The sequence below is a fragment of the Pseudidiomarina mangrovi genome (assembly GCF_003999375.1).
Lineage (GTDB): Bacteria > Pseudomonadota > Gammaproteobacteria > Enterobacterales > Alteromonadaceae > Pseudidiomarina > Pseudidiomarina mangrovi.
Map to the genome: position 1 here is coordinate 57672 of NZ_RJLC01000005.1, position 57338 is coordinate 115009.

54 protein-coding genes (2 of these 54 cut by a window edge) are annotated in these 57338 nt (G+C 50.1%); 29 read left to right on the top strand and 25 right to left on the bottom strand.

Annotated elements, in window-relative coordinates:
• Nucleotides 1-462: the beginning of a sigma-54-dependent transcriptional regulator gene (locus EFO84_RS01075; RefSeq protein WP_127346212.1), read on the bottom strand. 939 nt of this gene lie to the left of the window's left edge; the window shows 462 of its 1401 coding nt (coding positions 1-462); its start codon is at nucleotides 460-462; its stop codon lies off the left edge, out of view.
• 356 nt (nucleotides 463-818) lie between these two features.
• Between EFO84_RS01075 and EFO84_RS01080 the strand changes: the two genes are divergently transcribed.
• Nucleotides 819-3329 carry an ATP-binding protein gene (locus tag EFO84_RS01080; RefSeq protein ID WP_127346213.1) on the top strand — a complete coding sequence of 837 codons (2511 nt, stop codon included), beginning with the start codon at nucleotides 819-821 and terminating at the stop codon, nucleotides 3327-3329.
• On the top strand, nucleotides 3326-3757 hold the full coding sequence (locus tag EFO84_RS01085; RefSeq protein ID WP_127346214.1) for a response regulator: 432 nt from the start codon (nucleotides 3326-3328) through the stop codon (nucleotides 3755-3757). The genes EFO84_RS01080 and EFO84_RS01085 overlap by 4 nt, the downstream gene beginning before the upstream one ends.
• On the opposite strand, the gene EFO84_RS01090 is transcribed toward EFO84_RS01085, so the two are convergent.
• Both EFO84_RS01090 and typA read right to left on the bottom strand, forming a co-directional pair.
• Nucleotides 3729-4067 carry an Hpt domain-containing protein gene (locus tag EFO84_RS01090; RefSeq protein WP_127346215.1) on the bottom strand — a complete coding sequence of 113 codons (339 nt, stop codon included), beginning with the start codon at nucleotides 4065-4067 and terminating at the stop codon, nucleotides 3729-3731. The two genes, EFO84_RS01085 and EFO84_RS01090, sit on opposite strands and share 29 nt — an antisense overlap.
• A 17-nt stretch (nucleotides 4068-4084) precedes the next feature.
• Entirely contained in the window at nucleotides 4085-5911 is a 1827-nt protein-coding gene (typA, locus tag EFO84_RS01095; RefSeq protein WP_127346216.1) for a translational GTPase TypA, read from the bottom strand.
• A 408-nt stretch (nucleotides 5912-6319) separates the two neighbouring features.
• On the opposite strand from typA, the gene glnA reads away from it, so the two are divergent.
• The 6 genes from glnA to EFO84_RS01125 all read left to right on the top strand — a co-directional run bounded on the left by glnA (nucleotide 6320) and on the right by EFO84_RS01125 (nucleotide 13050).
• Complete coding sequence (glnA, locus tag EFO84_RS01100; protein ID WP_127346217.1) at nucleotides 6320-7729, top strand: glutamate--ammonia ligase; 1410 nt, start codon at nucleotides 6320-6322, stop codon at nucleotides 7727-7729.
• Between the two features lie 58 nt (nucleotides 7730-7787).
• Complete coding sequence (locus EFO84_RS01105) at nucleotides 7788-8372, top strand: DUF4124 domain-containing protein (RefSeq protein WP_127346218.1); 585 nt, start codon at nucleotides 7788-7790, stop codon at nucleotides 8370-8372.
• On the top strand, nucleotides 8359-9486 hold the full coding sequence (gene glnL, locus EFO84_RS01110) for a nitrogen regulation protein NR(II) (RefSeq protein WP_240642616.1): 1128 nt from the start codon (nucleotides 8359-8361) through the stop codon (nucleotides 9484-9486). The genes EFO84_RS01105 and glnL overlap by 14 nt, the downstream gene beginning before the upstream one ends.
• Complete coding sequence (gene ntrC / locus EFO84_RS01115) at nucleotides 9476-10903, top strand: nitrogen regulation protein NR(I) (RefSeq protein WP_127346220.1); 1428 nt, start codon at nucleotides 9476-9478, stop codon at nucleotides 10901-10903. The genes glnL and ntrC overlap by 11 nt, the downstream gene beginning before the upstream one ends.
• A gap of 75 nt (nucleotides 10904-10978) precedes the next feature.
• Entirely contained in the window at nucleotides 10979-11656 is a 678-nt protein-coding gene (locus EFO84_RS01120) for a response regulator transcription factor (protein ID WP_164742348.1), read from the top strand.
• A gap of 8 nt (nucleotides 11657-11664) precedes the next feature.
• Nucleotides 11665-13050 (top strand): sensor histidine kinase, encoded by a 1386-nt coding sequence (locus tag EFO84_RS01125; protein WP_127346221.1) that lies wholly within the window; start codon nucleotides 11665-11667, stop codon nucleotides 13048-13050.
• Here the strand turns inward: EFO84_RS01125 and EFO84_RS01130 are convergent.
• Genes EFO84_RS01130 through fieF form a run of 3 tightly spaced genes read right to left on the bottom strand, consistent with a single transcriptional unit; the run spans nucleotide 12984 to nucleotide 15549 of the window.
• Complete coding sequence (locus tag EFO84_RS01130; RefSeq protein WP_127346222.1) at nucleotides 12984-13913, bottom strand: hypothetical protein; 930 nt, start codon at nucleotides 13911-13913, stop codon at nucleotides 12984-12986. The two genes, EFO84_RS01125 and EFO84_RS01130, sit on opposite strands and share 67 nt — an antisense overlap.
• Nucleotides 13898-14629, bottom strand: coding sequence for a glycerophosphodiester phosphodiesterase family protein (locus EFO84_RS01135; RefSeq protein ID WP_127346223.1), 732 nt, complete (start codon nucleotides 14627-14629; stop codon nucleotides 13898-13900). Before EFO84_RS01135 ends, EFO84_RS01130 begins: the two co-directional genes overlap by 16 nt.
• Nucleotides 14626-15549: a cation efflux pump FieF gene (fieF, locus tag EFO84_RS01140; RefSeq protein WP_127346224.1), complete on the bottom strand. Its 924-nt coding sequence runs from the start codon at nucleotides 15547-15549 to the stop codon at nucleotides 14626-14628. Before fieF ends, EFO84_RS01135 begins: the two co-directional genes overlap by 4 nt.
• 73 nt (nucleotides 15550-15622) lie before the next feature.
• On the opposite strand from fieF, the gene EFO84_RS01145 reads away from it, so the two are divergent.
• On the top strand, nucleotides 15623-16087 hold the full coding sequence (locus EFO84_RS01145) for a tRNA (cytidine(34)-2'-O)-methyltransferase (RefSeq protein ID WP_127346225.1): 465 nt from the start codon (nucleotides 15623-15625) through the stop codon (nucleotides 16085-16087).
• Here the strand turns inward: EFO84_RS01145 and EFO84_RS01150 are convergent.
• The gene (locus tag EFO84_RS01150; protein WP_127346226.1) at nucleotides 16041-17513 is read right to left on the bottom strand and encodes a hypothetical protein; all 1473 of its coding nucleotides are present in this window, start codon (nucleotides 17511-17513) and stop codon (nucleotides 16041-16043) included. The two genes, EFO84_RS01145 and EFO84_RS01150, sit on opposite strands and share 47 nt — an antisense overlap.
• A 140-nt stretch (nucleotides 17514-17653) precedes the next feature.
• Between EFO84_RS01150 and EFO84_RS01155 the strand changes: the two genes are divergently transcribed.
• Nucleotides 17654-19357: a type 1 glutamine amidotransferase family protein gene (locus EFO84_RS01155; protein ID WP_127346227.1), complete on the top strand. Its 1704-nt coding sequence runs from the start codon at nucleotides 17654-17656 to the stop codon at nucleotides 19355-19357.
• Nucleotides 19358-19375: 18 nt separating this feature from the next.
• Here the strand turns inward: EFO84_RS01155 and pyrE are convergent, their stop codons facing one another.
• Nucleotides 19376-20026, bottom strand: a complete 651-nt coding sequence (gene pyrE, locus EFO84_RS01160) for an orotate phosphoribosyltransferase (RefSeq protein WP_127346228.1) — start codon at nucleotides 20024-20026, stop codon at nucleotides 19376-19378.
• A gap of 26 nt (nucleotides 20027-20052) precedes the next feature.
• Nucleotides 20053-20766 carry a ribonuclease PH gene (gene rph / locus EFO84_RS01165; RefSeq protein ID WP_127346229.1) on the bottom strand — a complete coding sequence of 238 codons (714 nt, stop codon included), beginning with the start codon at nucleotides 20764-20766 and terminating at the stop codon, nucleotides 20053-20055.
• A 162-nt stretch (nucleotides 20767-20928) separates the two neighbouring features.
• On the opposite strand from rph, the gene EFO84_RS01170 reads away from it, so the two are divergent.
• From EFO84_RS01170 to EFO84_RS01200, 7 genes are all read left to right on the top strand, one after another.
• Nucleotides 20929-21792, top strand: coding sequence for a YicC/YloC family endoribonuclease (locus tag EFO84_RS01170; RefSeq protein ID WP_127346230.1), 864 nt, complete (start codon nucleotides 20929-20931; stop codon nucleotides 21790-21792).
• A gap of 231 nt (nucleotides 21793-22023) precedes the next feature.
• Nucleotides 22024-23568 (top strand): type I restriction-modification system subunit M, encoded by a 1545-nt coding sequence (locus EFO84_RS01175; RefSeq protein ID WP_127346231.1) that lies wholly within the window; start codon nucleotides 22024-22026, stop codon nucleotides 23566-23568.
• A gap of 1 nt (nucleotide 23569) precedes the next feature.
• Nucleotides 23570-24844: a restriction endonuclease subunit S gene (locus tag EFO84_RS11780; RefSeq protein ID WP_127346232.1), complete on the top strand. Its 1275-nt coding sequence runs from the start codon at nucleotides 23570-23572 to the stop codon at nucleotides 24842-24844.
• Nucleotide 24845: 1 nt separating this feature from the next.
• Nucleotides 24846-25181 carry a hypothetical protein gene (locus EFO84_RS01185; protein WP_127346233.1) on the top strand — a complete coding sequence of 112 codons (336 nt, stop codon included), beginning with the start codon at nucleotides 24846-24848 and terminating at the stop codon, nucleotides 25179-25181.
• Nucleotides 25174-26214: a virulence RhuM family protein gene (locus EFO84_RS01190; RefSeq protein WP_127346234.1), complete on the top strand. Its 1041-nt coding sequence runs from the start codon at nucleotides 25174-25176 to the stop codon at nucleotides 26212-26214. The genes EFO84_RS01185 and EFO84_RS01190 overlap by 8 nt, the downstream gene beginning before the upstream one ends.
• A complete protein-coding gene (locus tag EFO84_RS01195; protein WP_127346235.1) occupies nucleotides 26211-29309 on the top strand; it encodes a type I restriction endonuclease subunit R in 3099 nt (1032 codons plus the stop codon). Before EFO84_RS01190 ends, EFO84_RS01195 begins: the two co-directional genes overlap by 4 nt.
• Before the next feature lie 211 nt (nucleotides 29310-29520).
• On the top strand, nucleotides 29521-30816 hold the full coding sequence (locus EFO84_RS01200; RefSeq protein ID WP_127346236.1) for a hypothetical protein: 1296 nt from the start codon (nucleotides 29521-29523) through the stop codon (nucleotides 30814-30816).
• A 466-nt stretch (nucleotides 30817-31282) separates the two neighbouring features.
• Here EFO84_RS01200 and EFO84_RS01205 read toward each other — a convergent pair whose 3' ends face one another.
• The 6 genes from EFO84_RS01205 to EFO84_RS01230 form a co-directional block, all read right to left on the bottom strand.
• Complete coding sequence (locus EFO84_RS01205; RefSeq protein ID WP_127346237.1) at nucleotides 31283-32089, bottom strand: SGNH/GDSL hydrolase family protein; 807 nt, start codon at nucleotides 32087-32089, stop codon at nucleotides 31283-31285.
• 15 nt (nucleotides 32090-32104) lie between these two features.
• Nucleotides 32105-33583 carry an SLC13 family permease gene (locus EFO84_RS01210; RefSeq protein ID WP_127346238.1) on the bottom strand — a complete coding sequence of 493 codons (1479 nt, stop codon included), beginning with the start codon at nucleotides 33581-33583 and terminating at the stop codon, nucleotides 32105-32107.
• A 27-nt stretch (nucleotides 33584-33610) separates the two neighbouring features.
• The gene (locus tag EFO84_RS01215; protein ID WP_127346239.1) at nucleotides 33611-36619 is read right to left on the bottom strand and encodes a TonB-dependent receptor domain-containing protein; all 3009 of its coding nucleotides are present in this window, start codon (nucleotides 36617-36619) and stop codon (nucleotides 33611-33613) included.
• A gap of 117 nt (nucleotides 36620-36736) precedes the next feature.
• Complete coding sequence (locus tag EFO84_RS01220) at nucleotides 36737-37156, bottom strand: hypothetical protein (protein WP_127346240.1); 420 nt, start codon at nucleotides 37154-37156, stop codon at nucleotides 36737-36739.
• A complete protein-coding gene (locus EFO84_RS01225; protein WP_127346241.1) occupies nucleotides 37147-37731 on the bottom strand; it encodes an RNA polymerase sigma factor in 585 nt (194 codons plus the stop codon). Before EFO84_RS01225 ends, EFO84_RS01220 begins: the two co-directional genes overlap by 10 nt.
• Nucleotides 37732-37811: 80 nt before the next feature.
• Complete coding sequence (locus EFO84_RS01230) at nucleotides 37812-38921, bottom strand: sensor domain-containing diguanylate cyclase (RefSeq protein WP_127346242.1); 1110 nt, start codon at nucleotides 38919-38921, stop codon at nucleotides 37812-37814.
• A 201-nt stretch (nucleotides 38922-39122) separates the two neighbouring features.
• Here EFO84_RS01230 and EFO84_RS01235 point away from each other — a divergent pair, with 201 nt between their 5' ends.
• Nucleotides 39123-40973: a DUF885 domain-containing protein gene (locus tag EFO84_RS01235; RefSeq protein WP_127346243.1), complete on the top strand. Its 1851-nt coding sequence runs from the start codon at nucleotides 39123-39125 to the stop codon at nucleotides 40971-40973.
• A 32-nt stretch (nucleotides 40974-41005) separates the two neighbouring features.
• Here the strand turns inward: EFO84_RS01235 and EFO84_RS01240 are convergent, their stop codons facing one another.
• The gene (locus EFO84_RS01240) at nucleotides 41006-41446 is read right to left on the bottom strand and encodes a VOC family protein (protein WP_240642617.1); all 441 of its coding nucleotides are present in this window, start codon (nucleotides 41444-41446) and stop codon (nucleotides 41006-41008) included.
• A 180-nt stretch (nucleotides 41447-41626) separates the two neighbouring features.
• On the opposite strand from EFO84_RS01240, the gene EFO84_RS01245 reads away from it, so the two are divergent.
• Entirely contained in the window at nucleotides 41627-41938 is a 312-nt protein-coding gene (locus tag EFO84_RS01245; protein ID WP_127346244.1) for a TFIIB-type zinc ribbon-containing protein, read from the top strand.
• A gap of 84 nt (nucleotides 41939-42022) precedes the next feature.
• Entirely contained in the window at nucleotides 42023-43936 is a 1914-nt protein-coding gene (locus EFO84_RS01250) for a S9 family peptidase (RefSeq protein ID WP_127346245.1), read from the top strand.
• 4 nt (nucleotides 43937-43940) lie between these two features.
• Here the strand turns inward: EFO84_RS01250 and EFO84_RS01255 are convergent, their stop codons facing one another.
• Nucleotides 43941-44825, bottom strand: coding sequence for a LysR family transcriptional regulator (locus tag EFO84_RS01255; protein ID WP_127346246.1), 885 nt, complete (start codon nucleotides 44823-44825; stop codon nucleotides 43941-43943).
• A 124-nt stretch (nucleotides 44826-44949) separates the two neighbouring features.
• Here EFO84_RS01255 and EFO84_RS01260 point away from each other — a divergent pair, with 124 nt between their 5' ends.
• Nucleotides 44950-45372, top strand: a complete 423-nt coding sequence (locus tag EFO84_RS01260) for a hypothetical protein (protein ID WP_127346247.1) — start codon at nucleotides 44950-44952, stop codon at nucleotides 45370-45372.
• Nucleotides 45373-45375: 3 nt separating this feature from the next.
• On the opposite strand, the gene EFO84_RS01265 is transcribed toward EFO84_RS01260, so the two are convergent.
• The 3 genes from EFO84_RS01265 to upp all read right to left on the bottom strand — a co-directional run bounded on the left by EFO84_RS01265 (nucleotide 45376) and on the right by upp (nucleotide 46857).
• A complete protein-coding gene (locus tag EFO84_RS01265) occupies nucleotides 45376-45654 on the bottom strand; it encodes a peptidylprolyl isomerase (RefSeq protein ID WP_127346248.1) in 279 nt (92 codons plus the stop codon).
• Between the two features lie 121 nt (nucleotides 45655-45775).
• The gene (locus EFO84_RS01270; RefSeq protein ID WP_127346249.1) at nucleotides 45776-46225 is read right to left on the bottom strand and encodes a PH domain-containing protein; all 450 of its coding nucleotides are present in this window, start codon (nucleotides 46223-46225) and stop codon (nucleotides 45776-45778) included.
• Nucleotides 46226-46227: 2 nt separating this feature from the next.
• Nucleotides 46228-46857 carry a uracil phosphoribosyltransferase gene (gene upp / locus EFO84_RS01275; RefSeq protein ID WP_127346250.1) on the bottom strand — a complete coding sequence of 210 codons (630 nt, stop codon included), beginning with the start codon at nucleotides 46855-46857 and terminating at the stop codon, nucleotides 46228-46230.
• A 178-nt stretch (nucleotides 46858-47035) separates the two neighbouring features.
• On the opposite strand from upp, the gene EFO84_RS01280 reads away from it, so the two are divergent.
• The 3 genes from EFO84_RS01280 to EFO84_RS01290 all read left to right on the top strand — a co-directional run bounded on the left by EFO84_RS01280 (nucleotide 47036) and on the right by EFO84_RS01290 (nucleotide 50584).
• On the top strand, nucleotides 47036-47482 hold the full coding sequence (locus tag EFO84_RS01280) for a DoxX family protein (RefSeq protein WP_127346251.1): 447 nt from the start codon (nucleotides 47036-47038) through the stop codon (nucleotides 47480-47482).
• Between the two features lie 8 nt (nucleotides 47483-47490).
• Complete coding sequence (locus tag EFO84_RS01285) at nucleotides 47491-48366, top strand: LysR family transcriptional regulator (RefSeq protein ID WP_127346252.1); 876 nt, start codon at nucleotides 47491-47493, stop codon at nucleotides 48364-48366.
• 94 nt (nucleotides 48367-48460) lie between these two features.
• Entirely contained in the window at nucleotides 48461-50584 is a 2124-nt protein-coding gene (locus EFO84_RS01290; protein WP_127346253.1) for a hypothetical protein, read from the top strand.
• A gap of 31 nt (nucleotides 50585-50615) precedes the next feature.
• Here the strand turns inward: EFO84_RS01290 and yghU are convergent, their stop codons facing one another.
• The 3 genes from yghU to EFO84_RS01305 are packed head-to-tail and all read right to left on the bottom strand — an operon-like array spanning nucleotide 50616 to nucleotide 52172.
• Nucleotides 50616-51464 carry a glutathione-dependent disulfide-bond oxidoreductase gene (yghU, locus tag EFO84_RS01295; protein ID WP_127346254.1) on the bottom strand — a complete coding sequence of 283 codons (849 nt, stop codon included), beginning with the start codon at nucleotides 51462-51464 and terminating at the stop codon, nucleotides 50616-50618.
• On the bottom strand, nucleotides 51461-51688 hold the full coding sequence (locus EFO84_RS01300; RefSeq protein ID WP_127346255.1) for a helix-turn-helix transcriptional regulator: 228 nt from the start codon (nucleotides 51686-51688) through the stop codon (nucleotides 51461-51463). Before EFO84_RS01300 ends, yghU begins: the two co-directional genes overlap by 4 nt.
• Complete coding sequence (locus EFO84_RS01305; protein ID WP_127346256.1) at nucleotides 51681-52172, bottom strand: hypothetical protein; 492 nt, start codon at nucleotides 52170-52172, stop codon at nucleotides 51681-51683. The genes EFO84_RS01300 and EFO84_RS01305 overlap by 8 nt, the downstream gene beginning before the upstream one ends.
• A gap of 182 nt (nucleotides 52173-52354) precedes the next feature.
• Here EFO84_RS01305 and EFO84_RS01310 point away from each other — a divergent pair, with 182 nt between their 5' ends.
• Both EFO84_RS01310 and EFO84_RS01315 read left to right on the top strand, forming a co-directional pair.
• Complete coding sequence (locus EFO84_RS01310; protein WP_127346257.1) at nucleotides 52355-52576, top strand: helix-turn-helix transcriptional regulator; 222 nt, start codon at nucleotides 52355-52357, stop codon at nucleotides 52574-52576.
• Nucleotides 52569-55595 (top strand): ligand-binding sensor domain-containing diguanylate cyclase, encoded by a 3027-nt coding sequence (locus EFO84_RS01315; protein ID WP_127346258.1) that lies wholly within the window; start codon nucleotides 52569-52571, stop codon nucleotides 55593-55595. Before EFO84_RS01310 ends, EFO84_RS01315 begins: the two co-directional genes overlap by 8 nt.
• Here the strand turns inward: EFO84_RS01315 and EFO84_RS01320 are convergent, their stop codons facing one another.
• Nucleotides 55596-56054, bottom strand: a complete 459-nt coding sequence (locus EFO84_RS01320; RefSeq protein WP_127346259.1) for a nuclear transport factor 2 family protein — start codon at nucleotides 56052-56054, stop codon at nucleotides 55596-55598. It lies immediately after the preceding gene.
• A gap of 111 nt (nucleotides 56055-56165) precedes the next feature.
• Here EFO84_RS01320 and EFO84_RS01325 point away from each other — a divergent pair, with 111 nt between their 5' ends.
• The 3 genes from EFO84_RS01325 (at nucleotide 56166) to EFO84_RS01335 (ending at nucleotide 56994) form a co-directional block, all read left to right on the top strand.
• Nucleotides 56166-56393 carry a DUF1653 domain-containing protein gene (locus tag EFO84_RS01325; RefSeq protein WP_127346260.1) on the top strand — a complete coding sequence of 76 codons (228 nt, stop codon included), beginning with the start codon at nucleotides 56166-56168 and terminating at the stop codon, nucleotides 56391-56393.
• Nucleotides 56394-56466: 73 nt separating this feature from the next.
• The gene (locus EFO84_RS01330; RefSeq protein WP_127346261.1) at nucleotides 56467-56724 is read left to right on the top strand and encodes a type II toxin-antitoxin system Phd/YefM family antitoxin; all 258 of its coding nucleotides are present in this window, start codon (nucleotides 56467-56469) and stop codon (nucleotides 56722-56724) included.
• Between the two features lie 3 nt (nucleotides 56725-56727).
• Nucleotides 56728-56994, top strand: a complete 267-nt coding sequence (locus tag EFO84_RS01335) for a Txe/YoeB family addiction module toxin (RefSeq protein ID WP_127346262.1) — start codon at nucleotides 56728-56730, stop codon at nucleotides 56992-56994.
• Here EFO84_RS01335 and EFO84_RS01340 read toward each other — a convergent pair.
• Nucleotides 56966-57338, bottom strand: partial view of an EVE domain-containing protein gene (locus tag EFO84_RS01340; protein ID WP_127346263.1) — the 3' portion only. The gene runs 113 nt beyond the window's last position; 373 of the gene's 486 nt are visible here — the last part of the coding sequence; the start codon falls outside the window, past its right edge; its stop codon occupies nucleotides 56966-56968. The genes EFO84_RS01335 and EFO84_RS01340 overlap by 29 nt on opposite strands.

A 57338-nucleotide genomic window follows, 5' to 3' on the forward strand; every position in this document is an offset into this window, starting at 1 on the left:
AGTAATGGCAAGCGAGCGCCCAATCATGCCGTGAAAGGCGACGTTATCAGTATTTTGTGTGAGCGCATTGATGCGCTGACTCAAGTCAAATTCGCGCAACGCGTTCGATATAGTGACCAAGAGCCGTGTGCGCTCAATAGGCTTAGTCAAATAATCATTGGCTTTATGGCGTAAAGCGGTGATGACCTGCTCACTGGAATAGTCTGAGGTGACAATAATGACTGGTGTATGGTCATCAAGACCACGAATATCCTTCAAAAGCGTGATGCCGTCTGTGTCTGGCAAGGTTAAATCGAGCATCACCAAATCAAACCCACCTTGACGGAAATAGTCGAGTGCCTCCTGCCCAGTGGCAGCAGTGGTGACGCTGTAGTCGTTATCCAAGTAACTGCTATAAATCATGGCAGTGGTTGGATTGTCTTCAACGATAAGAATGTTGGTTTGATACGGGTTAGTTGACACTATTCTCTGTCCTAGAAAAAAGCTGGGCTTATTGCCGTGTGGAGCAACAAGCCCAGAATGCGTTAGATGGGAGATCTTTCACGCAGCTGTAACAAAGCAAAAGCCGTGCCAACATAGCCATCGTGTCGAAATAGGCGCTCAAACAGCTCAGCAGCCATCACAAACCCCCAGTAAATTGCATAGTGCAACATCAGTAATGCAATATGCAATCATTGTCGCAAAATGAAACATAATTTAACGCTTCTGAGAGGTAAATCATTCGTTATAACAGTAATTTCATTTTGGCACGCGAATTGCAAAATGAAATTCAACGTGATTGTAATCTGCGACTAAAAATCGTTCTGAGGAGAGCTTTGTTGAGCTGGTTGAATGCGAAAGCAGTGGAACATCAAAAACCCCTGACCGTAAGGCAGTGGCTTTGGCTTGCCTTTTCTCGTCATGCGCTGATTCCCTTGCTGGTCGTCGAATCTGTGCTGATTTTGGTTTATGTGATCAGTGTACATACCGTCAATGAACGCAATACCAGCTATCTCAGAAGCATCGCTGTGAGTGAATTGCAGTTTAGTGCTAACCGCTACTCGGCTTATTTAGAGAGTCGCTTGCAGGGTGTGACGGGCGGCCTTGAGATATTTGTTGATGCCGTCACGAATGCCTTCAATGATCCGAACTATCAACCGCCGCGTGCGGAACTCGAACGGCGCTCGTTTTTTAATAACAGCATTTATCATACTCAATTTGATAATGGTGGTGCCGCCACGTTTTATCCAAGCCCGAGAAATGGGCAGCCACATGATATTGAGCGAGCCAATAAGCTCATCGCCATTGATGGTTTGATGAAATCTTTGGTTGAGCGTAATAACTTGGTGGCTCAGGTGTACTTCAATAATGCTGACTCACTGAATCACATCTATCCCTATTTTGATGTCATTAACCAATATCCGCATGATGTCGACGTCACTCAATTTAGTTTCTTTTATTTAGGTGATCCTGAGCGCAATCCCGATCGCACTATCAAATGGACAGAAGTGTATCTTGACCCTGCCGGCCAAGGCTGGATGACCACAGCGGTGAAGCCGGTGTATCTGAATGACCAGTTTGCCGGTGTTGCTGGTTTTGACTTAGCTATTAAAACACTGATTGCCGAGGTAGAAGAGCTAGCGTTGCCGTGGAATGGCTATGCCATGCTGGTGGATGAGCATCTCAACATTGTCGCCTTGAGCCGCCGTGGAGCCGATGAACTTGGCCTTGCGGCCATTCCGACGGACGCTGATGGCGGTAAAGTGTATGAATTAACCACACAAGATGACCGCTACAATTTGACCTCGAAGGCTGAATTTTCTCTTTTAAGCACTGCATTGGCGACCACCAGTGGCACCCTACGCGGCGACCAGCAAGGTCAACCGTTGATGTATGGTTGGCAGACTGTCAACGGGCCAAACTGGAAGCTCATTACTATCGTCAATGAGCAGGAACTGTTTGCCCAGACCAACGCCTTAGACCGCGAGTTAAATCACGTGGTGTATTGGATGATTGCCGGTCTGGTGCTTTTTTACATCAGTTTCTTCTTCTATATCTGGAAGCGGACCAGTAATTTCAGTGCAGTGCTGGAAACCGCCTTGGCGAAGACCCAGTCGCGCTTGAAAAAGATTGAGCAACGCGATTATTCCATTGACCCAGAGCCGCCATCGCCGTTACGTGAGGTCAATGAGTTAGGCGCTAGTCTTGATTCAATGGCGGCGGTACTCAACAACTATGTCCAGACCATCTCAGCTAGTGACAAACGTTTGCGCCAGGCACTGCAAACCAGCGGCGATATCGTGATTGAAATGGATAGTCAGGTGCAGGTGGTGTTCGGCACTAAACGGCTGATGCACCTGCTAGGCTTTGATAACGACCATGATTCGGAAGCCCTCGATACCCTGATGAACTTGGTGCATGATGATGATCGGCAAGACACTGAGCAACGCTTGCGCTTAGCGGTTACTGACGGTATGCCCTATGATTGCGAGATCCGTATGCGCTGTGCTAACGACAGTTACTTGTGGGTGCAAGCGCGTGGTACCGGTGTATTAGATGAGCGTTCGCCGCAGCGCCGAGTGGTTGCAACCGTCAGTAACATTGATGCGCGCAAACGTGCTGAGTTGCATTTGCAACAAGCGAAGGATGCCGCTGACCAAGCGAACCGAGCTAAATCACTATTTCTGTCGTCGGTAACCCATGAATTGAGAACCCCACTATCGGCGATTATTGGCTTTACCCAAGTCGCCGAGCTTGGCGAGCTCTCCGCATTTCAGCAAACGGCATTGACCCAAATCAAACAAGCCAGTAATCATTTACACAACTTAGTCGATGATATTCTCACGCAAAGTGAGATTGAGGCGAATGAACTGGCGCTCACTATCCAATCGACAGATATTGCCGAAAGTATTGCTGCGGCCATCGATGTGGTGCAATTGAGTGCTGCGGAGCGTCACGTCAAGTTGCACTATGTGCAGCACCAGGCACCAGCAGTCCTAGCTGATAGTCGGCGCTTACACCAAATCTTAATTAACCTATTGAGTAACGCGATTAAATATAATCGCCAACAGGGCCATGTTTACATCACCTCTGAATACGATCATGACTATGTGTTTATTCATATTCGCGATGAAGGCAAAGGCATCGACCGGGAAAATCTCGAGCGCATTTTTGACCCATTTGTTCGTATTGGCAAAGAAGCGTCATCAATACAAGGCACTGGTATTGGTTTAACCATTAGCCGCGATTTAGCCCAGCGCATGGGTGGGCGCATTAGTGTCAGTAGTACCTTAGATAGCGGCAGTATATTTACCATAGCTTTAGTAAGAGCCGAGGATACCTCACTATGAACACCTTAACCGCCCAGCATCCGAGTGCTCGTATTTTAGTGGTTGATGATAACGCCACCAACTTAATGTTGCTGACCGAGGTGCTTCGACTGGCAGGGTTTCAGACGGTCAAGGCCTTTAGCCACCCGGCTGATGTGATCCCGTATATGCGCCACAATCAAATAGACGTGTTGCTCGTCGACCAAAGCATGCCTGATATGACCGGCTTAGAATTATATTTACGGATAAAAATCGAGCTCGGTTACTGCCCAATAAGTTTTTTAGTGACCGCCCAAAGTATGGGGGACCTGGCTGAACGGGCAAAATCTATCGGCATGCAAGGCTTTATTAGTAAGCCGTTTAATATCCGTCAGGTGGTGCGTGATATTGACGAGGCAATCACTGCGCGTGGTGACGATTCTACTGCGACAAATAGTGTTGAAGAGTAGTTTGAGCGAGGGTAGCTGCAGCCTTTAAGGCGGCTACTTGGGTCACCTCAATGTGCTGTTGCAGCGCTGAACTCTGCAAGGTTTTGCAGCAATGTGCTAGTTCACTGAGCTGCAATTGGGCGGCGCTGCCATGCAAATAGTGAGACGCTTTCGCCAGTGCTGCGCTGTCATTCTGCAGCAAAGCGTTATCGATAGCTGCAAGGGTTACCGGTAAGTCGCTCAGGAAACTCTGGATAACGCGGCACATCAGTACCGCGTTATCCAGTAATTCAGCTTCGAGCTGAGCTTGTTGCCAAACGTTCAACTGCATCAGGCTGACCGAGCCAATTAACGGCTGGCGCGCTTACGCTCGTTTTCGGTCAGCATACGCTTACGAATACGAATTGATTTTGGCGTGATTTCGACTAACTCGTCGTCATCGATAAACTCAAGTGCTTGCTCAAGTGACAATTTGATCGGTGGCGTTAAGGTCAACGCTTCATCGGTACCGGCGGCACGGATGTTAGTTAACTGCTTACCTTTCAATACGTTCACAGTCAGGTCGTTGGAGCGGTTGTGAACGCCCACCACTTGGCCTTCGTACACTTCATCAGCGTGCGATACCATCAATCGGCCGCGCTCTTGTAAGTTAAACAAGGCGTAGGCAAGGGCTTTACCTTGGGCGTTAGAAATCAGCACGCCGTTGGTACGCTGACCAATTTTACCGCCTTTGAACGGGCCGTAATGGTCAAAGCTGTGGTACATCAAACCTGAACCTGAAGTCAGCGTCATAAAGTCGGTCTGGAAGCCGATCAAGCCACGGCTAGGAACAATAAAGTCGATACGTACGCGGCCTTTACCGTCTGGTGACATGTTGGTCATTTCAGCTTTACGCAAGCCGAGTTTTTCCATCACTGAGCCTGAATGCTCGTCTTGCACGTCTACGGTTAAGTTTTCGAACGGCTCCATTTTTTCGCCGTCGACTTCTTTCATGATCACTTCTGGGCGTGATACCGCAAGCTCAAAGCCTTCACGACGCATGTTTTCAATCAATACACCTAAGTGCAATTCACCACGGCCGGAAACGCGGAAGCGGTCTGGGTTATCGGTTTCTTCAACACGTAAGGCTACGTTGTGTTTCAATTCTTGCTTTAAGCGCTCAAGAATTTGGCGTGAGGTAACGAACTTACCTTCTTTACCTGAGAACGGCGAGGTGTTGACCTGGAAGGTCATGGTCACGGTCGGCTCGTCAACAGTCAGCGGGGTCATGGCCTCAACGGCACCGGCTGCACAAATGGTGTCAGAAATTTTCAATTCACCTAAACCGGTCACGGCAATAATGTCGCCGGCGCTAGCGCGGTCGGTTTCAATACGATCCAAACCTAAATAGCCGAATACTTGGCCAACTTTACCGTTGCGCTGGCTGCCATCGGCGCCGACCACAGTCACTTGCTGGCCCACTTTGATGCTACCGCGCTTGATCCGGCCAATACCAATGATGCCCACGTAGCTTGAGTAGTCGAGCTGTGAGATCTGCATTTGTAAGGTGCCGTCGCGGTCGGCGTCAGGCTGCGCTACTTTGCTGATAATGGTGTCGAACAATGGCTTCATGTCGCTGCTTGGGTCGTTGTAATCCAAGGTAGCGAAACCATTTAAGGCTGAGGCATACACAATCGGGAAATCTAACTGCTCGTTGGTGGCGCCTAAGTTGTCGAACAAGTCGAATACTTGGTCCACAACCCAATCAGGGCGTGCGCCCGGACGGTCAATTTTGTTCACCACAACAATTGGCTTTAAGCCATGTGAGAAGGCTTTCTGGGTTACGAAGCGCGTTTGCGGCATCGGCCCGTCAACAGCGTCAACCAGCAACAATACTGAGTCAGCCATTGACAGTACCCGCTCAACTTCACCACCGAAGTCGGCGTGTCCTGGGGTGTCGAGAATGTTGATGCGATAGTCTTGATAGTTGATCGCAGTGTTTTTGGCCAAAATGGTGATACCCCGTTCTTTCTCGAGGTCGTTGGAGTCCATGATGCGCTCGTCGGAGTCACCACGGCTTACTAACGTGCCTGATTGCTGGAGCAGCTTATCAACCAGGGTGGTTTTACCATGGTCAACGTGCGCGATGATCGCGATATTGCGCAGCTTCGAAAGTTCGGTTGCTTGAATAGTCATTAAATGGAGCCTGTATTAAAAAACGCGAAGGTGGGGACTACCGAGGTAGAAAACACCAGATTTGGTCAAAATAGCGGCGCATTATACGCCGCTCCCTGCGCTTACGCCAGAAAATTCGCTCTAAAACACCCGAATGGGCAATCAAGTGTTGTTATTTTGAGTGGAGCGCACTATATTGGTGCAGTCAGGCGGTGTGGTTTTGCACAATATTGGTGCGTTTCCGGGTCAATGAGCGCCCTTAGTCGCTGTTCAGCCGATGTAAATAGCCAAGCGAGATAAAAATAATAAATAAAAACAGTCTGTTATGGATGATGGCACGGGCTTTGCTTAACTGCTGGCGTACCCAACACGCTTCTACCTTTGGTACGAGCGCAACCTGTTTCGACAAGCACGATCGTGGAGGATCTCATGTCATCACCTAAAGCAGTCATGGCGTTTATTGCAGAACATGCCGTTAAATTTGTTGATTTACGTTTTACCGATACCCTCGGCAAAGAACAGCACGTGACCATTCCAGTGTCACAAATCAACGAAGATTTCTTCGAAGAAGGCAAAATGTTTGATGGTTCATCCATCACCGGCTGGAAAGGCATCAACGAATCAGACATGGTGCTCATGCCTGACTGTTCAACCATGGTGCTCGACCCGTTCACTGACGCTGTTACCTTAAACGTAACTTGTGACATTCTTGAGCCAGATACGTTGCAAGGCTACAGCCGCGACCCACGCTCTATTGCCCGTCGCGCTGAAGAGTATTTGCAAACCCAAGGTTTTGATAACGCCTTATTTGGCCCAGAGCCAGAGTTCTTCATGTTTGACAGCGTGCGTTTCCATACCGATATGGCCGGCTCATTCTTCAAAATTGAAGACGAAGAAGCAGCTTGGAGCTCAGGTAAAGAGATTGAAGGTGGCAACAAAGCTCACCGTCCACGCGTGAAAGGCGGTTACTTCCCAGTGCCACCGGTAGACTCAGGCCACGATATTCGTAGCACCATGTGTGAAGTGCTCGAGCAGGTTGGTTTAGTGGTTGAAGCCCATCACCACGAAGTTGCCACAGCTGGCCAAAACGAAGTAGCCACGCGTTTTAACACGCTGGTTAAAAAAGCTGACGAAATTCAAAAATACAAATATGTGGTGCACAACGTTGCGCATTCATACGGCAAAACTGTGACCTTTATGCCAAAACCATTGGTGGGCGATAACGGTTCAGGTATGCACGTTCACATGTCACTGGGTAAAGACGGCAAAAACACCTTTGCTGGCGACCTGTACGGTGGCTTGAGCGAAACCGCATTGTTCTACATTGGTGGTATCATCAAACACGCCCGTGCTCTGAACGCGTTCGCTAACCCAACTACCAACTCCTACAAGCGTTTGGTTCCAGGCTTTGAAGCGCCTGTTATGTTGGCTTACTCAGCGCGTAACCGTTCAGCCTCAATTCGTATTCCAGTGGTTGCAAGCACCCGCGCGCGTCGTATTGAAGTGCGCTTCCCAGACCCAGCAGCTAACCCATACTTGCTGTTCTCAGCATTGATGATGGCTGGTTTAGATGGTATCAAAAACAAGATCCATCCTGGCGATGCGATGGACAAAGACCTGTACGACTTGCCAGCAGAAGAAGCTAAGCTGATCCCAACGGTGTGTGATTCATTAGAGTTAGCGCTGCAAAGCCTTGACCAAGATCGCGCCTTCTTGACCGCTGGTGGGGTATTCACCGACGACATGATTGACGCTTACATCAAGGTCAAAATGAAAGACGTGATCCGTCTGAAGCAAGCTGTACACCCAGTTGAATTTGAACTGTATTACAGTGTGTAAGTAGGTTGATACGCAAGTGAGTTGCGGGGCTTATCGCAACTCACGATAAGGAGCCCAAATGCAGAGTAAGACAGCCTCCACCAACGCCTTGCTCGGGCTCCTTATCAGCGTGTTTTTGCTCGTAGGGGTGGCTCCTGCGGCAAGCCAAGTCTATAAAAAATGTGATGCCAACGGGGTCTGTTCGTACACCGACCAACCGCAAGCTGGCGCCGAGGCGATAGAGGTTCGCGCCGTGGTGACCGAGTTTGAACGTGTTGCAAGTCCTGTCATCACACCAGCACCAACGCTTGAACCGACCGAAGTAACCGGCCCCCCTGAAGTAACCGTCAGCATCACCAGCCCGCTTCATCGTGATACGGTGCGCTCTAATGGCGGTGAGTTTGAGGTGATCTGGGCGGCCGATATTAAAAACCTCGATGGCGACCCGGTGTATCAGCTGCGGCTTGATACCGTGCCGGTTTATGAAGGCCCATTAACGCAAGTGATTCTGCGCGATGTATCGCGCGGCGAGCGGCGCTTGCAAGTACGGGTGTTCAGCGCTGACGGGACTGAATTAGCGCAGTCAGACACCGTGGAATTTTATGTTCAGCGGGTTTCGGTATTCTCGCCAGCCCGCCAAGGAGACGCTGGTGGTAACCGCTGATTGCACCAAGTTGGTGCAACCGCAACTCGACCAGCTTCTCACCGGCGTTGTTCTGCTTGATGCGTCGTTAACCATTCTTTTTATGAACGCAGCCGCTGAGACTATTTTGGATGGTAGTCGTAAGCGCTTGTTAGGGCAGCCATTATTTAGCCTTTTCAGTTATAGCAGTCTGAATCCTGAGGTGCTACAGAGCGCCTTGCAGGAGCAGCAAAGTGTGTCTGATAGCGACGTGAGCTTGGTGTTTGCCGATGGCCAACGCATCACCATTGAGTTTATTGCGCAACCGTTGCTGGGTGCTCAGGGTCAGTCGCAGGTGTTGGTTGAATTGCGCCAAGTGGACCAAATTCGCCGCATTAACCACGAGAATTCGCAGCAACAGCAACTCAGCGCGGCGCATGCCATGATCCGTGGCTTGGCGCATGAAATTAAGAACCCACTGGGCGGTTTGCGCGGTGCCGCGCAGTTACTGGCGAGTGAATTGCCTGAGCCGGCACTGCGGGAATACACCGACCTGATTATCAATCAGGCTGATCGCTTGCGTAATCTGGTCGACCGTATGCTCGGCTCGCACCATATACCGCAACGCCACAGCGAAAATATTCATGCGCTGTTAGAGCGCGTGTGGCAACTAGTCAGCCTAAGTGCCAGCTCGGCAATTCAATGGCAGCGTGACTACGACCCTAGCCTACCCGAACTCACCATGGCTAGTGATGCCTTGGAACAAGCCTTGCTCAACATTGTCTTGAACGGCTGCGAGGCCATGGGCGAGCAGGGCGTATTGACACTGCGCACCCGCATCATTCATCAGCAAACCATTTATGGCAATCGCTACCGCCACTGCGCTTTAATCGTGGTGCAAGATAACGGCCCCGGCATTGCCCCGGCGGTGCGCGATACACTGTTCTACCCGATGGTGAGCGGCCGCGCTGGCGGCACTGGGCTTGGTCTCTCTATTGCGCAAAATGTTGTGCATCAGCATGGTGGCAAGATTGAAGTGGTATCGGAGCCGGGGCATACCGAGTTTCTTATTTATTTACCCTATTTGCCGAGCAAAGTAGATACCAAAGCCGACCGAGTGAGTGAGCTCAGCAAGGATGGTCACTATGGCGATTAGCGCGCAACCGATATGGATTTTAGACGACGATAGCTCGATTCGCTGGGTGTTAGAACGCGCCCTACAACGCGAGCAATTGCAATGCCGCAGTTTCAGTGCCGCAGCTGACCTCTATCAAGCGTTGCGCAGCGAGCAGCCGCGGGTGCTGTTAACAGATATTCGTATGCCGGGTGACGATGGCTTGCAAGTGTTGGCGAAATTGCGCGCTGACTATGCAGCTATTCGGGTGATCGTCATGACCGCCCACTCTGATCTTGATTCTGCGGTCAGCGCGTTTCAGGGTGGCGCTTTTGAGTACCTGGCCAAACCCTTTGATTTAGCCGATGCGGTAGCTATGGTTCAGCGTGCCCTGCAAGGCGATGTGGATACCTCGAACGCGACTGAGCCACCTCCAGCCGAGATGCCGCTGGCCGCCAGCAAAGATACTATGGCGGGCATGATTGGCCACGCGCCGGCTATGCAAGATGTGTTTCGTGCCATTGGGCGGTTGTCGCACACCAGTGTTACGGTGCTGATTACCGGCCAATCAGGCACCGGTAAGGAACTGGTCGCACGTGCCTTGCATCAACACAGTCCGCGCGCTGATAAACCGTTTATCGCGTTAAATATGGCGGCAATTCCAAGTGACTTGGTGGAATCCGAGCTATTCGGTCATGAAAAGGGGGCGTTCACCGGCGCCACCCAGCGTCGCCAAGGGCGCTTTGAGCAAGCCCATGGTGGCACGCTTTTTCTTGATGAAATTGGCGATATGCCGCTGGCGGTGCAAACGCGCCTGTTACGCGTGTTGGCCGATGGCCAGTTTTATCCTATCGGTAGTTACCAGCCGGTTAGTGTCGATGTGCGCATTATTGCTGCGACCCACCAACCGCTTGAACAGCGGGTGAGCGATGGTCTGTTCCGTGAGGATCTGTTACATCGCCTGAATGTTATTCGCCTAAAACTGCCCACCTTAGCCGAACGTGCCAGCGATATTCCGCAGTTAGCGCAGTATTTCTTGCAGCAAGCGGCGCTGGAATTAGGGGTTGCCGTCAAGCGTTTAAGCCCAGCTGCCGAGCAACAACTGATGCATGCCAGCTGGCCTGGCAACGTTCGCCAATTAGAAAATACCTGTCGTTGGTTGACTGTTATGGCGCCATCACAGCTCATCAATAGCAGTGATCTGCCTGATGAGCTGCAGCATGGATCGATAACAGTGAAATCGAGTGACTGGCAGCAGGCGCTTAGGCAGCAGCTGCAGCAACAACTCGATGCCGGCCATACCGAGGTGCTCGCACAATTGCTTCCACAGTTGGAGCAGCTGGCTCTCGAGCTCGCCCTCGAGCATACCCAAGGGCATAAACAACAGGCCGCCGCATTATTGGGTTGGGGTCGCAATACCCTCACCCGCAAACTGAAAGAATTGGTAAAAATTCAGTAAATCCGCTATCTATTCGTTACGGTCTTTACATAATGCTTTAGATTGTAAACAACCCTAATGAACAGGAACCGAATCATGAGTAAGATTTTACTTGTTGATGATGATGCTGAATTGAGCAACATGTTGTCGCAAATCCTCACCAAGGAAGGCTATAAACTGACTCTGGCTGCCGACGGCGAAACTGGCCTAGCGCGGGCGCTCAGCGGCTCTTATGACCTCATCTTACTTGACGTTATGTTGCCAGGCATAGACGGCTTTCAGTTATTACAACGCCTACGTCAGCAGTCGCGCAGTACTCCGGTTTTAATGTTGACCGCGCGCGGTAACGACGATGATCGCGTGGCTGGGCTTGAACTCGGTGCCGATGACTATTTGGCCAAACCGTTTTATCCGAAAGAATTAGTGGCGCGGGTGAAAGCGTTGTTGCGCCGTACCCCTAATACCACCGTTCGGCAGGAATCTATTGCGTATGCTGGGTTTGTGGTGAATCCACTGCAGAACGAAGTGCACTGTGATGAGGTGGTGCTGGAGTTAACCCCGACTGAATTCGACATTCTGCGCACCTTGGTACAAGGCGCGGGGCAAGTGGTCAGCAAAGATCAGTTGTCGGTGGCGGCATTGGGTCGTCAATTAGCGCCTTTTGACCGCAGCCTTGATGTGCATATCAGTAATATTCGTAAGAAGATTCAGCATAATCCTGAGCGCATTCAGACCGTTCGTGGACGCGGCTATCGCCTGCTGCAATTGGCCTAAGCCCTGTTATGACGCAACGAACGCGGTGGTATAAGTCACTCTCTCTTCGCTTGTTAGTGCTGTTCTGGATGCTGCTGTTCGGTGTCGCCAGCAGCGGTTACCTGTTAGCGCTATGGTTCAGTAAACCGGTGCTGCCAGAGCCGTTGCCGGTTGAGGTACAGAATAGTCTTGCGCCCCTGTTAAGTGATGTCGAAACCTTCCGTTCATTGGCCCCAGGGCGCTTACTTGCCGGCAATTATCGGGTCGCTGCGAGTGTTGGTGCCAGCGGCCCAGAGCGCTTGCAGTTAGACCGATTGTTGGCTAGTAGTCATCAGCGTGTGTTAATGCAGCAATTAGAAGCTAGCGAACCCGAGCAGGTGCCGGTGAGTGACCGTATGCTGATTGGACCGTTTAGCCTTGAGCAATATAAAATTTTGCTGACGCGACCACTCACCGAGCAGGAGCGTCTACAGCAGGTCATCAGCGAGCAACGGGCGCAAGAGGCGCAAACCACCGCGTTGTTTGTCGGTAGTTTGGTGATTGCGATCATTTTAGGTATATGGCTGGTGCGGCCGTTACGCATTCTCACCATGGCGACGCGGCAAATTGCTAAGGGTAGCGATGCACCGCTGGTGCTCAAGCAACTCCCTCGGCGCAGTGACGAGCTCGGTGAACTTGCCCGTGCATTACATACTACTGCCCATGATTTGACCGTGTCTCGCGATGCACAGCGGCGCTTATTAAGCGATGTCTCGCATGAACTGCGCTCGCCGCTGGCGCGCATGCAAGTGGCGCTGATGCTGAGCCAAGATGACGAAGATAGCGATAACCCTCATTTGCAACAGATGCACCGCGATGTTGAGCGTCTTAGCGCCATTATTGAACGCATTTTGTCGTTGTCACGGTTAGAAAATGGTTTAGTGAAACTCAATCGACTGGAGCTCGATACCCGCCAGCTGGTGGAGCAATTAGTTGCTGATTTAATTTATGTGGATGCCAAGCTTGGCGAGCGGGTGAAGGTGTTACCGGATGACGACGGTGAACGCGGTGATTGGCCGGTCATTGCTAGCGATAGCGAGCTACTGCGGTTAGTCATCGAAAACTTAGTGCGCAACGCCTTGCAGTACACCGATAACGAAGTACATTTGAGTTGTCAGTTGGCAGATGACAGCTTCGCTATTGCCATCCGTGATTTTGGTGATGGCGTGCCTGAGGCGCAGTTACAGCAATTGTTTGAACCGTTTTTCCGTGGTGATCCAGCCCGCCACCATAAGGCTGGCGTTGGTCTCGGTATGGCCCTAAGTTTGCGTGCTGCCACCGTATTAGGTGGCAGTGTCAGTGCGCGCAATCACCCTGATGGCGGGCTGGAAGTGACCATCTCGTTACCATTGCACGGCACTACAGAGCGGGCGTGACGCAGCAGCCCATCGAGTAAAGTCACGAACAATGGATCGGGCTTACCAATAGAATGCGGTGGCCCATCTGGTGAATGATCACCGCTGTTGAGCCAAATGGCATGACCTTGCTGAATACGTTGCACCGTCACCAGCGGCACCGCGGGGAAATTCGCGGTGGCTGGAGCAACGTATAAAAACTCGGTACATACCGGCCATTGACCAGTCACCACCTCACCGTCATCCAGTTCAAATTGTTCGGGCAGCCCAGTGAGTAATGCGCTTACCGCGCACGAACGTTCTGGGTCGGTATTTTTCTGATAGCACACCTTTTGCCCTTTGCGCGGATCAAACTGGGTCAGCGTGACCCCATACAGCTGCTGCAATATATGGTTGCGTGAGCGACGGTACAGGGCATCGTGACCGAGAATCAATAGCCCACCGTTGTGCACAAACTTAACGAGCTTGTGTTGGATCAAATCACGGGTGCGGGCGTTGGTACTCAATGGTGATACGTCTGAAATAAGTAACGTCACGGCATCAACGAAGCGCGCACTGAGTGGCCATTTGAGAATATCCTCGGGGCTTTTTAACGCCACCAAACGCACTTTCCGATCACGCTGAGCGAGCTGCAGTTGTTGTAATAAGCGATAGGTGCTGGCGCCCTGATCATCGGCATCGGTGTAGAGCAAAATAAACTTACGTCGACTCACCACGTAGGTCACGACCATGGCGAGATAATGGTAGAGCCGCAAGAATTTAATAAAAAAATCGATACCGATCAGGCGCAGTACAAACAGCACCGCCAGTAGGGCAATTTCGCCGATAAATTGAGAGATAAATTCGATATCAGAGGGTAAGTATCGGGTTAGTTCTTCAACCATGGGTCATTCAATCCTTCGAAAATAATATTGTCTGCGAATTGGTTCGCATGTTGTTGTTTTGTCGCACTGTTTATCGTCCAGGCTAGAACGGTTTTACCAGTCTTACGGGCCCGTGTCACCGCCCAGGCAGGCAAACAACGAACATCATAGCCAATAAAATGGGGTTGGCTGATATGATTCATCAGCAAATGGCGAAGCAGAAATTTCTTTAACCACGCCATGTCATGTTCATCACGAAAGTCGCACGATAGCTGGCCTCGCAACCAAGCCGGACGGTGTTTGGCAAACCACGCCATACTGTAAGGATTGAATGATTGCAGGGCAAATTCGCCGGTGTAGTTATCCAGTTGTGCGGCAATCGCTTGCTCTAACGGGCCTACCTGACCTTTGTTCTTAATTTCAATCAGCAACGGCACTTGCCCATTGATGCGCTCCAACACTTGGGCCAATGATGGGATATGACATGCGCTATTCACTAAATTGATGTGCTGCAGTTCAGTCAGGGTGAAATCGGCAAGTCGGCCATCCAGCCCTGTCATGCGCTTTAAGGTACTATCGTGGAACACCACCACCTGCTGGTCGGCACTCAAATGCACATCAATCTCGATAGCGAAACCACCGGCAATGGCTTGGTCAATGGCTAGCAACGAGTTTTCCGGAGCGGCCTCATCATGCAGGCCACGATGCGCAATAGGAGTATGGCTTAGCCAGTTCATGGATTGCTCTTCCGAATAGAGTTGGTTGGGTCGACAATCGACTGTGGGTCCATATGTAAAAACACATCGGTCTCTGGGAATAACGCCTCAACCCGCCCCTCTGCTTCATGGGTGATGTCGTGAGCTTGCTCTAATGACAAGCCGTCATTCAGTTCAATATGGCATTGCACAAAGCGGGTTTGCCCAGCACTGCGGGTACGCAGTTTGTGAATACCGTCAATGCCTGGCGTATTCAATAGCGTGTCAATAATTAGTAAGCGCTCACTATCAGGTAATTCCCTGTCCATGAGCGACTGGAATGCCTCCCAGCCAATACGAATGGCACCAAATGCTAGGTACGCAGCAATAAGCATGGCAAACACGCTATCGGCCCATTGAATGCCTTGGCTGGTCAAATAAATGGCTGTTAATACCGAAACGTTCAGTAAAATATCCGAGCGGAAGTGCAAGGCATCCGCGGCAATGGCTTGGGATTTAGTGTGACGCATGACGATGCGCTGTAACAGTACCAACGCCAGTGTCACGACAATGGCAAATACCGATACGTACATGCCAATGGCATGACGTTGCACTTCGCTACCGCTGTAAAATTGTTGGAAGCTGTGCACCGCTAGCAGCATGGCCGAGCCGGTGATAAGTGCGGATTGCACCAGTGCCGCCAGCGATTCCGCTTTACCGTGACCGAATCGGTGTTCCTCGTCGGCGGGCAAAATAGCATAACGCACGGCAAAAAAGGTAAACAAGGACGCCACGCCATCGAGCATGGAATCGGTGAGAGAGGCCAACATACTGGCCGAGTCGGTTAACAACCAAGCTGTGGCTTTGACCACGATCAATAACATGGCCACTGTGACCGACGCACGGGTGGCTAGTTTTACCCATGCGGCATAATCACGTTGTGGCGTTTTAGAAACAGCCATGAGCTACTCTTACAGAATTCATAATTCTGCTATTCTAACCAACTCATTGACCGATAGGAATGAACAATTCGTTATGTTTCATATTGCCTTACATACACCCGTCATGCCGGCCAACACCGGTAATATTATTCGTTTAGCGGCCAACAACGGTTGTATGTTGCATTTGATTGAGCCGCTTGGCTTTGACCTTGAAGAGAAAAAATTACGTCGGGCGGGCTTGGATTACCACGATTTAAGCCGCGTTACGCGCTATGCGGATTTTGATCAGTTTGCCAAAGCTATGACTGGGCGCCGTATTTTTGCCTGCACGACCAAGGGCTCGGTAGGTTACAGCACGGTCAATTACCAAGCCGACGATGTGTTGTTGTTTGGCTCAGAAACCAGCGGTTTACCGGCTGACGTGCGTGATCAGTTTCCAGCGCAACAGCTCATTCGCATTCCCATGATGCCAAACAATCGCTCGCTGAACCTCAGTAATGCCGTAGCGATTATTACTTACGAGGCGTGGCGCCAACAAAACTTTGCTGGGGCGGGTTAGGCGGCAAATTGAGTATGTAGGTCGAACGTTTTAAGTCAGTCTGACTATAAAACTCTGCAATCTCACCACTGCGAACTAGCTCGCTCAGGCGCAGATCAAACCAATCGCGCAGTTCACGACCGCGCGGCGTGTCCTGAAAGGCCATGTGGATCGGTAAACTGCCGTGCACCTGCTGCGATTGATAGGGTGCACTCATCCAATCGGGCGCATTTTCACGATAAGCCACCACCGCGCCAAGGCGCTTCAAGTCCAGCATGGCGAAGCAATCCAAGGTATTACTGGTATGGTAGTAATTCAGCCCCTGCGGCAGAAATTTGTCGTAACCGTAGCCAGCAACGTGGCAGATGAGCGGTTCAAAGGTGCCTTTCATGATGGCGTTGATGGCTTGTTCGGTATGAGCGAAAACGAATAATGGTCGGTCATAATCAAAATGTAAGCGTGAAATAATCGCATTATCGGGTTGATGATTGGCGTAGGTACCAATCAAGATATCAAAGCGTTGCTCTTCAAGGCCCAAGATCGCTCGTTGATAGGTATTGGCATTGAGTTCAAGTTGATTAGATACCGGACCAAAAATACGCCGTAGTAATTCAAAATAGGCGCCGGTGCCGTCCAAATTGGTGTAACTACGCCAATGGCCGGCGGTGGCACTCACACGACCAAATTGCGGCGCCGCAATAAACTCACTGGGTTGGCTGCTGCGAGCGCCTGCTTCACGCATAATAGCGGTGACTCGACCAGCGCTATGCATGCTGTTGAGCACCTCATAAAGCTGTGGCACTAAGGCCGCATGCTGCTTGTGCACATAGTGATAGCCGATTTCGGTCAGCACTGGCACGGCAATATTATGTGGGTCATCAAGCAAGCCCAGTTGCTGCGCTTCAAAATCATTGAGAATAATAGCCTTCACGCGATGGCTTCGATACATCAATTGTAGCTGTTCTAGGTCCAAGGCTTGCACGACCGGGCGTTGATAGTCGTGCTCGGCGAGTAAGTGCTCGACACCCTGCATGCCATTCACATAGGCTAAGTTTTCCAGGTCATTCAGTTCACACAGGCCACATTGGCGGCGGTCAGCAACAATAACTAGTTGATATTGAAACAACGGAAAATCAACTCGGATCAGATTCGGATAGTCTTGCTCGAGGCCCGGCAGACGGCCTAGCTCACCGGCAATACGACCGGCATTGGCTTCAACAATACTGCGAGCGCGCGGCATATCTAAATAGGTTAATTCAATATCGAGTTCGGCGTAGGCCTCTTCCATCAGCGCTTTCACATAGGTCGGGATAGGCCCCGCTTCTGGCTGGCGAAAGCTTAGTGTGGTGCTTGCGGCAGCGCTGGTAGTGACTAGCATGGTAATAACCAGCGTGGTAATAACTAGCAGTAGCCGTGACCAATAGTGGGTAAGAGTAACTGCGCGCATGGGGAACTCCTAAGGCCTTGAGTGCCTCTAAATTAGCATAATTTGACTGGATCATTAACTGATTTGACTCTACGCGCGTTTGCCTTTAGCGTGAGCGCCGTGCCTGTTGTGGTGGGTACTAATGATGTTGGAGATGAGATATGCATAAGTTGGCGCTGTTAATGACCGCCGTTGTCACCCTGTTGAGCTCGCTGTCGAGCCACGCGCAAAGTAGCACCGAAGGAGCTGCCGAGGGCGCTAACAAGAGCCCGCCGCGCTATAACCTGTTGCTGGCTGGCGGAAATCTGCGTATTTGCTCGACCATGCAAAGTAACAACTGCGACGATACCCGCTGGATTGACCGCAACACCATGCGTATTGAGCGCTATCTGAGTTTGTCTGAGCGGAATATGAAAGCGCTATTAGATGACAGCTTATGGCCGGCTCATCGTCGTACTATGCGTGACCAAGTGCGCGAAGCGTTGACCATTATCAAGCAGCGGGTCAACCAAGATGTCATGTCAGAATACACCTTTATGGACGAGTTTGGCCGTCGCGCTACCGCCTATGTATACGATAATTTATCGGATCAAGAGATGCGCCTGATTGTTGATCATTTGGAAATGCCAACGCCAACAGACCGCCAAGAAGTGGTAGACCTGAACATGAATATTGATTTAGCCAGTCGCGAGTTGGTGCGTGGTTTGGTGCTACAAGCACGCAGTTTGACCGCCGAAGGGCAGCGCCCCAAGGTATTGGTGGTGACTGCAGCGGCGCGCGATAGCTTAGGGGCGGCCGACTTTTATACCCGGCTGCTTGAGTCGGCAGGGGCAGATGTTACGTGGTTACCCATTGATGCGGCGGTCAATAGTGCGCAACTCACGCAACGCTGCGCGGCGCTCGCTGATATTCGCGTTGAGCTATTGGCTACTTGGCAACGCGCTAAGGTGCATCCGGCACGGCATCAGCAGCAGCTCGATTATTGTCAGAATTTAACTGCTGGCGCGGAATTACTGCGCGATGCTCACGGCGTGTTTTTTGCCGATGGCTCGGCGCATCTGTTACGCCAGGCCATGCTCACGCCATTGGGCCAGCCCACGGCGCTGACCGAAGCCATGTATCGGCGTTTGCAGAATCAGTCATTGGTGGTTGCGGCCATGGGTGGCGCTAGTGCCGCACTCACGGCACGGGCGATGCTGAGCGGTGGCAGCAGCGAAATGGCTATGAAAGAAGGTGCTCGTGCCGCAGACCCAGCCGGTGGCGCCTGCGATTTAGATGACAGCTGCCCGTTAGGCTTGAACCAAGACAGCCTGACCTATCACCCGTTAGGTGGTTTGGGTTGGTTTAGCCCAGCCATTATTGATACCGAATTTACTGAAAAAGGCCGCCACGGCCGCTTGTTACGGTTAGCTGCAACCACCAGTACGCCATTGGCGCTCGGCATCGATGAGAAAACCGGGCTGATGGTGAATACTCGTACTGGAGCATTTGAAGTGATTGGCCGCGGCGGGGTGTTTTTTAGCGTGGCGCCGGTACAGAACGACAGCGCGGTAGCATCGACCTTTCATTATGTAATGGCGGGCAGTTCTGGTCGCTTTGGCGATGGCGACATTGCTGATGTGCAGCTGGCGACAGCCGGGCGAGTAGTGACCGAGGCACCGACCACGCGCTTTTTAAGCGACCGCGGTTTAGCTGACTCGCTGCGCTTGTTGTGTAATGAACGCGACAGCGTGACCGCGCTGGATGGCCAGTTCCGCTTAACCTTGCTGGGCGATGACAGCACCACGCGGCAAATTGCCGGTGGTGAATGTCAGGTGATGAATGCGCGCATGGGTATTGCTTGGGAGCCGCAGAAGAATCTGTAACCTGGTTGGCTTGGTGACTTAGGCGATGCCGTATTGCTGGCGGTAGGCCTTGACCGCGTCAAGGTATGCTGCCAGCTGCTCATTGGCCGATTCGGCTAAGAAGGCAATCACATCGTTGAGTTTAACAATGCTGATCACCGTCGCGCCAAAGTCGCGCTCCACTTCTTGAATAGCGCTGAGCGTGCCTTGGCCGCGCTCTTGCCGATCCAGCGCAATCAGCACCCCAGCTAACTCCGCACCGTTGGCCTCCACAATCGCCATCGACTCGCGAATAGCGGTGCCGGCGGTGATCACGTCATCCACTAACATCACTTTGCCGTGCAGCGCCGAGCCGACTAAATTGCCGCCTTCGCCATGGGTTTTGGCTTCTTTGCGGTTAAAGCAGTAAGGCACATCGCGCTGATGGTGATCATACAGCGCAATAGCCGCCGCGGTAGCAATTGGAATGCCCTTGTAAGCCGGGCCAAACAGCACATCAAAGTCGACACCGCTATCCACTAACGCCGCCGCGTAAAAGCGCCCTAATCGGGCTAAGTCAGCGCCTTTGTTGAACAACCCGGCATTGAAAAAATACGGGCTAGTGCGGCCTGATTTCAGCGTAAATTCACCAAATTTCAGGACCCCACGGTCAATAGCAAACTGAATAAACTCGCGTTGGTAATCTTTCATAGTGCGTCTCGTGCTTAATGATACGGTTAATTTAAAGCGGCTTTTTGTAAATCCATCAGTTCGCGAACGGCGTGACGCGCCAGCTCGAGCATGGCGTTCATTTCGTCCAGCGCGAATGGCTCGGCTTCAGCAGTGCCTTGAATTTCAATAAACTTGCCGGCTTCGGTCATCACCACGTTCATGTCGGTGTCAGCTTTGGAATCTTCGGCGTAATCCAAGTCGGCCACTGGCGTACCATTATAAATACCGACCGAGATAGCGGCCACTAGGCCTTTCAGCGGGTTGGTTTTGACCAATCCTTCTTTACGCATCCAGTTCAGCGCGTCCACTAAGGCCACACAGGCGCCAGTAATAGACGCGGTGCGGGTACCGCCATCGGCTTGTAGTACATCGCAGTCAATGGTGATGGTGTTTTCGCCCAGCGCGCTGAGGTCCACGCAGGTGCGCAAGGCACGGCCAATCAGCCGTTGAATTTCTAGCGTACGGCCACCTTGCTTACCGCGTGACGCCTCGCGCTCGTTACGGGTGTGGGTAGAGCGTGGCAGCATGCCGTATTCCGCGGTGACCCAGCCCTTGCCGCTGCCTTTAAGAAAGCGCGGTACGCCACGGTCGACGCTGGCGGTGCAGAGTACTTTGGTGTCGCCAAACTCAATCAACACCGAGCCTTCGGCATGACGGGTAAAGTTGCGGGTAATGGTTACCGGGCGGATTTGTTGAGCAGTACGGCCACTTGGACGCATACGAATTCCTCTTGCTAAGTGGCTGCCTGTGGCAACCCAAAAAATGTTGCTGAAGTATACCAGAGCATGCGGCAAATTTCTGCGCTGCAGCAGAATTATGAATGCCAGCCAGCAATGGTGTAAACTGACGCTCATTCAGTTGAATAGCACAAGGCTTAACTTATGATGCAAAGTATGACCGGCTACGCGCGCCACGAATTGAAAGCCCAATGGGGCACAGCGGCGTGGGAGCTGCGCTCGGTAAACCAACGCTACCTAGAAACCTACTTTCGCTTACCCGAGCAGTTTCGCAGCCTAGAGAACAGCTTGCGCGAGCGGCTGCGGGCGCAGTTGCAGCGTGGCAAAGTAGAATGTTCGCTGCGCTTGCATATTGAAACTGGCGGGCAAACTAGCCTGAGCCTGAACGAAGAGTTAGCCAAAAGCGTGATTGCCAGCGCCAATTGGATTTCTGGGCAGTCGGTCAGCTCGCAGCTTAACCCACTCGATGTATTGCGTTGGCCCGGCGTGGTGGCGCAGCAAGAAGAGGATATGGACGCCATTCAGGCCGACGTATTAGCCGCCTTTGAAACCACCTTGGCCGAGTTTATTGCTAACCGCGCCAGTGAAGGCGCCGCGCTTGAGCGGTTGATCAGTGAGCGCCTAGCCGGCGTGGCTGAACAGGCCGCCTTTGTGCGCACCCGCATGCCGGAAATTTTGCAATGGCAGCGCGAGCGTTTGCTGAACCGCCTCGCCGAAGCCAAAGTAGACCTCGACCCCAGCCGCGTTGAAGCCGAAATTGTGATGCTGGCGCAACGGGTAGACGTAGCGGAAGAACTGGATCGGCTCGACACTCACGTAGCCGAAACCCGCAAAATCCTCCGCAAAGGTGGCGCGTGCGGCCGTCGCCTGGATTTCATGATGCAAGAGTTCAACCGCGAAGCGAACACCCTAGCCTCTAAATCCATTAGCGCCGATGTCACCACCGCTGCGGTAGAGCTGAAAGTGCTGATTGAGCAGATGCGGGAGCAGATCCAGAACATCGAGTGACGCTGAGAATGGTTCAAATAACTGGACCATCATCTGTGATATCCGCCTAAATTAAACGACGCTCAATCACGCTATATGGACAATCGGGGCTACCAGTCCCGGTTGATTTTCTTGTGTGTGCTCTACAGAGTCTCTATCACAAATATTTGCAGGTTTCACGCGCACAGATTGTGGTATCTTTTTAAGCATATTAATAACAAGCTCAAAATGGATTAAGACAGGGATATAAAAATGACAAGTACCCAACAGCGCGCCGCGCTTCAGCGCCAAATTTGGCAGATTGCCAACGACGTTCGTGGCTCAGTAGACGGCTGGGATTTTAAGCAGTATGTACTCGGTACCTTGTTCTATCGCTTTATCAGCGAAAACTTCGCCAGCTACATCGAAGCCGGTGACGAAAGCATCAACTATGCATCGCTTGATGACTCGGTAATTACCGACGACATCAAAGACGATGCCATTAAAACCAAAGGCTATTTTATTTACCCAAGCCAATTGTTCGTGAACGTTGCTAAGAACGCGAACAACAACGAGAGCCTGAACACCGACCTCGCCCGCATCTTCGGTGAAATTGAAAATTCAGCCAACGGCTATGCATCGGAAGATGACATTAAAGGCTTGTTCGCAGATTTTGATACCACCAGCAATCGCTTGGGTAATACCGTCAAAGACAAAAACCTACGCTTAGCGGCGGTATTAAAGGGCGTAGCCGGGTTAGACTTCGGCAACTTCGAAGATAACCAAATTGATTTATTCGGCGATGCCTACGAATTCCTTATTTCAAACTACGCAGCGAATGCCGGGAAATCAGGCGGTGAGTACTTTACGCCGCAACATGTATCTGAACTATTAGCTTTGGTGGCTGTTCATGGCCAAGAACGTATCAACAAAATATACGACCCAGCTGTTGGTTCCGGCTCGTTGTTGATGAAAGCCCGTAAGCACATGGACCCACATCGTATTGAAGACGGTTACTTCGGGCAGGAGATTAACCATACCACCTACAACCTTGCCCGTATGAATATGTTCTTGCACAACATCAACTACGACAAGTTCAATATCCAGTTAGGAAACACGCTCACTAACCCACATTTTCTGGATGACAAGCCGTTTGATGCCATTGTTTCTAACCCACCCTACTCGGTGAAATGGATAGGTAGCGATGACCCAACGCTTATTAACGACGAGCGTTTTGCCCCTGCAGGCATACTCGCGCCTAAATCAAAAGCTGACTTCGCCTTTGTATTGCACGCACTCAGTTACCTTTCAAGCAAAGGCCGTGCAGCCATTGTTTGCTTTCCGGGCATTTTCTATCGCGGCGGTGCTGAGCAGAAAATTCGTAAGTACCTTGTGGATAACAACTACGTTGAAACCGTGATTTCGTTAGCGCCAAACTTGTTCTTTGGTACCACGATTGCAGTCAACATTTTGGTGCTCTCGAAGCATAAGCAAGACACCAGTACGCAGTTTATTGACGCGAGTAACTTGTTCAAGAAGGAAACCAATAACAACGTACTGACCGATGAGCACATCGAGCAGATAATGAAGGTGTTTGCAAGTAAAGAGGATGTTGAGCACTTTGCCAAGTCGGTACCATTCGAGAAGGTAGCAGAAAGTGACTACAACCTCTCCGTCAGCAGCTATGTTGAGGCCAAAGACAATCGCGAAGTTATCGACATTACCGAACTCAACGCTGAGCTGAAAACTACCGTTGCCAAGATTGACCAATTGCGTGCAGATATTGATGCGATTGTGGCGGAGATTGAGGGTGTTTGAGATGAGTGAACTATGTTTTATTGAGCGATTACTTGGTGACGTAGAGGTCGACTGGGTGCCTATTAGCAAAGTGACGCTGCGCACTAGCAATATAAAGTGGCGTGAAGTTAAACGTGATTATAAATATATCGATTTAACTTCTGTCAGTATAGAAACTAAGCAAATTATAGAAACATCATGGGTGTCACCAAATAATGCTCCAAGTCGTGCTCAGAAGCTTGTAGAAAAAAATGATGTAATCTTTGCGACTACTCGGCCAACTCAAATGCGCTATTGTTTGATTGGAGACGATTACCACGGAGAAGTAGCCAGTACTGGCTATTGCGTATTGCGTGCGAGAAAAGAGAAGGTGTTACCTAAATGGATCTTGCATCTGATTTCAACGAGCCAATTTAAAAGATACCTTGAAGATAATCAGAGTGGATCAGCCTATCCAGCAATTTCTGATGCGAAGCTTAGGGCATTCTATATCCCAATTCCGTGCCCTGAAAACCCAGAAAAGTCGCTACAAATTCAAGCGGAAATCGTCCGAATTTTGGACGCATTTACCTCCCTTACCGCCGAGCTTACCGCCGAGCTTACCGCCGAGCTTACCGCGCGCAAAAAACAATACAACTACTACCGTGATAAATTGCTCAGCTTTGAAGACAGTGAGGTGGAGTGGAAGACGCTGGGAGAGATTTCAAAGAATATTTCCTCAGGCGGAACGCCAAAAACCGGCGTGGCGGATTATTACGATGGCAATATTCCTTGGTTACGGACTCAAGAAATAGATTTTTGTGAAATATGGGATACAAATATAAAAATAACCGAAGCGGGATTAAAAAACTCGAGTGCAAAATGGATTCCCGAGAATTGCGTAATTGTTGCAATGTATGGAGCGACAGTTGGAAAAATTGGCATCAATAAAGTACCAATCACCACAAACCAGGCATGTGCGAATATATGTCTCGATGAGAAAGTTGTTAATTATCGTTATGTATTTCATTACTTGACCAGCCAGTACGAATATATAAAGTCACTAGGTACAGGTTCACAGACAAATATTAATGCGCAAATCGTTAAAAATTTGAAAGTACCTATACCTTTCGCAGATGACATTGAGAAATCACTTGCAGACCAGGCACGAATTGTCGCGATACTCGACAAGTTTGACGCCCTCACTAATTCAATCACGGAGGGTCTCCCTCGCGAAATCGAGCTGCGTCAAAAGCAGTACGAGTATTACCGTGATTTGCTGCTAAGCTTTCCAAAGCCAGACGAAGAGGCGGCTTGAGATGTTGATTTCGCAACGTAAAGTAACCCGCTTACACGTTGATTACAGAGCGACTGAGACAATTGTGCCTACAGGAAATAGGTCGTTAACCGCAACTTGTCAGCATTTCTTACCAGTTCAAATCGATAACCGATTGATTCACATTCAAGGAAGGCTCTCAGGCAACTGCCGAGGATTCCTCGGTAGATCAAAGTTTAACCAAAAAAAGGAAAAGGAGTTTCCGATGACCAACAATATTGAAATTTACCAATTTACTCACGGCAAGTTAGAACGTGATTCAATATGTGCAGAATTTGCACGAACTGCTCTCGTTATAGCGGTGGTAACCCATGACTAACAAGCTAAGTGTCAAAGACCAAACCTCTGAATTTCTGCTTTACACCGCACCCAATGGCGATATTAAAGTTGAGGTGTTGCTGAGCGATGAAACTATTTGGCTAACGCAAGATCGTATGGCGGAACTGTTTGGGGTTGGCGTTCCTGCAATTTCCAAGCACTTGAAGAATATTTTTGAAAGTGGTGAGCTAGAGCAAGAAGTGGTTATTTCCATTTTGGAAACAACCACTGAACATGGCGCCATTCCTGGGAAAACGCAAACTAAGAAGGTCAAATACTACAACCTCGACGCAGTCATTTCTGTTGGTTACCGAGTAAATTCAACGCAAGCTACCCAGTTTCGTATTTGGGCAACTCAGCTGATTAAAGAGTACATCATCAAGGGCTTTGCCATGGATGATGAGCGTCTGAAAAATGGCCAGTACTTTGGCAAAGACTACTTTAAAGAGCTGCTCGAGCGCGTTCGTTCCATTCGCGCGAGCGAGCGGCGTATTTATCAGCAGATCACCGATATTTTTGCTGAGTGCAGTATCGACTACGACCCAAAATCAGAAACCACGCGCCAGTTCTATGCCCACGTGCAGGATAAATTCCACTATGCCATTACCGGGCATACCTCGGCTGAAATTATTAGCCTGAAAGCAGATGCCAGTAAGCCGCTTATGGGAATGACAACTTATAAGAATGCCCCCAAAGGCCGCGTGCTGAAATCGGATACGATTATCGCCAAAAACTACTTATCAGAAACCGAAATTAAACAACTAGAACGCACGGTATCGTCGTTTTTTGATTACATTGAGGGCATTATTGAACGGCGTAACACTTTTACTATGGAAGCCTTTGCTGCCAGCGTGGATAAGTTCTTAGCCTTTAACGAATATCAGATACTTGAAGGTTATGGCAGTGTGTCGCGGGCAATTGCTCAGCAGAAGGCTTACCAAGAATACGAACAGTTTAATAAGCAACAGAAAATTGAGTCAGATTTCGACCGCCAAGTGAAAAAGCTGTTGCAGAAAAAGGATACAAAGGAATGACCACTTACAAACCCATAGCCGAGTCAAAACACTTTATCGTTTTAGATAAGTACACCAAGCAATATGAAGTTGCTGAAAGCTACCAAAGCGAGAGTGATTTAGAGCGTGAGCTGATTCAAGATTTAGTGAATCAGGGCTATGAGTATGTACCTGGCCTAAATAACCCAATGGCGATGCTTGCCAACGTGCGCGTACAGTTACAAACCTTAAATAACGTTGAATTCTCGGACGGCGAGTGGGCGCGATTTGTTGAGACTTACCTTGATAGGCCCAGCGACAGCATCACCGACAAAACGCGCAGAATTCACGACGATTACATTGAAGACTTCGTCTTTGATGATGGTCGCATTCAAAACATCTATCTGGTCGATAAAAAGAGCATCGCACGCAACAAAGTGCAGGTGGTCAAGCAGTTTGAACAAACGGGTTCGCACGCGAATCGTTACGACGTAACCATTCTGGTGAACGGCCTACCACTCGTTCAAATTGAACTGAAAAAACGCGGTGTGGCCATTCGTGAAGCCTTTAACCAAGTGCACCGCTACAGCAAAGAAAGCTTTAACGCCGAGAGCTCGCTATTTAAGTATTTGCAGCTGTTTGTTATTTCAAACGGTACCGACACGCGCTACTTTGCCAACACCGTGAAGCGCAACAAAAACACCTTCGATTTCACCATGAACTGGGCAAAATCTGACAACGGCTTGATTAAAGACCTTAAAGACTTCACTGCGACCTTCTTTCAAAAAGAGACGTTGCTCAAGGTGTTGCTGCACTTCTCGGTGTTTGATGTCAGCGACACCTTGCTGGTGATGCGGCCTTATCAAATTGCCGCCACAGAGCGCATATTGTGGAAGATTAAGAGCGCGTTTCAGGCCAAGCAATGGAGTTCAACCGATGCTGGCGGCTATATCTGGCACACCACAGGCTCGGGGAAAACATTAACCAGCTTTAAAGCAGCACGCTTAGCGACCGAACTCGAATTTATCGACAAGGTATTCTTCGTGGTGGACCGTAAAGATCTCGATTACCAGACCATGAAGGAATATCAGCGCTTCTCGCCGGATAGCGTGAATGGCTCGGATAGCACCGCAGGCCTTAAGCGTAATTTGAGTTTGGACGACAACAAAATCATTGTGACCACCATTCAAAAGCTGAATAACCTGATGAAAACCGAGCGCGATTTGCCGGTCTATCGTCAGCAGGTGGTGTTTATTTTTGACGAATGCCACCGCAGCCAGTTTGGTGAAGCGCAGAAGAACCTACAGAAGAAATTTAAGCGCTATTATCAGTTTGGTTTTACTGGCACGCCGATATTTACTGTTAACGCTTTAGGCGCTGAAACAACGCAAAGTGTATTCGGGCTTGAGCTGCACTCGTACGTGATCACTGATGCCATTCGCGACGAAAAAGTGCTTAAGTTCAAAGTGGACTACAACGACGTACGCCCGCAGTTCCGTCAAATTGAGACCGAGCAGGACGAGAAAAAACTCAGTGCCGCAGAGAACAAACAAGCATTACTACACCCGGAACGTATTCGGGAAATCACCCAATACATACTGACCCACTTCCGCCAAAAAACGCACCGCATGAAGGCGGGCGGGCGAGGTTTTAATGCCATGTTCGCGGTAAGCAGCGTTGATGCCGCAAAAGCCTACTACGAGGCATTTAAACAACTTCAACAAGATGCCGAGCGACCTTTGCGCGTCGCCACTATCTTCTCGTTCGCCGCGAATGAAGAGCAAGATTCCATCGGTGAGATACCAGATGAAAGCTTTGAAGTTTCTGCCATGAATAGCAGCGGTAAAGAGTTTTTAAGCGCAGCGATTGCTGATTACAACGCCATGTTTCAGTCCAACTATGGCGTGGATAGCAACGGCTTCCAAAACTACTACCGTGATCTTGCCAAGCGTGTGAAAAGCCAAGAAATTGATTTGTTGATTGTGGTGGGTATGTTCCTCACCGGTTTTGATGCACCGACACTGAATACCTTGTTTGTGGATAAGAACCTGCGTTACCACGGACTTATTCAAGCCTATTCGCGCACCAATCGTATTTACGATGCTACGAAGACTTTCGGCAATATCGTGACCTTCCGTGATTTGGAGAAAGCGACGATTGATGCCATCACTCTATTTGGTGATAAGAATACCAAGAATGTAGTGCTCGAGAAGAGCTATAAAGAGTACATGGAAGGCTTCACAGACCTCGTCACTGGGCAAGCGCGACGTGGCTTTATGGAAGTGGTTTCCGAACTCGAGCAGCGTTTTCCTAACCCTGATGAAATTGAGCTCGAGAAAGACAAGAAAGACTTCGCCAAATTATTTGGCGAGTATTTGCGAGTTGAAAACATTCTGCAAAATTACGATGAATTTGCCAGCTTAAAAGCGTTGCAGACCATTGATACTAGCGATGCGGAAGCTGTTGAAGCGTTCAAAATTGAGCATCACTTAAGCGACGACGATATTGCGACGTTACAAACGATTCGCATACCGCCTGAGCGCAAGGTGCAGGATTATCGCTCGACCTATAACGATATTCGCGACTGGATACGCCGCGAGAAATCAGCCGAGAACCAAGCACAGTCAACGATTGACTGGGACGATATCGAGTTTGAGATCGACTTGCTGAAGTCGCAGGAAATAAACCTCGACTACATTCTTGAACTGATATTTGAGCAGAACAAGAAAAATAAAAGCAAAGGTGACTTGATTGAAGAAGTTCGCCGTCTGATTCGAGCCAGCCTTGGTAACCGCGCCAAAGAAAGCTTAATTGTCGATTTTATCAACCAGACCGATCTAGATGAGATGCCAGATAAAGCGGGCATTATCGATGAATTCTTCAAATTCGCTCAAGCCGAGCAACAGCGTGAAGCCGAAGAGCTCATTCGTTCAGAGAACCTCAACGAAGACGCCGCCAAGCGCTACATAGCAGCGTCATTACGCCGCGAATACGCCAGTGAAAACGGCACCGAACTCAATTCCACGCTGCCGAAACTAAGCCCGCTGAACCCGGAATACCGAACTAAGAAGCAAACGGTGTTTCAGAAGATCTCGGCGTTTGTTGAGAAGTTTAAAGGGGTTGGTGGGCAGCTTTAAGATAGCCCCAAACCTTTCTGAACGACGAGAGTTTGCCCAGTTTGTTACTGTGATGTAAAGTTGGTTCTAAAGGAGCGAGAGTTGCGATGGCATCAAAGGATAAAAGCATAAGAGTTGTTTGAAATCATTCGACTTGATGTGACTTTTAGGTGGCTAAAAGCAGAGATGGTATAGATTCTAAGCATATATATAAATCATCTAAGGAAATATAATGACGGCAGAAGTAGCGATAGCAAACGGAAGCGCGGTTGCACTAGCTGCGGACAGTGCAGTGACTATAGGCGGCAGAAAAATTTATAACTCCGCTATAAAGCTATTTTCGCTTTCAAAGCTGCATCCCGTTGGAATCATGATTTACGGAAATGCAAATCTACTTGAAGTTCCTTGGGAAACTCTGATCAAGACATGTAGACAAAAATTGGGAACAGAGAAGTTTGAAACCCTAGAGGATTACGGGGATTTCTTTATAAAATTCATAAAGGATAGCAAAAAATACTTTTCTGAAGATAGTCAAAAGTCATGGGTTCAGGGGAACGTTACCGCCTATTTCGAAATGATTCGTGACGAGTTAGATGAAAAGGTTCATCCAATTTTCGAAAAGGATGGTGAGGTGGACTATGAGACTGCATATACTTGCTTTCGAGATATAGTAATTGGACACCATCAAGAACTCAAAGAGCGCGAACTCTCAGCTGAAATCGATTCAAACTTTGAAAAGTTAGTAAAATCGAAATACAAAGCTATTTTCAAGGAAGTAGCTGCGCACGTCTTTCAAAACCTCAAGCCTAAGCCGCCTTTAATGGCAAAGCTTAATGATATAGCCACTTTTTTGCATACGCGCTCAATTTATTCGAATGGTACTTCTGGAATAGTTATATCAGGTTTTGGCCATGACGAGATATACCCGTCCATACTGACGTACGAAATCGAGGGTGTGATAGACGGCGTATTAAAATTTAGAAAGCTCGAGAGAAAGTCATATAAAGTAACGAGTGTTAACGACTGTAGTATCGTTGCGTTTGCACAAGAAGATATGGTTGCTGCGTTCATGAACGGTATGAATCCGTCTGTAAATGAACTAATAAATGTATATTTAAATCATATATTTAGCCGTTTGCCAGATCTATTAAGTGACGAAGAGTTAGAGGGAAGTGCGGTAGATTCTGATACAATAAAGAAGAAATTACAGGGTGATGCAAAAACTCTACACGCTGATTTTATTGATGTAATCCAAAAGCACATTAGAGAGCAGCATATTTCCCCAGTCTTGAATATGGTGACGGCTTTACCGAAAGATGAGTTAGCTGCTATGGCAGAGTCCCTCGTAAATTTGACGGCGTTCAAGCGACGGATGACGGAATCTCTCGAAACCGTAGGGGGTCCAATCGACGTAGCAGTAATATCTAAAGGAGATGGTATGGTTTGGGTGAAAAGGAAGTTATACTTTCCTAAAGATATAAATCGTCATTTTTTTGATAATTATTTTAAAGGATTCGAAAATGACTAAATCGACCAAAGTGAAAAATTGCGTTTATAAATCATTTGAGCAATTTCGAGCAGAGCTTTTTCCTCAAAGCCGAGACTGTGCTAAAGCTGAGAACCGAGCTAGTCAAAATGTTCATGATTTGGCGGTCTGCTTGGCCGAAATTTCGTTTAATGAGGTGCTACGACACAGCAGAGAGGCATAAGGTGAAGCGAAGTCAGAGCCTAAGAGGTAATTTTATATAAATTTCTTTATAGGGCATCAACTATTTCTAGCCTTTTTTCATGCTCAGGGTAATTGATAAATCCGACAGTCTACCGAGAGGTTCGCTGATGTTAGCTATAACTTTAAACTTGTCTAACTGGATCCAAAAGTGGATCCTAAATATGAAAGTGGCTAGCCTTAAAACCAGCAACCATTTGTTTTATAAGCAAATAATATCCACATCATCCATTCAGATCCAAAACATAGAATAAAACCCAGCAGGCATTTAGCCTGCTGTGCTTTTATCCGCAGTAAAGCCAAAATAGGCGCTGACCACCTGCCAGCTGAGCTGTTGTAGCTTCAGCGCGGTGTCTGGGTCGAGGTCGGCGTGGAACAGGTTGCCCTCGGGGCTACGCTGATGCAGGCTGGCGTAAAACACGCAGGCAGCGAGGTAGGTACCGGCTACGCTGGGGTGTTTGACATCGCGGCGGTAGGTGAGCTCGGCGTCATCGTCGCTGGAGCTGACGCCGCGCACATCAGGCACCAACAGGCTGATGTCGGGGTACTGGTGGCTCGCCACCGCGAAGGCTGCGCCTACCGGCACCACCAGCGTGTCATTGGCTTTGCCGACTTTTTCGTAGGCGCGCTGCAACGCAGCACCCATATCGGCATCACCCTGATAGCCCCAGGTCATAAACAGCACCGGGCGGATCTTGCGCTCTTTCAAGGAACTGATCATGCGCTCCATCACCAGCTCAAAGCGCTCCGATTTATCCTTGCTCACTGGTTCTGTGCTATGACCTTGTAGCACCACGATATCCCAGTCGTCGTCACCGCTACTCAAGTAGCTATTTAACAACCGACCGGTTTCGTGAATGTACCCACCGGATAGCGTCAGCAGTCGTACGCGGTGCTCACCCGCTTGCCAACTATCATCGGCACGGATGAGGTTGGCATAGTGGTTGTGAATACCATTGCTGTAAAAGCTAAAGCTATTGCCGACAAACAGCACGCGCTTATTGTCGCTATTGGCCTGAACCGGAGCCACCAACAGCGCGAGCGTGCATAAACTGACTAACCATTTAGCGATCATCAAGCGACTCCTCAGTTATGCCACAAAGACCATGGGTGCCAACCAAATGGCCACCAGCGTTAACAGCACCATACCAATAATGTTCAGCAGTAATCCTGCCTGCACCATGTCTGGAATGGTTAACTTGCCCGAGGCGAACACAATGGCATTCGGTGGTGTCGCTACCGGTAACATGAAGGCGCAGCTAGCGGCCAAGGTAACTGGCACACACAGCAGCAACGGCGATACCCCAAGCTCTAGCGCCACGGCGGCAACCACTGGCAAAAATGTTGCCGCAGTAGCCACGTTACTAGTCAGTTCGGTGAGGAATATCACCAGGCCCGTAGCGGCCAGAACTAATGCCAGCACGCCAAAGGCGCCGAGTGGCATCAAGCTACTACCCAGCCATGCGGCCAGCCCAGAATCAGACACCGCTGCGGCAAGGCTTAAGCCGCCGCCGAACAACACCAACACGCCCCATGGTAAACCTTGTACGTTTTCCCAGGTTAGTAATTGGCTTTGTTTTTGCGAGCCACTGGGCAGCAAAAACAGCAGCAATGCTGCGGTCATGACGATGCCGGTATCGGTCAGAAAATCGATACCAAGCCAGGTTGAAATTGGCCGCCGCAAGATCCAGAAGGTCACCACCAACAAGAACACCACACCAACGCGGGCCTCGGCCTTGGTCATAGGGCCTAAATCAGCGACCATTTTCTTGATGTGTTCGTTGACTTCTGGGTTGGCTGGAATATCCACTTTATAGCTGACATGCGTCAGCGAATACCAAGCCAGAGGTAACATCACTACCATCACCGGTACACCCACCAGCATCCAGTTAGCGAAGGTGATGTGGATATCGTAGTTCTCGACTAAAAACGCCGCTAGTAAAGCATTTGGTGGGGTACCAATCAGCGTGGCTAGGCCGCCAATCGTGGCCGCGTAAGCTAAGCCTAAGAGCATGGCTTTTTGGAAGGCTTTGATTTGGCGGTCGTTCAAATGCTGATTTTCTTGCGCGATCATATTGGCAACGGAGAGCGCAATCGGCATCAGCATCATGGTGGTGGAGGTATTGGTCATCCACATCGATAACAACGCTGCCACCACCATAAAGCCACCGATCAAAAACTTACCATCGGTGCCGGTAATCGACAAAATCGCCAAGGCGATGCGTTTATGTAACTGCCATTTTTCAATCGCAATCGCCAGTATAAACGCGCCTAAAAATAAGTAGATGATGGGGTTGGCATAATGACGCGTGGTGTCCGCCATAGAGGCAACGTCCAAAAACGGGAACATCACCATTGGCAAGAACGCGGTCACTGGCACCGATACCGCTTCGGTGGCCCACCATGCTGCCATCCAGAGCCCCACAGCAGCAACCCGCCAAGCGGCTGGTTCCATGGCTGTTTGGCTGCTGTCTAGCAGCATCATCAGAAAGAAAATGGTTGGCCCGAGTAACAGGCCAACATTTTGGTAGCGCGCCCGCTCAGGGGCGCACGTATCAGTTGCGTGCATGATTACATCCTAACTAGGGTCAGTTAATTAAAATCGCGCACTTACGTCGATGTAGAACTGTCTGCCGTAGTCACGATGGGCATCAGCAAAGAAGCCAAAAGAGCCGTCGGCAAGTGGCGCACGCTCATCAAATATGTTGACCACACCTAAGCGGAAGCGCGTATCGACTTCATTCACCTCAACGTTGTAGTCAAAGGTGGCATTGAACGTGGTCATCGCTGGGATCACATAGCGGGTACCGTCGTTCAAGGTCAAGCTGCTTTGATAGAAGCTACCGATGCGGTTACCGGTTAAGGATGCCGCATAATCGCCTTTGCGCCAAGCGGCGCGCACTGAATGGCGTTCTTTTTGGTTGCCATCGCGGCCGATCAGATCGGCGAACCCGGTGACTGGGTACGAAGCCGGCAATAGGCCACTGGCTTGCGCTTCAACCAATACCGCGGCATCACCGCCAGCGGCTTGTTCAAATTTCTCTAAGAACGAACCGTTATACTTGAAGTTAAAGCGACCATAGTCGGTATCTAAGGTGTAGTACACACCAATGTCATAACCGGCTAACTTGCGGGTATCAAGGTTGGCATACTGGTCGGTCACTTGGCTGATCACGCCACCCGGACAGATACCTGCCGCTTGATAGAAGCCAGCGGTGCCTTGGTCAACATCACCACGGGTGATTGCTGGGTTAAAGGTTGCGGTGTCACAGTTGCTCAAACCATTTTGCAGGCGCAGTACCAGGTCTAACAACGAATGGTTCTCTTCACCGAACAAACCGATGGTATTTTCTTTCTCGATGGTCCAGAAATCTACGGTCAGGGTGAGATCGTCGGTGGCATCGTAAACAATCCCGATGTTGGTGTTAGTCGACTCTTCCGGCACCAATTGGTCACTGCCTTGGGCTACCCGCTGCACCGGGGCATTACAATCCAAGCTGTCTTGGTTCGGGTCGCCACCGAATTCAGCCGCATATAAACAGGTATAGTCGGTACGGGTATTGTTCCGCGCCACGACACTCTCGTTGATAGTCACCAAGTTAGGCGCACGGAAGGCTTCTGACCACGAGCCGCGTAGCATGAAGTTGTCGATCGGCTGCCAACCAAAGGCAAACTTACCGACGGTGGTGCTAACAGTGTCGGAGAAATCTTCATAACGCAGTGCGGCTTGCACATCTAGGGTATCAGTAACTGGGATTTGGAATTCGGCGAACAGTGACATGACATCGCGGCTACCGCTACTGTCAGGGGTTGGGCTCGAGTTCACCACATCAGATACGAACGGATAGGTGGTGCCGCTGTAATCGGTGAACTGAATAGTGCCATCAAGACGCGGGTCGCGGTCATCATTAAACGACTCTTCGCGATACTCGGCGCCAACCACAAAGCCGACTGGACCTGCCGGTAATTCATAGATGGCCGGATTGGCAATCTTGAAATCGATCATGGTCAATTCGGTTTCATTGTTACGATAGACATCAATCAGGGCACGCTCAATGTTGCTATTCACACCACCACTGAACGGATTGTAAGCCGCTGATGTTGGGTCAAATAATGCCTCGGCCATGAGGATATTGGAAACCCGATTCGAGGTCACATCCGATTGCGTGGCTTTCGATTGCGTGAATGCCGCTTCCCAGTCCCACATACCCCAAACACCGCGGAAGCCTTGCAAGAAGCGATAGGAGTCACCGTCATTATTAACCACCCGTGGAATCTCAGCGAAGCGGTAGTTATCAATTTCGAGTTCTAAGCCGCTACAAGGTACGCCGGGGATCAACGCATCGGGGAGTCGATTTGGCGAACCACAGGGTCCAAGTGGATTGTAGTAGTTTTCTGCCCCGACTCTGAGTTTGTTGGCGGTGAAGGGCGAAGTTGGGTGACGACGAAGGTTGGTATTGGCTTTGTAATAAGAGAGCTCGGTGAAGCTTTCCACACCATTATCGAATTCGTGATTGATAAAGACGAAAATATTGCTACGGTCCATTTTCGAGCGCAGATCGCGGTCTTCGTTCAAGTTGAAGCGTACTGTGCCTTGGCCATCAATGGCGCCACAGGTGAATTCGTTGATGGTGTACTGACAGCGTGAGTCACCAATTGGGTATACTTCAAACTCACCAGCTGTATCGGTGATGGTGCCGTTGAGCCCTGAGTTTGAGGCACGCGTGATCACGTCGAACTGGCCATATAGCGAGTTTGCGCTATCGCCGCGGAAGCGTGTATCGCCGGCCCACAAAGAACCTTCTGGGATACGCCAGCGTAAATCGGAGTCGGCCCAACGTTCATCGTCTTGCGAATTGATGCGGTCGCGTTTATAGAAGCCCGCGAACACACTGACGTTGGTGCGGCCATTGTTGAAATCTTGCCCCCACTCAATTTGTAATTGCTGCGCTGGGCTGGAGAAATTTTCAAAGTCAGAGTAGCGCGCCGACACATTAAAGCCGACAAAATCACTTTTCACCACGTGGTTAACCACACCGGCTACGGCGTCGGCACCATAAATCGCCGAGGCACCATCACGCAGCACTTGAACTTGGTCGAGCGCAAAAATCGGGATCATGTTGACGTTGGCTGAGTTCACCGGCACAAAGCTGCCGCCCACTTCTTCAGTTTGGTAGGTGGCGGCGTTGACCATCCGTCGACCATTCAGCAACACCAGCGTGTTACCTGTTCCCAAGTTACGTAAGTTGTAAGCGCCGACATCACCACGCGCTGAGTTGACGCCACCGGAAATGTTATTTGCTTCACTCAGGAAGTTCTGGCCGTTTTCTGGAATTAGTTGCAACAGGTCGTCGAGTGATTCAACCCCGAGCTCACCAATTTCTTCGGCATTGATGACGGATACCGCCAGCGCTTCAGAGACTTGCGCATTCTTGATGTTAGAACCAACAACGGTAATTTTTTCAACGCCTTCACGTTGAATGGCGTCGCCTTCTTCAGTGCTGGTGTCTTGCGCAAAGGCTTGCGATGACAGCACGAGTGCTACTGCGGTAGCTACTTTCGTTAATTTAGTCGGGGTCGATACTGACTTATTATAATTGTTCATGATCAATCTCTCGCATGATGATTAACTGAATGTGTAATTCAGGTCATAAACGCATGAGATCAGAAATACCCCTATGTCAGGGTAAATTTTTTTCGAACAATTTTTCTTGAGGGGTTATTAGAGCAGCAACGGTGCCAGTGACCCAATCACCACTAAGCCAATCACGACTGGGTACATCCAAGCTGGCGCTGAGGCCATATCACCATTCTCGGCAAAGCTTGGGCGCAGCTCCGGCTCGAACTGCGGGCGGCTCGGCATGGTTGGGAATTGAATTACTTCTGATTTATCGATCATGTGCTCAAGATGGCGTAGCATAGATGACTTCGCCCACATTTCAGAAAGCTGTAAGAAGGCTAGTTGATTGAGTTGATCTTGATTAAGCCAGTCGTAAAACTGTTGCCGTAAAAGTTGGTTCTCTAGGTCAGACATGGCATAGCTGGCATCTTGCTCAAGCCGGTCGAGCTGAATGATCCAGTCTGAGGCTTGGGCAATGATGTGCTCCGGAATGTCGTGAACAATCCAATCTTCTATTTGCATACGCTGGTATCCATAGCGCGGTTTGCAGACTCCTCATGGACAGCTTCAATCATATACTGACGGCACAGCTTCATGCCTTTAGCGAGATGATTTTCGACGGTTTTAATCGAGATATTCAGCTCGCTAGCGATATCTTGATAGCGTTTATTGTGGATCTGGCGAAGGATAAACACGTTGCGACAAATAGCCGGCAACCGATTGATCGCAGCTAACAAGTGGCGGTGCATGTCGTCATTAATGATAGCTTGTTCAGCATTGCAAGGTTGTTCATGACTGAGCTGAGTACGCTGCTGTTCGTGGTACTGCCAACGCACTTTTAAATGGCGCGCACGTGACACCAGTAAGTTTTTCGCAATGGCGTAGGTCAGCGCGGCTAAGTGCTGGTCGCTCCAGCTATCATTGTTGTGGAGTGCTGTTTGCAGCCGCTGATAAACCTTTAATAACGCTTCTTGAGCAATTTCTTCGGCTTCTTGGCGCGGTATTTGTTGGCTCAAAAAGCTACTCAGTTTCGGGAATAGCTGACTATGCAAGCGCGCAAAGCGCTGTTGCCCGAGATATGAACATGCTGCTGTCATAGTTGCCTGCCTCTACTTTTTCTTCTTAGTTTGGAGGTTGGGGCAAAGATAGGTCAAAAGATAAGCTTTTGTAAATACTTTTATGCACGTTTTGCTGCGTACAGTAAGACATCGGCTTGCCGCATCAACTCCTGCACGGTATCGCCCGGCTTGGCGGTACAGGCGCCTACACTAAAGCCCACCGATTCACCAATTAAGGCCTCGGAGTGCACTGCAAAAATACTACGCAGGTTGGCCAATATGGTGCTGTGGTCGGTGATACTTTGAGTTGGTATCACTAAGCCGAATTCCTCACCGCCAAGGCGTCCAGCTATGGCATGGTAGTGCTGCTGTTGCTGCTGCAGTAACTCGGCAAATAGCTGTAATACCTGATCACCGGCGGCATGCCCCAAACGATCGTTAACCGACTTAAATTTGTCTAAATCCATAAAGTACAAAGTCAGTGGTTCGCCGCGTTCGAGCCGCTGCGTGGTCAGCTTCTCAAAATATTGACGGTTATAGATACCAGTCAAGTAATCGATGTTGGCGCGGTTACGCAGCTTTTCATCGGAACGCTCTTTAAGAAAACCAATAAAACCAATACCGTTACCTAAGCCATGAATGAAGGTTGCAAACATAAATAGCTGATTACTGAAAAGTGCTTGAGTGATGATGTAGTCAGGGTTATCCACCGACAGGTAACCGCGCATCAAACAAAGCACTGTGATGCCGGTGTTGATGACCAGTAAGGCGTGCGGGAACACGCTACCGGCATGTTGCTGCATCAGCCGATACAGCGCGTACACATTCATCGCCAGCGGAATAGATACCAGCACCGAGGCGGTGGTGATCATAATATTGTTGGGGCCGACCGGACTGGTGATGTGCATGACCGTAAAAGCCAGCGCGCTGATCACGAAACCACCGATTAAAGTGGGCGTATTCAAACCAGTGCCGGCCAATTGATTATAGGCGCGCACTTCTGCCCAACAGCCCATAATAATCAGGATGTTCGCTATTAATCGCAGGTCATCCGAGGCGCTAATCAACGCGGTCGCATACAGCCCGAAAGAGACTGCTTTGATAAATTGCGCTTGCGCCCAGGCCTTACAGGCAAAATGCGATTCAGGATTACTCACTTGTTGCCAGCTATAAAGCGCAAAAGTGATGTTAGTAATGCCGGTTAAGACAATGATGGTGATGATATCCATACGAACACAGCATTTCCTGATAACGAGTCAAAATAAAGTCAGCTGTTGCGAACTTTAGAAGCTATTTTGTGTGCTTGCAAGTGTTGTTGGTCATGCTATCAGCAACCAAGTCTACGAGATGAATGGCGGGCGATTCAGTAGGGTGACGGTGATGGAAGTGCTACTATCGGAGCACAATGAACGCTTTACAGGAGAACTATAATGTTTCATTACAAGCAAATAGCACTGGCTATTTCATTGGCACTGGCCGCTACGGCGTGCTCAGATGCTACCACGAACAATTCGACACCGGCGCCCAACGCTGCCACTGAAACGCAAGTAACGGTTGCCAGTGAGTCGGCCAAAGCCAATCAACTGTTCGAAGACATTTTCATGGAAAATGTGATGCGTAGCCCCATGTATCAATCGTTTTTGGGCATCAAAGACGATCAAGATAAGTGGGATGATATCTCTGAACAAAGCGCCGCCGCTGAGCTGGAGTTACAGCAGCAACAGCTGGCGCGCGTTATGGCCATTGACCACACTAAGCTGGATGAGCAAACCCATGTCAGCTGGTTATTGATGAAACAGCAATTAGAGCAGCAAATTGCTGATTATGAGTGGCGCCATTATAACTATCCGGTCAATCAAATGTTCGGCATGCATTCCAACGTAGCGTCATTGCTGATCAACCAACATCGCATTACCGATGTGGCTGATGCCGAGGCCTACATTGCCCGTTTAAATGGCCTACCAGAGTTATTTGGTCAGCTGGCCGAGAATCTCAAGTTACGTGCCGAAAAGGGTATCATGGCACCGAAGTTTGTCTATCCCTACGTGCTTAGCGACAGCCAAAACATTATCACCGGCGCGCCCTTTGATGACGGTGAAGACAGTACCTTGTGGGCTGACTTTAGCGGCAAGGTCGCCAAGTTGGATATCGACGATAGTCAACGCGAAGCGCTTATGACAGCGGCGCAGCAAGCCTTGCTGACGTCGGTGCAACCGGCTTATGAAGGCTTAATTGCCAGTGTCACCGACATAGCTGCGCAAGCTGATGATAAAGATGGCGCATGGAAATTCCCCGACGGTGAGCGGTTCTACAATATTGCTCTGCAACGCACCACCACCACTGACTTAACCGCTGATGAGATTCATCAGATTGGCCTCAACGAAGTCGCACGCATTCATGACGAAATGCGCGTGATCATGGAAAAAGTTGGGTTCACCGGTACCTTGCAAGAGTTCTTTGTGCACATGCGCAATAACCAGCAGTTTATCTACCCAGATACGGCTGAAGGTCGCCAGCGTTATTTAGATGAAGCGACAGCCATGATCGATACCATGAAGTCGCGACTTGACGAGTTGTTTTTAACCAAGCCAAAAGCTGATTTAGTGGTCAAAGCGGTCGAACCATTCCGCGAAAAGTCAGCGGGTAAAGCGTTCTATCAGCAGCCGTCCATGGATGGTTCACGCCCTGGTGTGTATTATGCCAACTTGTACGATATGGCCTCAATGCCCAGCTACCAAATGGAAGCTCTGGCCTACCATGAAGGTATTCCGGGTCACCATATGCAACGCGCTATTTCGCAGGAGTTGCAGGGTATTCCAACGTTCCGTAAGTTTGGTCGTTATACCGCCTACACCGAAGGTTGGGGGTTATATAGCGAGTTAGTGCCGAAAGAAATCGGCTTTTACCAAGACCCGTATTCAGATTTTGGCCGCTTAGCTATGGAGTTGTGGCGTGCAGTTCGCTTGGTGGTAGATACCGGCATTCATGCCAAACAATGGACTCGCGAGCAAGGGATTGAGTTTTACGTAACCAATACCCCGAACGCCGAAGCTGACGCGGTGAAAATGGTGGAACGTCATATTGTTATGCCGAGCCAAGCTACAGCTTACAAAATCGGCATGATCAAGATTGTCGAGCTGCGCGAAAAAGCTAAAGCCGAGCTCGGTGATGCCTTTGATATCCGCGAGTTTCACGATGTGGTGCTGTCGAGCGGCCCGGTACCTTTGAATGTGCTGGAGCAATTTATTGAGCAGTACATTAACGCTAAGCGTCCGAGCTAACGGCAGGTTGATAGTACCTGCGAAAGCCCCGCTCAATGCGGGGCTTTTTCTTGCCATAACTGAATGGGGTTACCCTCAGGGTCTTGCAGCCGCGCGAAGCGGCCGTTGGGATAGCTTTCAGGGTCTACTTCTACGCTTATACCAGCCTCTCGAAGCTGCGCGACCATGGCATCTAAATCAGCAACGCGAAAGTTCAGCATCCATTGTTGTTCGGTGCGGCCAAAATAGCTGGTGGTATTTTTGAACACGCCAAATACCGTGCTGCCGCCTTCTTGCTGCCACGGCATTTCCTCGTAGGTGCTTGGGGTGCGTTTAACGCCAAGATGCTGTTCATACCATTTCGCTAACTCAGCCGGATTTTCCGCTTTAAAGAAAAAGCCGCCAAAACCGAGGACAGATTGGCGTTCGGTAGCGTTTGCAGGGCTACTAATGAGCAGTAATAGTGTCAACGTGACCATGATCATGGGGCGCATAAAGGGCTCCTTGGCTGCTGCGAGCAGATAGTTCGATGGGCTATAGTGCGGAATTACGCGCAGATAATCTAGTGGCACAGCTAGAGTGAACCGATATTTTAGTCATTTGGTCGCGCTGGGTTGAACAAAAGACATTACTGTCAGTCTATGGCTATTATCTTGTTAAAATGGAGCAACACCATGAAGTGCCCAGTATGCAAAGACGAAAACCTGATGATGACTGATCGTCAAGGCATTGAGATTGATTACTGCCCAAGTTGCCGTGGGGTATGGCTTGATCGCGGCGAGTTAGACAAAATCATCGAACGGTCAGCTGCTCCGGCACCGCAACAAGCGGCACCACAACCGGTGCAACAACCGGTGCAACAACCGGTGCAACAACCTATGCAGTCACCGGGCTACCAAGGACAACACCCACAGCAGCAACCTTATGGTTATGGCCATAAAAAATATAAAAAGAAAAGCATTCTTGGCGAACTGTTTGATTTTTAGAGTGTAAAATAATTTTCCTCCAACGCTGATATTTTCAACTACACTGATTGCTTGCCATGTTGGCCGCAAGAAGAGGATAGAACAATGCGTTGGTCACTTTCCGTAGTCATGGGTTCCTGTGTCGCTCTGTTGGCGGCCTGCTCGCCGCAATCATCGGATGATCAGGTCGCTGCACCGCACGCTGAGCCGATGATGGCACAGTATAGTGCTGAAACCTTTTTCGATACCACGACCTTGTATGGCTCGTCGATTAGCCATGATGGCAGCGCGGTCTTAGTCACCAGTGACGCCTCAGGTATATATAATGTGTATCGTTATCCAGTAGATGGTAGCGCACCGACCCAATTAACCCAATCAACCACAGATGCCATCAGAGGCATTAGCTGGTTTCCTAACGATGACCGCTTCTTATATACCGCTGACCAAGGCGGTAATGAGCTCAATCATGTTTATGTGCAACTCCCTGATGGCAGTAGCCAAGACTTAACCCCAGGCGAGAATTTGAAGGCTATGGTGGCGGGTTGGCATGAAGACCAAGTGCACTTCTATATTATGACCAATGAGCGCGATAACCGCTTTTTTGATCTGTATAAATACAGCAGCAACGATTTCAGTCGCACCATGGTGTTTGAAAATAACACTGGTTTCAATATTGAGTCGGTCAGCCCAGATGGCCGTTTCTTGGCCATGAGCCGCACTAATTCAAACTCCGACTCGGACTTATTTGGTGTGGATTTGAGCAAGGACGACGCCGAACCGGTATTGATTACCCCCACCGAAGGCAATATTCAGCACAGCGCCTATACCTTTACCCGCGATAGCCTCGGTCTGATCTACAGCACCGACGGTCATGGCGAGTTTGCCCAGGCGTGGCTGTATGACCTTGCCACTGATGAGCATCGCCCATATTACACCGCTGATTGGGACGTATCGTTTCTATATTTCTCAGAGTCGGGCCGCTATCAAGTGGTGGGTGTGAATGCTGATGCACGCACCGAGTTAACGATTACAGATTTAACCACCAATACCGAATTGCAGTTACCGGCGTATCCGCCGGGCGATTTACGCGGCGTGAATTTCTCTGCGGACGAATCGACCTTGGTGTTTTACGTCAATTCAGACGTGTCACCATCGAACTTATTTGTCTGGCAAGTTGGCAGCACTGAGGTAGCGCAACTCACCAATACTTTAGCGGCAGAAATGGATGCCAAGCATTTGGTACAAAGTACGGTGGAGCGCTTCAAAAGCTTTGATGGCTTAACCGTGCCTGGCTTGTTGTATAAGCCGCACCAAGCCAATGCGACCAACAAAGTCCCGGCGATTATCTTTATCCATGGCGGCCCGGGTGGGCAGACCCGTCAGGGCTACAATGCTATGGTGCAGCACCTAGTGAATCACGGCTACGCCATGTTTGGGGTGAATAATCGCGGCTCATCGGGCTATGGCAAAACCTTCTTCCATTTAGACGATAAACGCCACGGCGAAGATGATTTGCAGGATATTGTCTATGGTAAAAAATACCTGCAATCGTTGGATTGGGTTGATGCGGAGCAAATCGTGGTGATGGGGGGCAGCTATGGCGGTTACTTGACCATGGCGGCGCTGGCTTTTACCGATGAATTTAATGCCGGTATCAATATCTTTGGAGTGACCAACTGGGTGCGGACGTTGGAGAGTATCCCGCCATGGTGGGAGAGCTTCCGCCAGTCGCTATACGACGAATTGGGTGACCCAGCCACCGATGGTGATCGGCTACGGCGCATTTCACCGCTGTTCCATGCCGCTAATGTGAAGGTGCCGGTATTGGTGGTGCAAGGCGCTAACGACCCACGGGTATTGCAAGTCGAAAGCGATGAAATGGTCGCCGCCATTCGGGCCAACAACGTACCCGTTGAATACGTGTTATTCCCCGACGAGGGCCATGGTTTCGCGGTAAAAGCCAACCGTATTACTGCGCAAGAAGCCTACTTAAACTTCTTAAGAACCCATCTGAAATAAGCTGTTAAAGGCGCGCCACCAAGTAATCTAAGGTGGCGCGCATTGCTGCACTCAAATGCTGCCGATGACGATAGACCGCGTGTACCGGTGTTGCGGGCGCTAAAAATTCGGGCAACAGCTCACATAAACGACCATCAGCCAATTCGTTTTGCACTTGATAACGTGGTAAGTAGCCGATACCGAGGGATGCCAATAAGCCATGTTTCAAGGCTAAATTGTTATTGGCATGCATTGGCCCGTTGACTTGCACTGTGACTGCTTGCTGCTGATCGACAAAGTGCCAAAGCTTGTCGGTGGCATGTGAACTATGCGCCAAACATGGGAGCTTAGCCAGCTCTGATGGGTGCTTTGGCGTTCCATAGCGGCGAAGGAAATCGGGGCTGGCTACCACTACTAATGGTAGATCCTGCAAGCGTTTGGCAATCAGCGATGAGCTTTCTAATCGGCCACAGCGAATCGCGATATCAATTTCTTGAGCGACCAGGTCAACCCGCTTGTCATCTAATACCAGCTCTATTCGTAACTCGGGATACCGAGCGAGGATCGCCGGCATCAGCGGGGCAATCTGGATGCTTCCAAAAGTCACTGGTGCGGTGATACGAATGATCCCTGCAGGGGTATCACGCAAGCTTCCTAAGTGTTGCTCTGCAGCGGTTGCCTGATTCATCATTTCTCTGCAGTACTGGTAAAAGGCACGGCCTTCAATAGTAACCGTCATACTGCGGGTAGTGCGTTGCAATAAACGCAGATTCAGTTCTTGTTCAAGTTTCAATAGCGCTTTGCTGACGGCGCTTTTTGAGATGCCTAAATGGCGAGCGGCGGCGGTAAATGACTGCTGCTCCACAATGGTGGCGTAGATCGCCATTTCGGTCAGTCGATCAAATAACATAAGCACTCTATTGTTTCTTTATGGAAACAGTGATTGTCAATTGTGCTATCTAATCATAAAAAATAGAAACAGTATACTAGCTCCATCAGGTCGTAACTCGACTCACACAGATGGAGAATAGCTCATGCAACAGTATCAATTTTCAGTACCGAACTTGGCAGCAGTAGTTGCTTACTTTCAACAGCAATTGGGTTTGCCCCTGCTGCAACAACAGCAGTATTGTGCCGAGTTTGCCTTGAGTGATGATACGTCAATTCAGGTGCGCGCCGCCCAAGCTGCTGCAGCACCCGCCTGTTTACCCATGACTGAGCGCTTACTTTCTGCGCTACAGAGTTATCCGCAACATTTTAGCCGCCCGTTTCTGGTGGCGGCTCGGCATTGTTGCGAATTACCAGTGAAATTGCGGGTGCCGCAACAGCGCGATGTTACGCTATGTCAGCAGCCGCGCAATGAACAAGCGGTGAAACCGGTAAGTCGCAGCACCTTTTGGGCGCAGCTACGCACTGTATATGCAGATTTAGCGCGCTTCGACGGTTATCGTTTTTAATGATTAGCTGCGCGACAAGGTTTTGATCAGGTGCCAGCCAAACTTCGTTTTAATCGGCCCATGCACCTCAAGGGTGGGCTTGCTAAATACCACTTGATCAAAGGCTGCCACCATTTGGCCGCGCTGAAACTCACCGAGGTCACCGCCTCTCTTGCCTGAGGGGCAGAGTGAGTGCTTACGCGCCAAATCACCAAATTTAGCTCCCTGGGCTAACTGATGTTTTAATGCGTCTGCCTGTTCGCGGGTTTTCACCAGGATGTGAAGCGCATGAGCACGGGCCACGGGTGCCTCCTTGTTGTTCGATATTAGCGGTTCAACCAGCTATTCACCCAGCGATTGAGCCAAGCCGGTGAGATTTTACTGAGGCTATATGCCAATTTGGTTTGCCAGCCAATGCTTTGCATCAGGCACCATTCTCAGTGGTGAGGCTTGGGTCAATGTCGCCAGAAAAGGTTTCGCATTGCTGTAATGCTTGCACAAATAGCAACGGTTCAAGGGGCGAAATGAGGATTTTGCCATGCTTACCGTAGGTTAGTTCAATGCGATCAAGCGATAACGCCGGGTTAGCTAGTGGGTTACTGCTGGGGCGAACATGCATGATACTGCCAATGCGCAGATGGCGTCGAAACGGCCCACTACGAATCAGCAGCAGGTCGTCATAAATACGGTAATAGGTGCTGGTCATGATCCACAAGCATAAACCGCCAGCCAGTAATAAGGCTACGGTGACCCAAGTCATCTGTTCGGCTTCGGGCAAGCGCAGGTACCAGATAGCGGTGGCAAAGCAAACCACCGCGGTAACACTCAATACCACCCGTAACCAGCTATCAACTTTCGAAGGGAAATGCTGCATACTTACCTCGTGCCAAAGATTTTGTCACCGGCATCGCCTAAGCCTGGCATGATATAGCCATGCTCATTGAGGTGTGAATCAAGCCCAGCAGCAAATATTCGTACATCGGGGTGCTCTTGCTGTACTGCTTTTACGCCCTCGGGTGCGGCCACCAAAACCAGCACGCGAATATCGTGACAGCCGGCCTTTTTAAGTAAATCAATGGTGGCATTCATACTGCCACCAGTGGCCAACATCGGGTCAATAATTAACCCCAAGCGTTGGTCAATGTCGCCTACCAGCTTTTCAAAGTAGCTCACTGGTTGCAGACTCGACTCATCGCGGTATAACCCCACCACACTGACTTTAGCGCTCGGTAGTAGCTCCAAGACGCCATCAAGCATACCGATGCCTGCGCGCAGAATGGGTACCACCGTGACCTTTTTGCCTTTCAGCCGTTTGACCGCAATGCGCGCGCCGCTCCAGCTCTCAATGTGCACAGTTTCTAAGGCAAAGTTTTGAGTCGCCTCGTAGGTCAATAAAGTCGCTAATTCGTTGGCGAGTTCACGAAAGTGTTTGGTGGAAATATCCGCGCGCCGCATTAAACCTAGCTTGTGTTGCACCAAGGGATGATCAATCAATTGAAAGGACATGGTTGCCTCACTAACATTGCTCGATAAGCAAGTATTCTATAAATTAGAATAAATATAGCTAATTTATCCGATTTGTTGTTTTCAAAATAGCGTCTATAGTTGTTCTAACGACAGCTTGCAGTGGTCGTTGTATGACAACAACCCTGATATTCACATCATTATAGTTCGGGAGATTAGCATGAAAGATTTAATTAAAAAATTGACCTGTACCGAGAGCAGTGGCTGGGGCCCGTTAGCACTGCGCGTTCCAGTAGGTATTATTTTCGCCGCGCATGGCGCGCAAAAGCTGTTTGGCTGGTTTGGCGGTTATGGCCTTGAGGGCACCGGTGGCTTCTTTGAAAGCATTGGCTTGGCACCGGGTGTGGTGATGGCAGCTCTCGCTGGCGCGGCCGAGTTCTTCGGTGGTATTGCGCTGGTACTCGGCTTATTGACCCGCCCAGCGGCCGCAGCATTGGCGGTGACCATGGTGGTGGCTATCGTCACCGTGCATCTCGACAACGGCTTATTCATGAGCAATAACGGTTATGAATTTGGCCTGTCATTGCTAGCCGCTAGTGTAGCGCTGATGTTTACCGGCGCCGGTAAGGCTGGGTTAGATGCTTGGCTTAACGCAAAAATGAAGTAGGAGATCACGTGGCACGCTCGACAATTGAACAATGGCGAATGGTCAAGGCGGTTGCTGATCACGGTGGCTTTATGCAGGCCGCCGAGCAGGTCCATAAGAGTCAGTCGAGCGTGCACCACGCGGTAACGAAAATTGAACAACAACTGGGTGTGAAGCTGTTTGAAGTGGATGGTCGTAAAACCAGTCTAACTGAGGCTGGCAAACAATTGTTGCGGCGCATCAATTACCTACTCAGTGAAACCGAGCGCTTTGAAAACGTCGCCCAGAACCTGAAAGCAGGGGTGGAATCGAAACTCACCGTAGCGGTTGACGAAGCCTTTCCCAAAGATGTGTTATTTGCAGCCTTGGTTCGTGTATCTGCAGAGTATCCTCTGGTACACATTGAGTTGTTGGAGACCATTCTGACTGGTGCCAATGAACTCCTCAATCAAGGCATAGCGCAGCTATCTATTTCTCCATTTACCTTGCCCAATGAGCTCAGTGAAGACCTGTGTAGCGTCGAGTTTGTTGCGGTATGTGGTGCGCAGCACCCGTTAGCACAACTGCCGCACGTAAGCCTTGAAGATCTGAAAGTGCATCGGCAAATTGTGCTGCGTGATTCTGGTCGCGAACGTAAATCAGAGAGCGGCTGGCTCGGCTCTGAGCAACGATGGACGGTCACTCATGTGGCCACCTCATTGGAGCTTATTCGCAAAAACCAAGGTTTTGCCTGGTTGCCGCGCAGTGCTGTGCAACCCGCCTTAGATAGCGGTTGTGTGGTGCCGATTAAGCTCAAGCGCGGCGCCACCCGCACCAGCACCTTCTACTTGAACTTCGAAGATCCGGAGACCCTAGGCCCGGTGGCGCGTACCCTCATTGCCCATATTCGCCATTTAACACTCTAATTCTTTTCGTTGTTGTGCTTGCAGGTTTGGCACTTTTGAACGATGCTGATTCAACATCATCATTACATCAGATCATGGTACGGAGCTCATCGGCATGACTCAATCGATTGGATACAAATGGCGGTTTTTCCGTTCAGGCGGTTTTGACCAAGTGGTTCTTAGCAACGGTGCTGATTTGCAGCATCTGGCGAGTTTGGACCAAAAGTTATGGACCGTACTCAATTGCCCTACCAAAGGGCTCGAGTTTGATGCTGCGACCACCGCGCTGCTAGACACGGACGGTGACGGCCAGATCCGCGTACCGGAGATCTTAGCCGCAGTGCGTTGGTGCTGTGCACGCCTGCGCGATGCCGACTTGATGTTCGCCGAACCGGGTATTTTGCTCAGCGCACTCGAGGACGGCGATGCTGAGGGGCAGGCACTTAAGGCCGCGGCGGAACGGGTGCTGAATTATCTCGGTAAACCGGCCAATGCCGCACTGCAGGTCAGCGATTTTCTTGATACCACGAAGCTTTATGCCGCCGATCATTTTAATGGCGATGGTGTGGTTGTCGGCGCGTTAACCCAAGATTCTGAATTACAGCAGCTGCTGGCGGATATGGTGACAGCTTTGGGTGGTGTGGCTGACCGCAGCGGTTTAATGGGCATTAACCAAGCCTTACTCGATCAGTTTTATCAGCAAGCAAACGCAGTGGTGGCATGGTATGCCGCTGGTCAGGCGAGTGATCAAGCGATTTGGCCACTAAGTGATAACACCGCCGCGGCGGTGGCTGCCTATGAGCGAGTTCAAAGCAAAGTCGATGACTACTTTGTGCGCTGTCGTTTGGCGGCATTTGACCCACGTGCAGCGGCATCACTCAACCCGGAGCTGACGGTGTATGGCAGTTTAGCGAACCGCAACATCGCTAGCTTAGACAGCGAACTCAGTGCTTTACCGCTGGCGACCATCAGTGCCGATGCCAAGTTACCACTAGCCAGTGGCTTGAACCCAGCATGGGCAAGTGCCATTGCCGCGCTGCATAGCGAGGTGATCGAGCCGCTACTGGGTAAACGGGAGGAATTATCGGCTGATGATTGGGCGCAGATCGGTGCAGTACTCACACCATGGCGCAGCTGGCAGGCACAAAAGCCGCAAAACAATCTGCATGCTTTAGGGTTAGAACGCATTCAAGCGATAGTCAGTGGTGATGGGCAAGCGAAGTTGTCGGTGTTGATTGCCGATGATTTGGCCATTACCAGTTTCGCCGAAAATGTCCAGGCTTTGGAGCGGTTGTGTCGCTATCAACGCGATTTAGTCACGTTATTGCGTAACTACGTGAGTTTGAGTGATTTTTATCAGCGCCGCGGTAAGGCGATTTTCCAAGCTGGGACATTGTATATTGACCAGCGTAGTTGCGAGTTGGTGATGCAAGTGAATGACCCTGCTAAACATGCCAGTACAGCATCGTTTAGTGGTTGTTATTTGTTGTATTGCCAGTGCACCCGCAAAGGCGAATCACCGCTGCAGATTGTTGCCGCGTTAACCGCCGGTGATGTGGACTACTCTATGGCGGCTGGGCGCAATGGTATTTTCTATGACCGTCAGGGGCGTGATTGGACGGCTACGGTAACCAAAGTGGTGGCACAACCGATTAGTATTCGCCAAGCATTTTGGTCGCCCTATAAGCGCCTAGCGGCCTTTATTGAAGGGCAGCTGAATAAGTTTGCCGCCTCGCGCGACAAAGATATTGAAGCGAAAACCAGCACCGGTGTTAGCGGTGTGGCGGCTACTAAAGCCGATGCCAAGCCGGCTTTTGATATTGCTAAATTTGCCGGTATTTTTGCCGCAATCGGTCTAGCGGTGGGAGCTATTGGTACGGCATTGGCAGCACTGGCATCGGGCTTTTTTGCGCTCAGCATCTGGCAAATGCCGCTGGTGATCTTCGGCGCCATGCTGCTGGTCTCTGGGCCATCCATGTTAATGGCAGCAATGACCTTACGCCGCCGCAACTTGGGGCCATTGCTTGATGCCAATGGCTGGGCCATCAACACCCGCGCTATTATCAATATCCCATTTGGCGGCTCATTGACGGGCGTTGCGGAATTACCCAAGGGCGCGCAACGTTCAATGGTCGACCCGTATGCGCCGAAGCCGAAACCGTGGGGTTTGATTATGGTGGTAGCGGTGGCCGCTGCTGCGGCCGGCTATTTGTGGTGGTTTGGTAATCCGTTTATGTAAACGGATTATGTAAACGGATTATGTACGCGGATTATTTGCTGATTTGAAAATCAGCGGCACTATGCCGTTCGGGTAGTTGCTTATCAGCATCCCCCCAATTCTTATTGACGATGCGACCACGTTGCACGGCGGGTCGCGCGGCAATTTGCTTGGCCCAGCGCAACACATGCTGATACTCGTGAGCACTGATAAATTCCGCCGCGTCATAAACTTGATTGGTGACTAGTGCGCCGTACCATGGCCAAATAGCGATATCAGCGATGCTATACTGGTCACCCACCATAAATTGATTGCTGGCTAAATGGCGATCCAGCACATCGAGCTGGCGCTTAATTTCCATGGTGTAGCGGTTGATAGGGTACTCGAACTTCTCTGGTGCATAAGCATAAAAATGACCAAAACCACCACCCAAAATAGGCGCGCTGGCCATTTGCCAGAATAACCAGTTTAAGCACTCAGTGCGCTGTGCTGGTGCAGTCGGCAACAAGGCAGCAAACTTTTCGGCCAGATACAGTAAAATTGCACCAGACTCAAACACTCGAGTGGGCGGATTGGTGCTGTGATCCATTAGCGCAGGAATTTTCGAATTGGGATTGATGGCGACAAAATCGCTACCGAATTGTTCGCCCTCCAATATATTGATCAGATACGCATCATATTCAGCCGCGCTAATGCCCAGTTCTAAGAGTTCCTCAAGCATCACCGTCACTTTCACGCCATTGGGTGTCGCTAATGAGTAAAGTTGAAGTGAGTGCTTACCAATGGGTAGTTTAGCTGCATGGGTGGCACCGGCCGTTGGGCGGTTGATGTTGGCGAATTTCCCGCCATTGCCTTGCTGCCACTGCCATACTTTGGGTGGTACATAGTTCGCGTTACTCATAGAGCCTCCTCGTGGTCGATTGGTTGAAGGCTAAAAATCGCCTCAACCGGCCTCTGAAAGTAGAGCGCCAATTTTAACGCGATAACCACCGATGGGGTAAAGCGCCGCGTTTCGATAGTACTAATCGTTTTTCGCGATACGCCAATACCATCGGCCAGTTCCTGCTGAGAAATACCGCGCTGTGCGCGCAGCGCCGGTAATTGGTTATAAGGTTGCTCATCCATGCTGATCATCCGCGCTGTCGCGAAGTTCCCACAATACGGTAAATGACCACACCATGGTACCGATCACAATCAATAGTAAGCTAAAGGTACTGACGTTGAGATAGGTGGCGATGAGCCCACCGCTGGCGGCTTTCTCCCCCAACATAAAGCCCGGAATTAATACCACTAACAGACCAACAAATGCACGGGCGTTGGCTTTACGACTCGTTTCACGAGTGAACTCATCGCTATAAAGACCAAAAATTTCGCGCCAGCCGCCGCAGAGTTTGTAGTTGTTCACGCTCAGCCGCGTGACGATACCGATAAATAATAGGGCCACCAGTACCAGGAGAACACGCGGCCATTCGCCGGTATCAATACCCGCTTGTTTCAGCCATTTATTTACCAGCATAATGCCGAAATAGAGTCCGCTGATTAAGCTGACGTAGGCGCCATACTTTAACGATTGTGCTTGTGCTTGTGCTTCTGCTGACCAAGTTGTCATAAATAAAATCTCCAATTGAGCATCACAACGATACCTCTAGGTATCAATATATAACCTTAAGGTGTCATTATGCAACCCTAAGGTATCAAATAATGACATTTATTTTATTTTACAGCCTGCAGGTTGTTATTCCGCGGTGATCTGGTTATGGTGATTTCAATCCATTTTACGACGGTAAAACCATGTATTATCGTGTCGGCACAGAAAAGCATTTACGTAATTATTTGAAGGCGTTACGGCAACGTAATGGCTTATCACAAGCACAAGTAGCGGCTCAGCTTGGGGTCACCCAACAAACCTACCAGCGCCATGAAGCCCAGCCATTTAAAATGAGCAGTGAAAAGCTGTTGGCGATTTTGGCTATTCTGAATACCGATCTTATGTTCCGGTTTAAAGGTGAGTAGTACTGTGGTGAGCCTTGATATCGCTAGAAAACTTACTGTTTATCTGCTACTCGGCGCGACTGTGCTGTCGCCGCTGGTTGCGGTACAGGCTGTCGAGCCAGTCAGCATACCGGAGTACGTGTTTGAGCGTCAGGCCGACGATTTAGGTGGACGGCAGGCCTCGGTGTACGAAATTTATGCTGACCAACAAGGTTTTATTTGGTTTGCTGGCGATACTGATGGTCTGCTGCGCTATGACGGCAATCAAATGCTCAGTTGGAGCGAGGGCTTTCAGCAGAATCTAACCCGTCACAATGTCAGCGCGCAACGCATCGATAGCGACGGCCGCTTGTGGGTTGGCAGTTGGGGTAATGGCTTACAATATTGGGATGCCCAAACTCGACAGTACGTGGACTATCTTGCCGATGCCAACGACCCCCATTCGTTAGCGGATAATCGTGTCCAAACTCTGCATCTTGATGCCCGTGGGCGGCTCTGGATCGGCACTGCCGACGGTATTAATTTTATTGATCCTTCCGAACCGTTGAAGCTGCAACGCTTGGCTGCTAATGACCTCAATCACCCATTACATAACGAACGGGTATGGCGTTTTACTGATTTAGGCGACAGCCTCTGGATGGCGACCAGTAATGGTGTGTTCCGACTCAATTATGACCTTGACCAGTGGCAACAAATTTATTTGGATGCAGAGGCCGCTGCAACCATCGAGCGTGGTGCCGAAGTGCGCGAAATAGCGCGAATAGGTGACGAAATTTGGGCCGGCTCACAGTTCGGTGTTTATGTTTATTTACCCCGGCAGCAGCGCTTTGAACTCATTCCCTGGCCACAACCTGAACGCGGCAACCCGCGGGTGAATGTATTGTTCCCCAGTCGAGATGGTCGGGTGTGGATGGGTGGCCATGACGGACTTTATTTGATCGATCGAGAAAAGCGCGAATATCTGCCGCTTGGGCCCAACTATCATCAAATTGCTGATGTTGATATTCGGGGTTTATATCAAGACCATGACCAGCATTTATGGATAGGTACCCGTGATAACGGTTTGATCCGTGGTCGTCAACAACGGAATTTATTTGCCGATGTCATGGCTGGTGCATCAGTAGAGGTCAGAGAACAAGCGCAGCGGTTGCACTCAGCGCTATTCCTCGATGCCAGTTCACGGCTGTGGGTCGGTGTTCCGGGCGGCTTCATGCGACGCGACCAATTCGGTGATTGGCAGCAATGGAGCTTTCCGGTGGCGCTGAATACGCGTCGGGTTGAGCGCATTGTGCAGTCTCCCGATGGCACCGTTTGGCTGGCTACGGATCAAGGCTTGTTCCGTATGGATAATCGAGATCAACTGCATCAAGTGACCGAGCTGTATGAGCAAATTAATAGTCCGCGGCTACCGGTCAATGAATTGTTCGCCGATAAGGATGGCAGCCTATGGATAGCGTTATGGCAATATGGCATCGTGCATTGGCATCCACAACAGGGTGTACTGAACGTCGGGCTTGAGCAATTACAGACTACCCGTGGTGACTTGATTTATCACTTGCATGCCGATAAACAGGGTACGCTATGGGCGAGTAGTCGTTATTCGGGGGTTTTTAAGCACATCATCGGCGCTGAAGGTTGGCAGCAACAGCCTATTCCACAGCAGCCACAACAACACCATCCAGCCTATTATTGCGTGTTACCGAGTGCCGACTTTCTGTGGTTATGTACCGAAGATGGTCTGCTGCAACTGAATTTAGCGACCATGGCGCAGCGCCGTTTTGGTCGCGCTGAAGGCTTACCCGCTGAACGTATTGTCGGCTTGTTTGATGACCCGCAGCTGGGTATGTGGGTACTGACCACCAATGGTCTGGCCCGCATGAATAGCGATCGCCAGCGTTTTATCAGTTATGGCTTAGCCGATGGCCTCCCGGCGCTTGGGTTGCAGCGCAATGCAATTATTCGCGATGGTGATCAGCTGCTACTCAGCACCGCCAAAGGCAGTGTGAGGATTTTCCCAACTGCCTTTGGTGATCAAATCGATTCCCCTCCCATGGTGGTCAGTCGCGTTTGGATTGATGGCGAGGATCTGACTCGGACTCTCAGCGCACCTATAAGCTTAGCCTTACCGTATCAACATCGTGATGTAATGATTCAGGTATCGGTGCTGGATGCACATGATGAGGCCGGTAATTTAATTCGCTATCGGCTGCGTAACTTTGAGCAGCAATGGAGTGATCTGACTAGTATTCGAACCATTCGATACATGAACCTACCGCCAGGTGACTACGTGCTTGAGGTCGAAGGCTGGAGTAGTCGCGGTATCGCTACTGCGGAGCTATTGCAAGTTCCGGTCTCCGTCGCCGCGCCTTGGTGGTATGCCCGCTCCTTTTGGTTCGGTAGTTTAGGCCTGCTAACGGTGTTGGCATGGTTGCTATTGCGCTGGCGTGTTCATGCGCTCAACGTGCAAAATAGTCGGTTACAACAGCAAGTCAGTGAACGCACCGAGGCACTGCAGTTAGCCAACGATAAACTATTGCAGCAGTCTACCCATGACTTTTTAACCGGCGTGCTGAATCGCCGTGGTGTCAGTATTCGGTTTAGAACCTTGCAGCAACAACTGGGCGATAATGCTCTGACAGTGGTGTTGCTAGATCTCGATTATTTTAAGCAGCTCAACGATAACTATGGTCATGAGGTTGGTGATGATGTGCTGACCCAGGTGGCCCACGTGTTACAAACACGCTTGCGCAAGCACGATGTTGTCGGTCGTTGGGGCGGTGAAGAGTTTGTCTTGTTATTGCCAAATTGCGAATTACCCCAGGCTCTTGAGCTATGTCGCTTGGTGAATGAGCAGCTGCAGCAAATCAACATGGCGGCAACGAACGCCCACCAAGTCACTGCAACCATGGGCGTTGTTACGGGGCCAGCACAACCATTCGCTTTGGAGCGTTGGGTAAAAGCTGCCGACGATGCGCTTTATGCCGGCAAACGTGCTGGCCGAAATCGTATTGAAGTGGGGCAATTAAGCGCCAGTGATTAACTAGTCTGGCTGGCGCTTGGTGGCTTGCCAATTGAGCGCTTGCCAGCGCCCGTCCTGCCACACCAGCACGCCACTGTTAAAATATTCTTGGCGACCATAACCAGCATTGCTCTCGCTGTGCGCCACCAACATAAAGTTGATAATCACCATATCGCCAAAGGGCTTATAGCTAAAGTCCTCGGCGGTATACCAACTCCAATAATCTTCTGCAGGTACGGTTGGGCCAGCACTGATCACGCCTTGCATAAGTTGCTGCTTACCAAAGCGGGTACCGTTGGAACTGGTATAGGTCAGGTCATCGTGCCAGAACTGCTCATGAATTGTGGCATCATTGCGGCTGGCACCGTCCATGAAGGTATCAATAGTGGGCTTAACCAAGTCGAAATCTGCGCTCGACTGAGCATAGACTGCACCGCTTAGACTCAAGCTGATCATCAGAAGGGCCAAAAATTGTCGCATGATTGTTCCTTTTTACTATGACAGTCGTTAAATAGTGTAGTGATTCGATTTTGCGCTACGCTGCATTGAAACACAAGCAACAGGTCGCCCTACTATTGCAAGGAGGATGCTATGACAGCAACCGTGGTTCCAGGAATTTACCGGCATTACAAAGGCAAGGATTATCAAGTTCTAGGCGTTGCTCGCCATTCCGAGAGTGAGGAGTCGTTTGTGGTCTACCGGCCGCTGTATGGCGACGGTCAACTATGGATCCGCCCGCTTGATATGTTTACTGAGTTGGTTGATCACGATGGCGTGATCCGCGCTCGCTTTGCGCTCAAGCCGGATACCGTTGATTAGCGATCTGTACAATAAGCTGGACAGATTAGACATTAGGCACTAAACTTGTTCAATAACTTGAACAGGTGGCCTTATGAAAATTGTCTCTTACACCGATGCTCGCAATAATCTCAAAGACGTCCTCGATAATGTGGTCAATGATGCGGATATTACAGTGATCACTCGTCGCGATGCTGACGATGCGGTGGTTATGTCGGTTGATTATTACAGTAGTCTGATGGAAACCGTCTATTTGTTGCGCTCACCGGCTAATGCGGAGCACCTGACGCGGTCTATCGAGCAATATCGTGCTGGAAAAGTCCGCTCGCGGCCATTACATGATGAGTCATAAACCATGACCGAGCGACTACTGTCATGGACTGACGAAGCTTGGCGTGATTATGTGTATTGGCAAACCCAAGATAAAAAAACCTTGAAGCGCATTAATAAACTGGTGGTCGATATCCAGCGTTCTGCACATACCGGTCTCGGCAAACCTGAAGCGCTCCGCGAGAATTTATCGGGATTTTGGTCGCGGCGAATTGATGATACCCATCGCCTCGTCTATGCCGTCGATGACACCGGTATCACTATCATTTCCTGCCGTTATCACTATCGCTAGAAGAGAGTGTCGCAACAACGGCGCGCCATTCAGTGGTGCTAAACGGGATCACCGACAAACGATTGCCTTTGCGTAGCAGCGGTTGCTCAGCGAGGGCACTGATGGTGCGTAACTCCGCTAGGCCAAGCACTCGGTTAAACTTGCTGACAAAGCGCACGTCAACGGCATCCCAACGCGGCTTCTCAGGGCTGCTTTTGGGGTCAAAATAGGCCGACTCAGGGTCATATTGGGCTGGGTCGGGGTACGTCGCTTTCACTACTTCAACAATACCCACTATACCAATCTCCGCGCAGCTAGAATGATATAAAAACACCTGATCACCGGTCGCCATGGCGCGCATAAAA

Bases quoted from the DNA above. Each gene is read 5' to 3' on its own strand.
- EFO84_RS01175 (WP_127346231.1), top strand. From the start codon at position 22,024: ATGACAAGTACCCAACAGCGCGCCGCGCTTCAGCGCCAAATTTGGCAG.
- EFO84_RS01150 (WP_127346226.1), bottom strand. From the start codon at position 17,513: ATGCGCGCAGTTACTCTTACCCACTATTGGTCACGGCTACTGCTAGTT.
- pyrE (WP_127346228.1), bottom strand. From the start codon at position 20,026: ATGAAAGATTACCAACGCGAGTTTATTCAGTTTGCTATTGACCGTGGG.
- EFO84_RS01325 (WP_127346260.1), top strand. From the start codon at position 56,166: ATGACAGCAACCGTGGTTCCAGGAATTTACCGGCATTACAAAGGCAAG.
- fieF (WP_127346224.1), bottom strand. From the start codon at position 15,549: ATGGCTGTTTCTAAAACGCCACAACGTGATTATGCCGCATGGGTAAAA.
- EFO84_RS01225 (WP_127346241.1), bottom strand. From the start codon at position 37,731: ATGACAGCAGCATGTTCATATCTCGGGCAACAGCGCTTTGCGCGCTTG.
- EFO84_RS01290 (WP_127346253.1), top strand. From the start codon at position 48,461: ATGACTCAATCGATTGGATACAAATGGCGGTTTTTCCGTTCAGGCGGT.
- EFO84_RS01090 (WP_127346215.1), bottom strand. From the start codon at position 4,067: ATGCAGTTGAACGTTTGGCAACAAGCTCAGCTCGAAGCTGAATTACTG.
- EFO84_RS01195 (WP_127346235.1), top strand. From the start codon at position 26,211: ATGACCACTTACAAACCCATAGCCGAGTCAAAACACTTTATCGTTTTA.
- EFO84_RS01270 (WP_127346249.1), bottom strand. From the start codon at position 46,225: ATGCAGCATTTCCCTTCGAAAGTTGATAGCTGGTTACGGGTGGTATTG.
- EFO84_RS01145 (WP_127346225.1), top strand. From the start codon at position 15,623: ATGTTTCATATTGCCTTACATACACCCGTCATGCCGGCCAACACCGGT.
- EFO84_RS01155 (WP_127346227.1), top strand. From the start codon at position 17,654: ATGCATAAGTTGGCGCTGTTAATGACCGCCGTTGTCACCCTGTTGAGC.
- EFO84_RS01305 (WP_127346256.1), bottom strand. From the start codon at position 52,172: ATGACAACTTGGTCAGCAGAAGCACAAGCACAAGCACAATCGTTAAAG.
- yghU (WP_127346254.1), bottom strand. From the start codon at position 51,464: ATGAGTAACGCGAACTATGTACCACCCAAAGTATGGCAGTGGCAGCAA.
- typA (WP_127346216.1), bottom strand. From the start codon at position 5,911: ATGACTATTCAAGCAACCGAACTTTCGAAGCTGCGCAATATCGCGATC.
- EFO84_RS01210 (WP_127346238.1), bottom strand. From the start codon at position 33,583: ATGCACGCAACTGATACGTGCGCCCCTGAGCGGGCGCGCTACCAAAAT.
- EFO84_RS01330 (WP_127346261.1), top strand. From the start codon at position 56,467: ATGAAAATTGTCTCTTACACCGATGCTCGCAATAATCTCAAAGACGTC.
- EFO84_RS01240 (WP_240642617.1), bottom strand. From the start codon at position 41,446: ATGCGCCCCATGATCATGGTCACGTTGACACTATTACTGCTCATTAGT.
- upp (WP_127346250.1), bottom strand. From the start codon at position 46,857: ATGTCCTTTCAATTGATTGATCATCCCTTGGTGCAACACAAGCTAGGT.
- EFO84_RS01085 (WP_127346214.1), top strand. From the start codon at position 3,326: ATGAACACCTTAACCGCCCAGCATCCGAGTGCTCGTATTTTAGTGGTT.
- rph (WP_127346229.1), bottom strand. From the start codon at position 20,766: ATGCGTCCAAGTGGCCGTACTGCTCAACAAATCCGCCCGGTAACCATT.
- EFO84_RS01205 (WP_127346237.1), bottom strand. From the start codon at position 32,089: ATGATCGCTAAATGGTTAGTCAGTTTATGCACGCTCGCGCTGTTGGTG.
- EFO84_RS01190 (WP_127346234.1), top strand. From the start codon at position 25,174: ATGACTAACAAGCTAAGTGTCAAAGACCAAACCTCTGAATTTCTGCTT.
- EFO84_RS01230 (WP_127346242.1), bottom strand. From the start codon at position 38,921: ATGGATATCATCACCATCATTGTCTTAACCGGCATTACTAACATCACT.
- EFO84_RS01280 (WP_127346251.1), top strand. From the start codon at position 47,036: ATGAAAGATTTAATTAAAAAATTGACCTGTACCGAGAGCAGTGGCTGG.
- EFO84_RS01220 (WP_127346240.1), bottom strand. From the start codon at position 37,156: ATGCAAATAGAAGATTGGATTGTTCACGACATTCCGGAGCACATCATT.
- ntrC (WP_127346220.1), top strand. From the start codon at position 9,476: ATGGCGATTAGCGCGCAACCGATATGGATTTTAGACGACGATAGCTCG.
- EFO84_RS01215 (WP_127346239.1), bottom strand. From the start codon at position 36,619: ATGAACAATTATAATAAGTCAGTATCGACCCCGACTAAATTAACGAAA.
- EFO84_RS01250 (WP_127346245.1), top strand. From the start codon at position 42,023: ATGCGTTGGTCACTTTCCGTAGTCATGGGTTCCTGTGTCGCTCTGTTG.
- EFO84_RS01105 (WP_127346218.1), top strand. From the start codon at position 7,788: ATGCAGAGTAAGACAGCCTCCACCAACGCCTTGCTCGGGCTCCTTATC.
- EFO84_RS01135 (WP_127346223.1), bottom strand. From the start codon at position 14,629: ATGAACTGGCTAAGCCATACTCCTATTGCGCATCGTGGCCTGCATGAT.
- EFO84_RS01170 (WP_127346230.1), top strand. From the start codon at position 20,929: ATGATGCAAAGTATGACCGGCTACGCGCGCCACGAATTGAAAGCCCAA.
- EFO84_RS01335 (WP_127346262.1), top strand. From the start codon at position 56,728: ATGACCGAGCGACTACTGTCATGGACTGACGAAGCTTGGCGTGATTAT.
- glnA (WP_127346217.1), top strand. From the start codon at position 6,320: ATGTCATCACCTAAAGCAGTCATGGCGTTTATTGCAGAACATGCCGTT.
- EFO84_RS01245 (WP_127346244.1), top strand. From the start codon at position 41,627: ATGAAGTGCCCAGTATGCAAAGACGAAAACCTGATGATGACTGATCGT.
- EFO84_RS11780 (WP_127346232.1), top strand. From the start codon at position 23,570: ATGAGTGAACTATGTTTTATTGAGCGATTACTTGGTGACGTAGAGGTC.
- EFO84_RS01120 (WP_164742348.1), top strand. From the start codon at position 10,979: ATGAGTAAGATTTTACTTGTTGATGATGATGCTGAATTGAGCAACATG.
- EFO84_RS01310 (WP_127346257.1), top strand. From the start codon at position 52,355: ATGTATTATCGTGTCGGCACAGAAAAGCATTTACGTAATTATTTGAAG.
- EFO84_RS01200 (WP_127346236.1), top strand. From the start codon at position 29,521: ATGACGGCAGAAGTAGCGATAGCAAACGGAAGCGCGGTTGCACTAGCT.
- EFO84_RS01185 (WP_127346233.1), top strand. From the start codon at position 24,846: ATGTTGATTTCGCAACGTAAAGTAACCCGCTTACACGTTGATTACAGA.
- EFO84_RS01255 (WP_127346246.1), bottom strand. From the start codon at position 44,825: ATGTTATTTGATCGACTGACCGAAATGGCGATCTACGCCACCATTGTG.
- EFO84_RS01260 (WP_127346247.1), top strand. From the start codon at position 44,950: ATGCAACAGTATCAATTTTCAGTACCGAACTTGGCAGCAGTAGTTGCT.
- EFO84_RS01320 (WP_127346259.1), bottom strand. From the start codon at position 56,054: ATGCGACAATTTTTGGCCCTTCTGATGATCAGCTTGAGTCTAAGCGGT.
- EFO84_RS01300 (WP_127346255.1), bottom strand. From the start codon at position 51,688: ATGGATGAGCAACCTTATAACCAATTACCGGCGCTGCGCGCACAGCGC.
- EFO84_RS01125 (WP_127346221.1), top strand. From the start codon at position 11,665: ATGACGCAACGAACGCGGTGGTATAAGTCACTCTCTCTTCGCTTGTTA.
- EFO84_RS01130 (WP_127346222.1), bottom strand. From the start codon at position 13,913: ATGGTTGAAGAACTAACCCGATACTTACCCTCTGATATCGAATTTATC.
- EFO84_RS01235 (WP_127346243.1), top strand. From the start codon at position 39,123: ATGTTTCATTACAAGCAAATAGCACTGGCTATTTCATTGGCACTGGCC.